This window comes from Pseudoalteromonas sp. APC 3893 (assembly GCF_030408095.1).
In the GTDB taxonomy this organism is placed as follows: domain Bacteria; phylum Pseudomonadota; class Gammaproteobacteria; order Enterobacterales; family Alteromonadaceae; genus Pseudoalteromonas.
Map to the genome: position 1 here is coordinate 57,672 of NZ_JASDCD010000015.1, position 54,953 is coordinate 112,624.

Genomic DNA, 54,953 nt, shown 5'->3' on the forward strand with positions numbered 1-54,953 from the left:
TAATAGAAAATCACCGTCGGCACTGGTGATCACTTGATGGCCGCTCAAAATCGGGTTGTACCAAGGTGGCATAGTAAGTTGAGTATCGGCAGCAGGAAATGTACGGATAGCAATGCTAGATTGTTGTGGATTAATATTATTAATCTGTTTTGTTAATAGAACATTTAACCCATAACAAAAAACAATAAGGGTTATTACAGCAATACTGAGAGTACGAAAAATTTTAGTCATTCCACTAAGCCATTGTGACCCCAATTTATTATTAATACTTACTTATGGGGAGGAGAACTTTTTTTCAGTATATAGCGTGTGGGTAAAAGAGACAAATGTTTAAGTAGTTTCATAACTTAAAAAGGTACATGTATTGTTTTAGAGTAGATAATCTATTGTGTTGATTGAGATTTTTTATCTATTCGCATTAGTTTATTTCACTTTACCTATGGCAAAGTTTTATCTACTTTGTAAAATCGGATTTGTTTAATAACTAAACACTGGTTTAGATCTTGCAAATCTTGATTCTTTCCAGCATGAAAGAAAACAAATTTACTATTTTTTGCACAGTCTTAGTGCGCAATTATTTTTATTGCACTGTCATAATGCATAAATAATAGTCTGATTAACTAATACTATACACCCCGGCAGATGTTGAGCAGTTGAACACAGCACGGTGCACAGATAAATAAACTTTAAGTTTAGTTGGAGCCCGCTATGTTAAGTAAACGATTTTTTAAGACCAAAGATGAAGCAGAAGTAACATTTGAGTTTAGCCATCCTGAGGCAGAAGACGTGCAACTTGTCGCTGAATTTACCGACTGGCAACCTGTTGCGATGAAGTTTAATAAAAAACAACAGTGTTTTAAGATTAAACAACGCTTACCTAATGATCAGCAATTTCATTTTAGATACTTAGTCAATGGCAGCATCTGGGATAATGACCACCAAGCTGATGGCTATATAGCTAACAATTTCGGCACAGAGAATAGTATCGTTAATACGCAACGCGCATAAGGTGGTGTAATGGAGTCACTTTCGCAGTTGTTTTATCTGCACGGTATTGGCTATGAATACACTAAATATACTGGTGAGCAAATATTTTTTGGGCAAGATACCCGGTGTGCTGCATTAAGGGCATGTGGTATCGATACCGCTGATAGTAGCCAGATAGCACACTTGAATATAGCATTAGATGCGGCTAAATGGCTGCAGCTTGTGCCTAGTTGCAGTATTGTCGATGCTGAACAGCCATCATTAAAAATTAGAATTGATCATCGTTTACGCGATCAAACATGCGTAATTGAATTTGAATCAATTAATGTACCTACTATTGAAGTAGGGTTCAATGAGTTACCTTGCACAGGTGACTACGGCTTTAACGATATTACCTATCTCGAGTTTGAAGTTGCTTTACCGAAGCTACCTATTGGTTACCATGACGTAAGTGTTCAAGTGGCTTCGCAGCAAGCGAATACTGAGCTTTGGGTTACGCCTGAGCAGAGCTTTCAGGTATCCGATACAAAGCGTACTGGGTTATCTATTCAACTATATAGTTTAAAAAATAATGCAGGCTTTGGTGTCGGCGATTTTGCTGACTTACTTGATTTGGTAACTCAGGCTGCAAAATTGAAACTCGATTATATTTTGCTAAATCCACTGCACTTATTATTTGCAGATGAACCAGAACGAGCGAGTCCTTATAGTCCGAATAATCGCGCCTTATTAAATCCGCTTTATATTTCGGTTGGTCTATGTGAAGACAGCCAGAGTAACACTGCTTTAATTAGCTATATGAATGAGTATAAACCGCCAGAGTCGGCATCACAGTATATAGATTACGCTCAGGTGAGTGAATTCAAATATACCTTGTTTGACTTGCTTTTTCAGCAGTTTACTAGCAGCGCAACAGATGAACGCTTAGCGCAGTTTGAGCACTTTTGCGCACAACACCAAACAACTTTAGCTACTTTGAAAAACGAAAATTATGAGTTTGCATGTTATTTACAATGGCAGGCGCATTTACAGTTAAATCAATGTCAGCAAAGTGCAAGAAAAAGCGGTATGTCTATCGGCCTTATCAATGATTTGGCCGTTGGTTGTGCCAGTGATGGTACTGAGCATATGACACAACAGCATTTATTCACGGAGTCCGCGTATGTTGGCGCACCGCCCGATCCGTGGGCTGAACAAGGCCAAAATTGGGGACTACCGGCTTTAAATCCCATAAAAATGGGAGATAACAAGTTTGCTTTTTATCGCGCTCTAATACGTGCAAATATGGAAGATGTAGGTGGTTTACGCATTGACCATGTTATGGCTATTAGGCGGCTTTGGTGGTGCTTTGAAAACCAAGGCCAACAAGATGGCTGTTATGTGTACTATCCGTTTGAACACTTATTGTCTATTCTAACTATTGAGTCGCATCTAAACGAATGTATCGTTATAGGCGAAGATTTAGGCGTGGTGCCACCAGAAGTAAAAACTGCCTTGGCAGATAAGGCTATTTTTTCTAATAGTTTATTTTATTTTGAAAAAGATCAACACAGTGAATTTCTACCCGCGCAGGCTTTTTCTCGGCACTGCTTACTGATGATTGCTAATCACGATGTCCCCCCTTTTTTTGGTTGGTGGCAAGCACAAGACTTGTGTTTAAAACGTGATTACAAGTTAATAAGTGACGAGCAATACAGTACAAGTTACACGCAAAGAGATATCGAAAAGCAGCGAATGTTAAGGTTTTTAGAGCAAAGTGGTCACATAGGTTACTCACTCGATTGTAACGCAAAAGAGATATATACGGCGTTAACAATCAGTTTAGCGCATTCACCTGCGCAACTTTTCGCAATTCAATTAGATGACCTTGATGAGCAAATTTTGCCGGTTAACATTCCTGGCACAGATAAAGAGTATCCTAACTGGCGTCGTGTACTTAACCATTCATCTGCCGATATTCTTACTCAACATGCTGCTTTGCTTAATGAAATTAATCTAATAAGGACGTGTTAATGAACAGTTCTGTTCAAACGAATTTAATAACTAACCAGTATGATGAACAGGTAATCGCACTAGAAAAAGGCTGCTTTAAAGATCCGTTTAGTTTTTTAGGGCCTCATAGTGCTGGAGTAGGAAAGCTTGAAATTCGGGGATATTTTCCAGGTGCAAGTAAGGTCGCTATTAAGCTCAACGAACAGCTTATACAGTGTGTACGTTACCGCGATTCTGACTTATATATTGCCCACGTATCGGCCACAGCTGAAGATGCCTACACTTTTGTAGTTGATTACCCTGATTGTCAAATAGAGGCACATGATAGCTATCGTTTTCCAAGTTTACTGGATCACGATGCTATGTATTTATTTAACGAGGGTACCCTTGAGCACGCGTATCGTCATTTAGGTGCACACTTTATCACTTCAGCTGGTGTCGCGGGTGTGCGTTTTAGTGTTTGGGCTCCGAATGCCAGTAGTGTCTCTGTAATTGGTGAGTTTAACCATTGGCAGAAAAATCAGCATTTTATGCGTTTTAATCCAAGTTGTGGTGTATGGGATATATTTATTCCTGAGTTAAAAGAAGGGCAGTGCTATAAATATGCAATTACCACAACCAGTGGCGGTGTTGTTGAAAAAGCAGATCCGTTTGCGTTTAAAATGCAGCAAGCACCAGGCACTGCATCGGTACTACAACACAGAAATAGCGCTATAAAGTTAACAGAAACAATGCGCAAGCAACGGATAAAACGTAATGCGATTGATGCACCCGTGAGCATTTATGAAGTTCATTTAGGTTCATGGCAGCGAAAAAACGAAAATAACTACCTTAATTATCACGAGTTAGCCGATAAGTTAATAACCTATGTTTTGCAGCAAGGGTTTACCCATATACAACTTATGCCGATCAGTGAATACCCGTTTGACGGCTCTTGGGGTTATCAACCTGTTGGGTTATTTGCTCCAACGAGTCGTTTTGGCGGGGTAGAAGACTTTAGGTATTTTGTCGAGCAGTGTCATAAAGCAAACATTGGGCTATTAATTGATTGGGTACCTGGGCATTTTCCAAGTGATCCTCACGGACTACATTGCTTTGATGGTACCCACTTATATGAGCATGCAGATGCTAGGCAAGGTTTTCACCCTGATTGGAACACCTATATTTATAATTATGATAGGCCTGAAGTACGCAGTTTTTTAATTGCGAATGCGATGTTTTGGCTCGAAGAATTTGCAATTGACGGGCTACGAGTTGATGCCGTTGCATCGATGCTATATCTAGATTATAGCCGTGAAGAAGGTCAATGGGTGCCTAACTGCTATGGTGGCCGCGAGAACTTGGGTGCGATTGAATGTTTAAAGCAGGTAAACCTTCGCAGTTATGCGAATAACCCAGGCATTATGATGGTTGCTGAAGAGTCCACTGCTTGGCCAGGCGTCACACGCCAAGTTGACCATGATGGGTTAGGGTTTGGCTATAAATGGAACATGGGTTGGATGAATGACAGCTTGCATTATATGCACCGTGATCCTTTATATCGTCAACATCATCATCATGAAATGACCTTCTCAATGGTTTATGCCTATAGTGAAAACTATATTTTACCGTTAAGTCATGACGAAGTTGTCCATGGTAAGGGTTCTCTCATTGAGAAAATGCCAGGCGATGATTGGCAAAAATTTGCGAATTTACGTGCTTATTATGCATTTATGTGGGCACATCCTGGCAAAAAGTTACTTTTCATGGGATGCGAGTTTGCTCAACGTAGCGAGTGGAGCCATGATAAATCCCTTGACTGGCATTTACTTGAACATCTTAGTCATGAAGGGATGCAAAAAGTGGTGCAAAATCTGAATCAGATTTACACATCAATTCCTGCATTGTACGAACTTGATAATGACCCAACAGGTTTTAGTTGGATTGATAGCCAAAACGCACAACAAAGTATTTTCAGTTTTGTCCGATACGCAAAAAACGCCAGTGATTATGTCATTGTGATTTGTAATTTAACGCCAAACAGCTATCAACAGTATCGGATAGGGGTGCCATCAAAAGGTGATTTTGAGGTGATTTTAAACACCGATGAACAACATTATTTTGGTTCAGGGTTTGAGGTATGTAATTCATTATTGAGTGCTCAATCACAGCCTAGTCATGGTCATAACCACAGCATTTTACTGTCATTACCTCCACTTGCTACTGTCTACCTTAAAAAGGTCTCTAATGAGTCTATCAATTGAATTAAACCAAGGTAAAACGTCCCCTTTAGGTGCATCAATAAACAGCAATGGCATTAACTTTGCGGTTTATGCCCCTTTAGCAAAGCAACTTTATGTATGTTTATTTGATTCAAGTGGTCATACAGAAGTGCTTAAACTTGCAATGAACAATAATGAAGGGGGGATTTGGAGCTTATTTATTACCCCTTTACCAGCAGGAACGCTTTACGGATATCGTGCTGAGGGAGAGTATCAGCCAAAGCAAGGGCTGTATTTCAATAGTCAAAAACTATTGATAGACCCTTATGCAAAAGACTTATTTGGTGAATTTACCTGGAGTGAGCGCCATTATAGTCAAATGCCCATAGGTACACTCAGCTCGGTGAATAATGCGATTGATATGCCAAAGTCTAGGGTCAGTGAACTGCAGCCTTATACGGGCTCTAAACCACAGCATAGTTGGGGCAAAACTATTATTTACGAATGTCACGTTAAAGGGGCGACTGCACGACATCCCGATATTCCGGCGCATTTACAAGGTAAATACTTGGGCTTGAGTCATGCTGTATTTATAGAACATTTACGTGATTTAGGCATTACAACATTAGAGCTTTTACCTGTACATAGCTTTATTAGTGAGCAGTTTTTAACGGGTAAAGGCCTACAAAACTATTGGGGTTATAACACCTTAAACTTTTTTACCCCGCATAAAGATTACTTAGTTAATGATGAAATAGCTGAGTTTCAAGAAATGGTTTCGCAATTACATAAAGCCCAGATCGAAGTTATCTTAGATGTTGTCTATAACCACACTGCTGAGGCAGGCACTGATGGACCTTTATTATCGTGGCGGGGTTTAAATAACCCAGGTTATTACCGTTCATTACACGATAACCCTCAAGTGTACATAAATGATACTGGTTGTGGCAACACTCTGAATATTGACGACTCGTACAGCTTAAAGATGGTGCTTGATAGTTTGCGCTATTGGGTTGAGATAATGGGCGTTGATGGTTTTAGGTTTGACTTAGCCACTATATTAGGGCGCACAGCACATGGTTTTACTCAAGCTCATAGTTTTATTCAAGCTATTAATCAGGACCCAGTATTGAGTAAGGTAAAACTGATTGCTGAGCCTTGGGATATAGGCCCTGGTGGGTATCAATTAGGGGCCTTTCCAGCGCCGTGGCGAGAGTGGAATGATAAATATAGAGATGTTGTAAGGCGCTTTTGGTGCGGTGAACATAATATGTTACCTGAGCTTGCTAAACGTTTACATGGCTCGTTTGATTTGTTTGAGCATAACTTACGCGGACCATTAAATAGTATTAATTTTATTACCAGCCATGACGGGTTCACGCTTGCAGATTCGGTCAGTTATAAAGAAAAACATAATGAGGCGAACGGTGAACACAATCGTGATGGGCACAGTGCAAATTATTCGTTTAACTGCGGCGTAGAAGGTTTTAGCGATGATCCCGAAATTACAGCACTGCGATTGCAGCAACAAAAAAATATGTTGCTCACGTTATTGTTATCCAAAGGTGTGCCAATGCTTGCATCTGGCAGCGAAATGGCGCATTCACAAGGAGGTAATAATAACGCGTATTGCCAAAATAATAGGACAAGCTGGTTGGCGTGGAAGGACTCGCAACGGCGTCATCCGTTAACTCGGTTTATTGATGATGTACTTACGTTGCGTAAAAAACATTGCGTATTTAAACACAGTGTATTTTTACATGATTCAGATAAGCGCTTTGCTGTGAATTGGTTTACTCAGCATGGTGAAACCATGCAAGAAAGCGATTGGCACGATGGCAGTAAGCAGTTTTTGATGTATAGCCTGCATGATAGACAGCTTGAGACTACGTTGCTGATTATTTTAAATGCAAGTGATGTAGTCGTTGAATGTTCACTACCAAAGGTAGAGCAAGGGAGTTGGCAACTAGAAGTGTCAAGTGTCGAGAAAATTACAGTCAAAAGTACTAAACAATTTAACGTTACTGCGCAGAGCAGTTGGGTTTTTCAGCTAATTTAGAAGGCGAATGTCATGGCTAATAATGGTGAACAAATGTGTATTGCAAAAGGGTGGCAAGATGCTCCTTTGATTGATGAAAGTACGTTGGAAGATGATTTATCTCGGCATTTTTACTATACCCTTGGGCGTGACAAAGTCGGGAAATCACAACTTTACTTATATAACGCGCTAGCCTTGACCATTCGTGATCGTTTAGTGGCACGGTGCAGAGCAACTAAACAACAAATGAACAGCGAGAAAAAACGCAAAACGGCCTACATTTCATTAGAGTTTTTAATGGGTAGGGCTATGGGCAATGCAATTTTGAACCTTGATTTAGATGAACAAGTCAGTCAAGCGCTTCAGCAATATTGCACCAATATTGAAGATGTCGCGCAAGCAGAGCATGATGCGGGATTAGGTAATGGTGGCCTTGGCCGCTTAGCCGCGTGTTTTTTAGATAGCTGTGCAAGTTTAGCATTACCGGTTATCGGTTATGGTATTCGCTATGAATATGGCATGTTTAATCAATCAATTGAAAATGGTCATCAAATAGAACAACCTGATAATTGGCTACGCGAGGGCCACCCATGGGAGCTAAGTGCTCCTGAGCAATCTCAACGTGTGAAATTTTTTGGTCATGTTGAAAGTTATATTGATAAACATGGGCGTGAGCACAGGCAATGGTTAAATAGTCATGATGTATTAGCAGTGCCTTACGATGTACCAGTACCAGGCTATAAAAATGACATTGTAAATACATTAAGACTTTGGAAGTCAGAAGCCACCGATGAATTCGATTTAAGTGAATTTAATGCTGGTAGTTACACCGAAGCAGTAGCACATAAAAACCTTGCCGAACAAATTACCATGGTGCTGTATCCTAATGACAGTAGTGAAAATGGTAAAGAGCTGCGACTGCGTCAACAATACTTTCTCTCTTCTGCCAGCTTGCAAGATACAATCGCAACTTGGGTATCACAACATGGTGAATCGTTTAGTGATTTTGCTGATTATCATGTGTTCCAATTAAACGATACACACCCTAGTATTGCTGTTGCAGAATTAATGCGGTTATTAATTGACGAACATGAACTCGATTGGGACGAAGCATGGCAAATTACAACCAAAACCATGGCTTACACCAATCATACGTTACTACCTGAAGCTCTTGAAAAGTGGTCAGTGTCACTATTTGCACGTTTATTACCTCGTATTCTTGAAATTATCTATGAAATCAATGCGCGTTTTCTAGCCCTAGTTGCACAAGCGTGGCCTGGAGATGTTGCAAAACAACAAGCATTGTCACTGATTGAAGAAGGTGCAGAGCCGCAAGTAAGAATGGCTTATTTAGCCATTGTCGGCAGCTTTTCAGTCAATGGTGTTGCAGCCCTTCATACTGAGTTACTCAAAGAAGGTTTGTTCAAAAAGTTTTGTGAACTATGGCCTGAGAAGTTTAATAACAAAACTAATGGCGTGACACCACGGCGCTGGTTGGCTCACTGTAATCCTAAATTGACCCAGTTGATCAGTGACAAAATTGGCGAGAGCTGGGTGGGGGAATTTTCCCAGATAAGCCAGCTACGTCGCTATTTTGATGATGCGACGTTTCATCAACAGTGGCAAACAGTCAAATTAGAAAACAAACAACGGTTAGTTGATTTGGTTAAACAGCGTTGTGATGTGCAATTTGATACAAGTATGTTGTTTGATGTGCAAGTAAAACGCATTCACGAATATAAGCGCCAGCTACTCAATGTATTACACGTGATTCACTTGTATGACCGTATTCGTCGCGGTGATACTGAAAACTTAGTCCCACGTTGTGTGCTGCTTGGTGGCAAAGCTGCACCTGGTTATTACATGGCAAAACGCATCATTAAGCTTATAAATAATGTTGCCCAGGTCATTAATAAAGACCCACTTGCTAAACCCTATTTACGTGTTGCTTTTTTACCTAACTACAACGTAACGGCAATGGAAACGATATGCCCAGCAACAGACTTATCAGAGCAAATATCAACTGCTGGTAAAGAAGCATCTGGTACCGGCAACATGAAGTTTATGATGAATGGGGCATTGACGATAGGGACGCTAGATGGCGCAAATATCGAAATTCGTGATGCTGTCGGTGCAGATAACTTCTTCTTGTTTGGCGCTAAAGCAGAGCAAATAGAATCAATTAAACAAAGTTATAACCCTTTACATATTATTCATTCAACACCTGATTTATGCAATGTGATGCAATTACTTGAAAGCGGACACTTCAATTTATTTGAACCAGGATTATTCGACGACATCATTGGTGCCATTAAAAGTCCACATGATCCTTGGTTAGTCGCACATGATTTTGAAAGCTATGTCAGTGCGCAACGGGATGTTGAAAGTGCCTACCTTAATCAACAGCACTGGACGCAAATGAGTATTTTAAATACGGCTGCCAGTGGTGTGTTTTCAAGTGATAGAACGATAAGCCAATACAGTGAAGATATTTGGCATTTAACACCGCTTAAACCAAACACGACAACCAACAGCACAGATTAATACGGAGATAAATTATGCCAAGTTATGCAAATCGCTACATAAGTAGTTTAACAAGAGAAACCTACGCGTTAATTCTGGCTGGAGGGCGTGGCTCTCGGCTACATGAATTAACAAACTGGCGAGCTAAGCCTGCGGTGTATTTTGGGGGGAAACATCGAATTATCGACTTTCCACTGTCAAACTGTATTAACTCTGGTATTCGTCGAGTTGGTATCGCAACACAGTATAAGTCTCACTCTTTAATACGCCATGTTAATCGTGCTTGGGGTCACTTTAAAAAAGAATTGGGTGAATCGGTAGAAATTTTACCTGCATCTCAACGTTATGGCGATGAATGGTACTGCGGTACAGCAGATGCGGTATTTCAAAATATGGATATTATTCGTCATGAGCTACCTAAGTATGTAATGATTTTGTCAGGGGATCATGTATATCGAATGGATTACGGCGCTTTGCTTGCAAAACATGTTGAAACAGGCGCTGATATGACCGTATGCTGTATTGAAGTTGACTGTGAAGAAGCCGCTGACACATTTGGTGTTATGACCGTTGATGAAGAAAAACGAGTAAAACGCTTTGATGAAAAGCCAGCGGCACCGAGCTCAATTCCAGGTAAGCCAGGCACTTGTTTAGCCTCTATGGGCAACTATGTTTTTAATACCGATTTTTTGTTTGAACAACTTAAAAAAGATGCTGAGAACGAAGGTTCTGGCCGTGATTTTGGTCATGATATCATTCCAGCCATTATCGAAGAGCATAATGTATTTGCTTTCCCATTTAGAGATCCAGGCAATGAAGGTCAGCCTTATTGGCGAGATGTGGGTACACTTGACTCATTTTGGGAAGCGAATATGGAGCTGGTAATGCCAGAGCCACAGCTAGATTTATATGATCCAACTTGGCCAATTTGGACTTACCAGGAGCAGCTACCACCGGCTAAATTCATTTTTGATAATGATGATAGGCGTGGCATGGCAGTAGATTCAACAGTATCTGGCGGGTGTATTATTTCTGGCTCTATCGTACGTAAGTCGTTACTATTTTCTAATGTGCATATTCGTTCATACTGTGAAATTGAGGAGTCGGTTATTTTACCGGGCGCGATTATTCAGCGAAATTGTCGAATTCGCCGTGCCATCATTGACCGAGGCTGTGAAATTCCAGCAGGCGTAGAAATTGGCTTTGATAAAAAGGCCGATGAAGAAAATGGGTTTAGGGTTTCCAAGAAGGGCATTGTTTTAGTAACACGAGACATGTTAACAGAACTTGCAAAAAAAATTGATCGCCAAGAGCGCGAAAACAAACAATTAGCTTAAGTAGTAGGAAGTAAAATAATAATGCATGTACTGATGGTTGCGGCCGAAAATGACGCACTCCCAAATGCCAAGGTTGGCGGTGTTGCAGATGTAATACGTGATTGCCCAAAGGCGCTTTGTAGAGAAGGGCTTAAGATTGACGTAGTGATACCTGATTATGGTTTTGACGCGTTAGAGCGTATTCATTTGGGGCAGTTAAGTGTTCCTTTTGCAGGCCAAATCCATCATGTTGATGCATGGCAACTTAAAATAGATGACCAACCTGTTAGGCAAATTGTGTTGTCTCATCATTATTTTAGTCAACATAATGGGCAGGTGTATTGTAATGATGCACCTGGACGTCCTTTTGCCACAGATGCAATTAAGTTTGCCTTGTTTAGTGCAGCAGTGTGTGAGGGGGTGTTACAGGGTGTAATACCTGTCCCAGATGTGATTCATTTACATGATTGGCACAGTGCGTGTGTGGCTGTGTTGCTAAAATATGATGGCCGTTTTACGCAATACGCAAATACAAAGCTGGTCTATACGGTGCATAATTTGGCACTGCAAGGAATACGGCCTTTTAAAGACGATGAATCTAGCTTAGAAGCCTGGTATCCGTCACTTGGTTACGATGGGCAAGTGTTGTGCGATCCACGTTACCCACATTGTTTTAACCCAATGCGCAGTGCGATTAATCTTGCCGATAAAGTGCATTTGGTATCTCCCACTTATGCAAATGAAGTACTTTGCCCAAGCGATCCCGAAAATGGTTTTTTTGGTGGTGAAGGACTAGAGCAAGATTTACAAAATGCCCATGCGAGGAATAAGTTGGTGGGTATTTTAAATGGCTGTGATTACGCTGCTAAAAATCACAGAAATGAAGCATTTTTAGCTGATTTGTACAATGAAATTGAAGCTGAGCTATTTAAGTGGATGGCTAAAAATCAACAACTAGAGTCTGGTTATTACATAGCCCATCAGCGCTTATTGCAGTTCATTGAAAATGAAAATCAGGGCCCGTTGATCACCAGCGTTGGACGTTTAACAGAACAAAAAGTTTTACTCCTGCATCAAGCATATCAGGGAGAAATGGTGATTGATAAACTCTGCTCACAACTTGCAACTTATCAAGGGAGAATGATTATTCTCGGTTCAGGTGATGAGTTACTTGAGCAAACGTTTACGCAGGCTATGGTGCGTAACAGTAATTTATTGTACTTAAAAGGGTATGGACAAAAAATAGGCGAACTACTGTACCAGCTCGGTGACTTATTCTTAATGCCAAGCTCGTTTGAACCGTGTGGAATAAGCCAGATGTTAGCTATGCGTGATGGCCAGCCCTGTTTAGTTCATCAAGTGGGCGGTTTAAAGGATACTGTAAAACATTTAGAGAATGGTTTTTGTTTTACTGCTGATAACCTGCAATCTCAATGTCACCAGCTGGTAAACTGCTTTAACGAGACGCTTGAAACCCACCAACATAATCCGCAATTATGGCAGAACATAGTGAACAAAGCCCTTGAATCGCGTTTTACTTGGCATAGTGTTGCAAAGAAGTATATTAAAGATCTGTACCAATAATGACTAAAAGGACTATTTTTTTATAATTAACTAGTTATAATGTGCGGCAAATAATAAGTGGTGTAATGACTTTTTGCTATTTATAGGTTATTACTTATATATCAGAAAGCCGAAAATAAGGGCCTAGCTAGTGCAAGTATTTGTTGCGCGTCAAGCAATATTCAATCGCCGCCAACATGTAGTTGCGTATGAATTGTTGTTTCGTAATAGTAACGATAATTTCTTTCCTGATATTGATGAAAGTGTTGCGACTGCAAAGTTGATTATGGAGAATCAACTTAATTTTGGCACTCGCCATATAACATCAGGTAAAAAGGCTCTCATCAACATAGGGCCTGACTCATTAAAAATGGATCTCTGCACGTTTTTACCAAGCAGTGATGTAGTGTTAGAACTACTTGAAACCATAGAACCCACAGAAGAAAACTACCAGTTATGTCGTGAGCTGTTTCATAAAAAATATACCTTAGCCCTTGATGATTTTATTTATGAGCCAAGATGGGACCGTTTCCTCAAATTTGTAAAATTAATCAAGTTTGACATTCGTATCACGCCGCTCGAAGAAGTTGGCAGTGTTATCAAGCATTTAAAACAACATAAAAAAATTCGATTATTGGCCGAAAAAATTGAAACCAGTGAAGAATTTGCACTAGCCCATTCAATGGGATTTGACTATTTTCAGGGTTATTTTTTTGCAAAACCTATCGTCGTAGAGCAAAAAGATATTGATATGAACTATGCGCTTGCTTTATCTATTTATTCACAAGCGATGAAAGAGAACCCTAATATAAATACTTTAGCAGCGCTGTTTCAGCTCGATACAGCCTTGGCATTTAAGTTATTAAGATTAATTAACAGTGGTGTTTTCCCTGTACAAAAAGAAATAGAATCGATTAAGCAGGCATTAGTTTACTTGGGGCAAGATCATATTCGTAAGTTTGTTAGCCTTATTATTACTGCTCATGTGTCGCAATCAAAGCCAACTGAACTGGTTAAAATGTGTATTATTAGGGCACGATTCTGTGAGCTAATAGCGCAAAAAGTTGCGCCGAGTCAGTCTAACAGTGCTTTTTTAACTGGGTTATTTTCATTGCTGGATGCAATTCTAGACAGGCCAATGGAGCAGCTGCTAGAAAAACTGCCGTTTCCTGAACCAATCAAATTGGCTTTGATGGCAGAAAAAAATATGCTTTATTATATTTTAGCAACCGTTAAAGCTTACGAAACCGGGAGCTGGTGGGCGCTTGAAAAAGCAGTTGTTTTTCTTAATATTCCAAGTGATGGGTTACCTAAGCTATACGAAAATGCGTTAGACTGGTCAAATACTCACAAATACGATTAATGACAAAATAATGCGTAATAACAACATGGATGTCATTCGTGGCGTAGCTGTATTTGGCTTAATGTACATGAATGCCTACTTTTTTGGGCTTTTTGAATACGGTTATGTGCCGACTAGGTTCCCGCCAGTCTCTGATCACATTATACAGTGTATTAGCCTCATCTTTATAGATGGCCGATTCCGTAGTTTATTTTCTTTATTGTTTGGCGCAGCTTTATACATTCAATGGCTGCGTTATCAAGATTTACAGATTCTGCAGAAACGTCTTAAAATCTTAGCTTATTTTGGTTTGTTCCATGGCTTTATATTATGGGCAGGGGATATCTTATTTATTTATGCATGTGCAGGTTGGTTTACGTGCAAATACCTCAATCAAGCAGATGAGATTATTGTAAAAAGGGCGGTGCAGTTTCTTAGTATAGGGGCTGCAGTCTCATTTTTGTTGTTACTAATCGAGCCTAGCCATCCTTTGAGCCGAGCTGATATAGAGTTTAGCCAAAGCTATCAAGATATTTATGCTAGCTGGGCTGCGCTAATGAGCGCCAACGCTATCGCATTTTTCATCATGATTATTGCAGTGCCGCTTATTACTATATGGATGAGTGCCGGTTTAATGCTTGTGGGTATATTTGCTTACAAAAAAGAACTGTTTGTAAAAGGAATACCCAATCAATATGTTAAACACTTTTTTGTTGCAGCGTTATTTTTTACAGCACTAAGAGTTATTTTAGAATATCAATCATCTCATCTAGCTGTAGCATTAAGGGAACCTGTAAATTTGTATGCTGCGCTATTTGTTGCTTTGTTATTTATCCATGTAGTCGCTAAAAAATGGTCTCAGGGACGTTTATTCTATACAAGCTTTCAATGCATGGGGCGTTTAGCACTCTCAGTTTATATTATGCAAACCCTTATCCTGTTGCTTTTGTTCAAAGTGCTCTACCCCAGCTGGATTCTAATATTTAATCGTATAGATTACTTCTTGCTCGTAACTATTATTGCAATTTTACAATTATTGCTTTGTCAGTTGTATAACCACTTTTTTAAATATGGGCCGCTTGAAATATTGTGGCGAAAACTGTCAAGTTAACTTTTTTTGGCTATGCTAAGAGTAAGCGTTTTTTTAGGCCATTTTATGAAGCCATTATTTGTCATTTTGCTATTGTTTCTTAGCTTTAATGCTAGAGCCGTTGGGGGGGTATCTGTTTTATTTGTTAACCCGTCTATTGAAGGGGAACCTTTTTGGACGAAGGTACAAAAAATCATGGAAGTTTCCGCAGCGCAACAAAACGTGCAGCTTGATGTTATCTATGGTGAAGGAAATCGTTATATCCAATTGGCAGAGCTTAAAAAATATTTAAAATACCGAGCAACACCTGACTATGTTGTCCTGCTAAACTACCCAGGTGGTGCTGAGCAATCTATGAAACTACTTGAAGATTTTGGCGTTAAATTTATCACTTTAGAGCAAACCATTGTCGCACAAGAAAGAGACGCGGTAGGACAGCCACAACAAATTTATAAAAACTGGCTAGGTGAAATTTATCACGATAATTTTAAAGCGGGTAAGCAATTAGCCCAAGCATTAATAACAAAAGCGAAAGAGCAAAGTTTAACACCTCAAGTAGTAGCTATCAATGGCCACTATGGCTCAGAGTCAGACAGTCGTAGTGCAGGGTTATACGAATATTTAACCCAACATAACTTAGCTCTAAATCAAACCGTTTACGCTAGTTGGTCAAAGTTAGAAACCATGACCAAGACTGAAAAGTTAATCCAAAGATACCCCAACATGAATGTTATTTGGACGGCGTCTGATTTGATGGCCTTAGGCGCTTACACTGCAATTAAAGATAAAAAGCAGCCTTTTCTAATCGGTGGATTTGATTGGCTAAGAGATAATTTATTGCTGATCAAACAAAAAAAATTGACAGCCAGTGTTGGTGGGCATTATTTAATGGGTGGCTGGGCGCTCACTACACTGGTGGATTATCATAATGGAAATTCGTTTTGGCAAAATCATACCAAGATAGAATTCGATTTAGCAGTCATCACACAAGACAATATCAGCCAATATGATTATTTAATTGGTATTTCTGATTGGTCATTTTTAGACTTCAAGCAACTGTCACTCTTTGAAACTAAACAAAGCAAGTATCGATTTAATGTTGCCCAATTAAGTAAAGATACCTTACAAAACGTAAATTAACCGCGCAAAAACTTTAGCGCTGGTTTACAATACGGGCCTTTAAAATTAAGACGAATTGGCCATGACAGATTTGAAACGATTAAATAAATTTATAAGTGACACTGGTTTTTGTTCACGACGCGAAGCGGATAAATATATTGAAGATGGTCGTGTCACTGTTAATGGAAAGCGCCCAGAAATGGGTGTAAAAGTTGCGGCCACTGATAATGTTTTGGTTGATGGTAAACCACTTAAAAAAGTGCCTAAACGCGCTTATATTGCCTACAACAAACCAGTGGGTATTACTTGTACTACTGAGCGAAAAATTCAAAGTAATATTGTCAAAGCAGTTAACTACCCTGACCGAATTTTCCCTATAGGTCGTCTTGATCGTCCCTCTGAAGGACTTATCTTTTTAACCAACGAAGGCGATATTGTTAATAAAATCCTTCGTGCTGGTAATAATCATGAAAAAGAATACGTAGTGACTGTTGATAAACCCCTTAACCGTCAGTTTGTTAACAAGATGGCCGGTGGCATCCCCATTCTTGATACAGTCACAAAAAAATGTAAAGTGACTCAAACAGGCGCTAAAGAGTTCACTATTATTTTGACCCAAGGCCTGAATCGTCAAATACGTAGAATGTGTGAATACCTAGGCTGTGAGGTGGTCACGCTAAAACGTACGCGTATTATGAATGTGACGCTAAAAGGATTAAAGGTAGGCCAATGGCGCCATTTAACTGAACATGAAATGGCGTTAATTAATGACTCAATTGCAGGTTCTGGTAAAACAGAAGAACGCTCTATTGATGAAAACAAACAGGGCACAGCCGAAGTTAAAAAACGCGACTTTCAAAAGCATGTTGAAAAAGCAAAATCACAACAACCAGCTAAAGCCAATAAGTCTTTTAATAAACCTCGTGTAACAGCAAAACGCAGAACAGGCACACTGAGTTTAAAAAAGTAGCTAGAACTCACCAGGTAGTTAAGCTTTGAACAAGGCCAAGTAATGTAAATTACTTGGCCTTTTTTTGTTAGCTGTTCTTAGGCACTTCAATTCTAAACACCATGGTATAAAGCACCGGCACTACTATTAGAGTTAGTATGGTAGCAAAACCTAAGCCAAACATGATGGTGACCGCCATTGACTGGAAGAACACATCAAATAACAGTGGGATCATACCTAAAATAGTGGTGATGGCAGCCATTGCCACAGGGCGGACACGGCTTACTCCGGAATCAAATACAGCTTGGTAGGGGGCTTTCCCTTCGCTGAGTTCAAGGTTTATTTGATCGACTAACACAATGCCGTTTTTGATCAGCATGCCGCTTAAGCTCAGTAAGCCAAGCAAGGCCATAAAACTAAATGCTGCATTCATCAATAATAAACCTGCGCTTACACCAATTATGGCAAGTGGTACGGTGGCCCAAATCACTAGTGGCTTTTTAACAGAGTTAAATAGCAACACGGTCACTGCAAACATGGCAAGGTAACCCAGAGGTAGTGAACCAAATATGGCTTTTTGTGCTTTAGTTGAGGATTCATACTCGCCGCCCCATTGAAGCTCATAGCCATGAGGGAGTTTTATTGCTTCAATACCACCCCTCACACGAGCAAACAGTTTAGCAGGCGTTTCATCGCCAATGACATCGTGGTCGGCCATGACTGTGATGGTGCGTTTTCGGTCGCGACGCATTATTAGGCTGTCTTCCCACTCGACCACAAACTCATCAACCACTTGGGTGACGGGCACAAATACGCCAAGTACAGGGCTGTATATTTGTAAGTCACGCAGGCTTTCAACGTTCAAACGTTCTTCTGCTGGGGAGCGGGCAATGATCGGTAATTGCTGAGTACCGTCTTTATAAACGCCGACTTTTTTGCCTGACAAACTTGTTAACAACAGTTGATCTAAGTCTGTTTTAGCAATGCCTAAACGGCGTGCTTTTTGCTCATTTAGTTGAGGGCGAATTAGTTTTGAGCGCTCGCGCCAATCATCGCGAATATTAAACGCACCAGCATCTTGGCTGAGTACTTCTTTGGCTTCTTTTGCGAGCTTTCGCAGTACCACAGGATCAGCACCAGAAAAACGGGCCTCTATTTTAGCATCGGTAGATGGGCCAATTTCCATGCGTTTTATTTTAAGCTTGGCATCGAAAACATGGCTGTACTCATAGTCACGAACTTTGGCAATCATGGTAGCGACGGCTTCACGGTCTTTAACCCGTATAATCAATTGACCGTAGGCTGGGTATGATTTTTCTGGTGCGTAGGTCAGCATAAAGCGTGGCGCGCCTTGGCCTATGGTTGAGGTGACTTCTTCGACTAGCTCATCTTTTTGTAAAAAGGCTTCAAGTTTTGCTACACCATCCATGGTCGCATGAATATCTGCACCTTGTGTATGCCAGTAATCTACATAGAACATAGGGGTGTTTGATGCCGGAAAGAATGCTTGTTTAATAAATTTAAAACCAAATACTGAGCTTACAAGCAACACCACCATCAATAGCAAGGTCGTTTTACGAAAGCGCATAGCATTGCCTAAAAGGCTTTTATAAATATTAAAAATGAAGCCTTGGTAAGGGTCTTCATCATGGCTTTGTTCTTTAACCTCAGATTGTTTAAACATTAAATCAGCAAAGAATGGGGTCAGTGTGATTGCTGTGATCCAGCTTAACAGCAATGAAATGAGTAATACCCAAAATAAGCTGCCAGCAAATTCACCACTGGCATCAGAGCTTAAGCCTATAGGTGCAAAAGCGGTGATAGCAATAACTGTTGCGCCGAGTAAAGGCCATTTTGTTTGCTGCACAATATTAGCCGCAGCTTTAACTTTGGTTTGTCCGCGCTTTAAGTTAATTAATATACCTTCGGTGACAACGATAGCGTTATCGACCAGCATCCCTAATGCGATGATCAAGGCGCCAAGTGAAATACGCTGTAAATCAATAGCGAACAGCTTCATAAAAATAAAGGTGCCGAGTACGGTCAATAATAAGATTATTCCAATCAAGACACCACTTTTAAAGCCCATAAATACCAGCAACACAATGATTACAATTGCAACAGCTTCTAATAAACTGATAATGAACCCGCTTACAGATTTTTCTACCTCAACAGGCTGGTTATAAACCGTGTTAATTTCCATACCATGGGGGCGCTGGTATTCTAGTGACGCTAAATGCGCTTTAATGTTATCGCCTACATCCACCACGTTGACACCGGTACTAAAGGAAACACCAACTAATAAGGCTTGTTGCTGATTAAAACGCATGACATTACTTGGTACTTCAGCGTATTCACGGTATACCGTTGCCACATCGCCTAAGTAGATTAATTCGTTTGCGCCTGGTTTTGAAATAAGTAAATTTTCAAGCTCTGTCACATCGTTAAATTCGCCAGTGGGGTGCAAGCGGATAGACTCATCACCCACGCGCACTTTACCTGCGTTTGATACGGTATTTTGTGACTGTAATAATTGATAAATTCTATTGGGAGCAATACCAAGCTGAGCAAGTTTTCGTGTTGATATTTCTACCATTACTTGCGCTTGCTGTTCACCGCTAACGGTCACTTTACTTACGCCTTCAACGAGTACTAGTTCACGCTTTAAAAAATCTACATAGTCTTTTAATTCATCATAAGAATAGCCATCACCAGTGACTGCATACATGACACCATACACATCACCAAAATCATCTAAAACTGTGCTTGGGTAGACACCAGTTGGCAGTGATGATGCGTTATCATTTATTTTGCGTCTGAGCTCATCCCAAATTTGACGTAAGTCTTGTTTGCGATAAGTGCTTTTCATCTCCACAGATATTTGTGATTTGCCAGGTGATGAAATGCTGGTTACATAATCTACATAAGGTAGTTGTTGAATAGCATTTTCAATTGGAAAAGTGACTTCTTCTTCAACTTGTTGTGGTGAAGCGCCAGGGTAGAGAGTGATCACCATGGCTTTTTTTAAGGTAAATTCGGGGTCTTCAAGCTGGCCAAGCCCTAAATACGACACCGCACCACCAATAAGTAGTAGCAATGCAAACATCCAACTAACTACTTTGTGTTTTATAGCAACTTCAGCAAAACTCATTTTATAAGCCTCGCTCTTTTTGCCAAGGACGAACTTTCATTCCTTCTTCAAGGTAATGTACGCCGGCAGCTACGACTGTTTGACCTTTTTCAATGCCTGTAAGCACTTCAATGCCACTGCGATGCAGTTGTCCAACTTTAACGGCTTGTTTGGTTACCTTACCTGTGGCTTTGTCATAGAGCCAAACGTAGCTGCTATTGGCAGATTCTGTAGGCTCAGAGAAAACCGCTTCCACAGGTAATAGAGTATAACGCGATTGAGAATGGGTGATTTTGCTCAAATCAATATCTACACGGCCCGTCATACCAGCCAGTAGATTAAAGTCTTCAGGTACGGGTAATGAAAAAACCACTTTGTATGTGAGCGTGGCAGGATCTGCCTGGGTATCAAATTCTTTAATTGTGAGTGTGTATGACTTATCTGGGTAACCATCAAAAACAACAGTTGGTTGATATTCTGCGTCTTTATCGATACGGGCGATAAGTTTTTCTGGTACTTGGATTATTACATCCATTAAGTCACGGGTTTCAAGGCGTAAAATATTTTGTTTTGCTTGAATGTTTTCATAGTTTTTAACAAATACTTTTGCCACAGTGCCACTAAAAGGAGCCCGTAGTTCACTGTTATCTAAATTAGTTTTTGCAATTTTTAACGCAGACTCAGCCACTTGTTTATTAGCCAACGCTTGGTCTAGTTCAGATTGACTGGTAATCGATTTTTTGAATAATTTTTCAACCCGCTCTAACTGTGATTGCGCCAGCTCAAAGCGTGCTTTTCGTTCATCATATTGTAACTCAAAGTCTTCAGGATCTAGCTTGGCAAGTAGATCACCTTTTTCAACATGTTGACCAGCAAGTGCTGGAAATTCAAGTAACTCACCATTGACTCTAAACGCTAAGTACGAGCCCTGATTTGCCACAACCTCAGCAGGAAAACTGCGAATAGTTTCGTCTGAATTAGCGTCAATTTTAAATAACTTAACTGGGCGAACGGGTTGTTCGGCAGGGGTATCGGTATTTGATTCTTTACAAGCGACTAAACTCAGCAAAAATGCCGATATTATTAAAACTGGCGAGAGTTTCATGGTCTTCTCCGTGGCTATGAAAACATAAATTAGGTGCAGCATACGCCGCAAACATATAAAATAAAAATTATTAAATTTTAAAAAGATCATAAATAAAAGTTATGAAATTTAAATTTGGTGTTCTATGAACCTTGTTCAATTAAAAATGCTTGATGCTATCTCGCGTACCCAAAGTTTATCAAAGGCGGCAAGTGAACTGCATAAGTCACAGCCAGCTCTAACACTAGCAATAAAAAAGCTAGAGGCGGAACTCGGTTTCCAATTGCTAGATCGTAACCAGTACCGGTTAACACTCACTGAAAAAGGGAAGTTATTTCATCGAGAAGCAGCACAGTTACTCAGTGCACAATCTCATTTAACTCAGTTGGCCAATGAATTGGCTTTAGGGAACGAAGCTAATTTTAAGATTTGTTACGAGCAGTTATGTCATGCACCGTATTATAACGATATTATTTGTAATGCTTTTATGCGTTATCAAAGTACAGAGTTTAGCGTAAGTAGCGGCAAACGCTTTGCATCCTTGGAGCAAGTCAATAAAGCGCAAGCTGATTTAGGGATTGGTCCATGGTTTGATTTATTTCACGCAACAGGTGACTTAGAAAGTTTGCCTATTGGTAAGCTCGATATTGGTATTGTATGCGCCAGCAATTTAGTGCCGAAACAGGTTAACTATGAGCAGCTGCAACATTATCCGTGTTTGGCGATGTTTGAGAGTGAAATGAGTTTTGATTCGGATCGGTTATCATACTCTAAAGGCTCAGCAATCATGAAAATAGACGATATTGCAACCTTGAAGTCATTTTTAGTATCAGGTGCAGGGTGGGCGATGATAAGTCTAGCGCATTGCCAAGCTGAGATAGAATCAGGCTTGTTACATCAGGTAGAAGTATTTGATAGAGAGCATACGTTTAGTGCACAAATTAGAGTATTTAGACAACACTCGATTCATCATGGCCCGGTGGCTCGTGCCATTTGGCAGGGTTTTAAGCAAGCAAGTGAGCAATTTTTAAATGACTGAAAATGAAGTATCTAAAGAAGATAAAATTTACACGGTGATGGCCAATATCCCCCTAGGTTGTGTGGCAAGTTATGGTCAAGTCGCAGCAATGGCAGGCCTTCCAAGCAATGCTCGATTAGTGGGAAGACTATTAAAGCTAATGCCTAAAGACTCAAGTATCCCTTGGCATCGTGTTATTAATAGCCAAGGGAAAATCTCTTTTGCACCTGATTCGCCTCAATATGCTAAACAGTTTCAGTTATTGCAAAGTGAGGGAGTAGTTTTTAAAAATGGTAAAGTGAATATGCGTATTTACCGGTGGGAGTAAGATTAAAATATATAGTTAGTAATGGAAACATAGTGGCAAACACACCCCAAAATTACAAAAACATGCCAGATAGCATGGCTAAATTGACGTTCTTTCGCACTGTAAAAAATAGTACCTAAACTATAAAACAGACCACCACTTAATAACCACCACAGCGCATTTACATCGACATTTAAATAAAGTGGGTAAACAATCGCCACAGCAAACCAACCCATTAATAAATACGTGGCTAACGATACGCGCTTATTTTGATTTTTAACTAAGAGCTTATAGCATAGCCCGCCTATAGCTAGTGACCATATGAATAATAATGTTAGCACCGACCACATGCCGCTCAGTGAGAGAACTAGAAAGGGAGTATAGGTACCTGCTATGAGTATATATATTGCACAGTGGTCACATTTTTTGTAAAAAGCACGTGCTCTTATACTCACACTGCTGTGGTAAAGTGTGGATGCCAAAAACAATAAAAATAAGCTAGCTCCATAAATTAAAGCACTGGTAATATGTGCTGAGCTTTGTGATTTTGTTAATAAATCCCACAAAACATAAATTGAAAAAATGACTCCAGCTCCATGTGAAAGGGCATTTAACATTTCTTCTTTTTGAGAATATGCCGGTACAGCACTCATAAAATACTCATAAACTAAACAAAGTGGTTTCAGTGTACAAGTGTACGCTGAAATTATCAATGCAATAAATGCGACTATTTTTTAGTTATTTTAACCAAGCGCACTGGTTAAAATAACCACGCGATGAACGTTTGCTTAAAGTTAATAAATTATAACCCTTAATTTTCAATGAGTTAATTTTTATTTTTCACTTGGCACAACCTTTGATTAAGTAATAGCGACTAACTTAATAAATCAATAAGGAATACCATTATGAAAAGCTTTATCAAATTATCGGTTGCAGCGCTTTTGGTTGTTGGCTCTACACAAGTAAGTGCAAATGACGGTCAGTTTGACCTAACACAAACACTTTCTAATAGCATTGCAAGTTACATTGAAAGTTCAAGTAACGAATTAAAAGTAAAACTAAAACAGTCTTTATTCACTGATTCACAAAATACACTCAATGAATTATTACAACAGCAAACTGAGCAGTTTACAGCAGATTCTGTAACTGAGGATGATAATCAATTTGTAGTTGCTAACACAGCAAGTAATGAGGAATAAGACGATGAGCAGTGAGCTAGGATTATTTGTTTTAATGATTGCGCCTGTATTAAGTTTATTAAGTGCGTATGCATCTTTTGAACTATTGCGTAATGTTGGGCAATGGTTGAATATAGGCTAATTGACTAAAACATGTTTTGATGTTGATCTTATACACTGCGGTGCACGTAACGTAATGCATAGTTTATTAAAGAAGTAGGGCAATATGATACGTGCAATCTTTCCATTACCGGTGTTCATTTTACCGCAGGGCTATACGCGTTTGAGAATTTTTGAGACGCGCTACCTTGATATGGTCAAAGACTCTTTTAAAACAGATTCAAGCTTTGTACTTTGCCATTATGATCAAGACGCCTATTTAAATATACCAGAGCATGGTTGTTTAGTGAAAATAGTTGATTTTGATAAAGACGAAAGCGGACAATTATTGATTGATATTGTTGCTCAATCTTTAGTTAAACTTACCAATGTCATGCAAGACAAAAATCAATTACGTTATGGTGAGGCCAATACTGTAAAGCTTCCACAATGGCTATATCAACCACAGCAGGTATCTGCAAAAGATGATTACCTGAAGGCATCTCTTGAGCATGTTTTTAATCAGGATACTGATATTTCTGGCTTATACAAGAAAACTGATTTTGATAATTTATCTTGGGTGACTGCACGTTGGCTTGAACTTCTACCTATCTCACACGATAAAAAACAACAGCTTGCATTTAGCTCTAGCTTTGCCAATATCCAAAATTTCCTCCATACTGTCATTAATAACGAACTTACTGAATAAAGTGATCCCTTAGGTTTTTTGCTGCGTATTGTTTTGTAGTGAATACAAAGGGGAACTAACAATGGTAAGTCAACAACACTCAACACGTTGTACACCTGACACAGGTAACTTCACTGCCATGGCACAAACACCAAGTAAAGAGCTAGCAGAAGCTCTATTTGCAGTTGCAACACACAGAGACAAAAAAGCGTTTGCTTACTTGTTCTCATATTTTTCGCCAAAAATTAAACGCTTCGGTATTAAGCAATTTAATTCTGAAGCTCAAGCTATGGAGCTTGTACAAGAAACTCTAACCTCAGTATGGCGCAAGGCTCACTTATACAACAATGACAAAGGCGCTGCCACTACTTGGATCTATACAGTAATGCGTAATGCATCTTTTGATATGCTCAGAAAAATGAAAAGTACCAAAGAAGAGTGTATCAGTGAAGATATTTGGCCTTTAATTGAGCAAAATGAAAGCGAAAACTATGAATTCAGCGACCACTTAGAAGACAAACAAATTAAACAATACCTAGAAAATCTGCCACAGGCGCAAAGAGATGTGGTACGTGGTGTGTATTTTCAAGATATGTCGCAAGAGCAGCTTGCAGATCAACTCGGTATTCCCGTTGGCACTGTAAAATCAAGATTACGTTTAGCACTTCAAAAACTCCGCAATGAGATGGGAGACAGCCATGATTAAACACCATCCGTCAGACGCTTTACTTGCACAATATGCAAGTGCAGCATTACCTGCCAGTTTAAATGTTGCTGTGGCAATACACGTTGATATGTGCCCATGCTGTAAAGCGAAAGTCGCCGCAATTGAAGCAAAAAATGCTAAGGCAATTTTCACTCAACCTGATACTCATTTTGAAGAAGATGATGAAATTGAAAATAGCTCACTAATGCTCGAAGCCATCATGATGGATGAAAGTGTTGACGATGTGTACGACGTGAAACCAAAGCAAGTAACTATTAATAAGCAAAATTATCAGTTACCTCGGGCACTTTCACGTATCGCTCATAGCAAATTTATGCAAATGGGTAAATTATCTCGTTCGCGTATAGCACTCGAAGATGGTCCATTAAGATCAAGCCTATTTCATATTGCTGCAGGTGGCGAGATCCCAGAACATACGCATACAGGTTTTGAACTAACTTTGCTATTGGACGGTGAGTTCAGTGATGAGACGGGCGACTATGTCGCTGGTGATTTCATGTGGTTAGATGGTCGTCATGATCACACTCCAATTACGAAAAATGGTTGTTTATGCTACACAGTTGTAAGTAGTGCACTACACTTTAATAAAGGGTTGAGTAAACTATTAAACCCAATTGGTAACTTTATCTACTAGGAGTGTTTATGCAGCAATCTACAATAAAAATTGGCATTAGTGCTTGCCTTGCTGGTGAAAAGGTACGCTTTGATAGTGGACATAAAAAATCAAACTTCTGTATGGATGAATTAGGTAAGCATGTTGAATACAAACGTTTTTGCCCAGAAGTTGCCGTTGGTCTGCCTATACCAAGGCCTACCATTAGACAAGTGAGAGTAGGTGATACCATTAAAGTTTGTCGCCCTGATGGCAGTGGTGATGTTGGGCCGCAGTTAACCGAGTATGGTAAAAAAGTTGCTACTGAACAATCCTCAGAGCTGAGTGGTTTTGTGTTTTGTGCTAAAAGCCCAAGCTGTGGCATGGAACGCATAAAAATCTACAATGAGGCGGGAACGGGTAATACCTCTGAGGGAGTTGGTTTTTTTGCAGAGCAAATAATGGCACATAATCCACTCTTACCGTGTGAAGAAAACGGCCGTTTAAACGACATGCATCTGCGTGAGAATTTTGTTATGCGGGTTTACGCATACAAAAATTGGCAGCAACTTCGAGAGCAACCAATTAGTGTTCACCGCTTAACGCAATTTCATGCGCAATATAAGTATCTTTTGATGGCACATAACTATCAAGCCTATAAAGATCTCGGTAACTTATTGGGGACGTATGAGGGCGATGACTTTGATCAACTGGCTGACGACTACATTTTAGGTTTGATGACAGCGCTTAAAAAGCCTGCATCACGAAAAAATAATAGTAATACATTAATGCACTTACAGGGGTACTTTAAAAAAGTGCTTTCTAAGGTTGAAAAACAAGAACTTCGCGATGCGATTGATGAGTACAGAGAAGGGCTGGTGCCATTATATGTACCACTCACATTAGTTAAGCACCATCTAAAAGTACACCCGAATGAGTATCTTGATAAGCAGGTGTTTTTTAACCCATATCCCAATGAGCTTAAATTACGGTACGGCATTTAATAATGGATACAATTTTTTGGTTTAGGCGCGATTTGCGCCTTTTTAACAACTTTGCTTTATATGATGCAATTGAGCAAGGCGCTAAACACGCTGTGTTTTATATTACGCCAGTGCAGTGGCAAAAGCATGGCGTGGCTGCTCTACAAATTGATTTACTCAAGCGCCGTCTCGTTTATTTAGGTAATTTACTTGCAAAACATGGCATCAAATTGCATGTTTTGCAAAGCGGTGACTACCAAAGCTGTGTAGATCAATTGATAGAGTTCTGTGCTGCTAATCAGGTAAAAAAAATATTTGCTAATAAAGAGTATGAAATAAACGAACAGCAACGCGATACGCAATTTTTATTAATGGCGGATAAACAAGGTTGTTCAGTTTATTTATACGATGGTGATCTTATTGCTCCTCCTGGTACTGTTACGACAAAATCAGGTGAAATGTATAAAGTATTTACCCCGTTTAAAAACGAGTGGTTAAAGCAACATCAAGATAGTCATTTTCATTTTAAAGCAATGCCAGACACCTTTTCTGAAATTGAATGGATTGAACCTGAACTACTCAAAACTGATAATAGCTCGCATAAATGGCCCATTGATGATGAGTCTCTAAGCCATGTTATTCAACGTTTTATTGACGACAAATTAATCAGTTATAAAGAGTCACGAGATTTCCCAGCTATAAAGGGAACGTCAGGATTAAGCCCTTATTTAGCGTTGGGTATTGTCAGCACGTACCAACTGGTAGCCATGGTGCAGCAACAACATGTTGATGTGTTAACCAGTGCTAAAAGTAACCTGTTTACTTGGGTTAATGAACTGGTATGGCGAGAATTTTATCGTCACTTGTTAGTTGCTTTTCCTCAATTAAATAAATACCAAAACTTTAATCAAAAATACGACAGCGTGCAATGGCGTGAAAATGAGCCTGAGTTTAATGCGTGGTGTGAAGGAAAGACAGGTTATCCGCTGGTGGATGCTGCAATGCGCCAATTAAAAGAAACCGGCTGGATGCATAATCGCTTACGCATGGTTGTCGCTAGCTTTTTAACTAAACACCTACTAATTGATTGGCGAAAAGGTGAACGCTTTTTTATGGAGCACTTAATAGATGGTGATTTAGCTTCCAATAATGGGGGTTGGCAATGGGCGGCAAGCACAGGTTGTGATGCGCAGCCATATTTTAGAATTTTTAACCCTATCACTCAAAGTGAGCGCTTTGATCCAAATGGGGAATTTATCCGTAAGTATATACCAGAGCTAAAAAATGTACCTGACAAACAGATACATTTTCCGCATAAATATTTAGCAAGTATTGGGTGCGATGCTGTGTATTGGCCAGCAATTGTTGATCACAAAGCAGCACGAGAAAGAGCACTCGATGCATTTAAGGTATAACAAGGATTAAGATGAGCACTGCCAAAGTTGAAACGTTCGTCAATATTTACCAGCAGTTAAATAAACACACTTTGCATTTGTTAGCTGATATTTATCATCATGATATTGTTTTTTCAGATCCACTTCATAAGGTTTCTGGGCTAAGTCAATTGCATGAATACTTTGCTGACTTATACAGTAATGTTACCGAGTGTCAGTTTGACATCAAATCGTCTCATTGCAGTGGTGATAATGCATTTGTGTATTGGGTTATGAGTTATCGTCATCCTAAGCTGGCATCGCATAAGCAAATTGACGTTAATGGCCACAGTCACCTTACTTTTAACGGCGATAAAATAATCACTCATCAAGATTATTTTGATGTAGGAGAGTTACTTTACCGGCACATTCCCGTCGTTGGATCTGTCATTAAACTTATAGATAAGCGAGCAACTGGCGTATGATTACTTTAATTACAGGTGCCACTTCAGGCATAGGCGAACAGTTAGCTACGAAGTACGCAGATTTAGGTGATACCGTTATTGCTTGTGGGCGAAATACACAAAAGCTGATGCAGCTTGCAAAGCATAACAATATCCAAGCTTGTGAATTCGATGCGACAGATTTACAGGCAATAAAAAGCGCAACAATTGCTTACCCTCACTTTGATAGAGTTATCCTCAATGCGGGAAATTGTGAATACGTTGATGATGCAAAAAACTTTGACAGCAGCTTATTTACTCGCGTTGTCACGACTAATTTACTGTCAATGGGTTACTGTTTGGATGCATTTCTGCCTAAAATCAAATCGGGTGGGCAACTTGTTTTAGTTAGTTCAAGTGTTACCTATCTACCACTGCCTCGTTCAGAGGCTTATGGTGCTTCAAAAGCAGGTGTGAGCTATCTAGCTAAAAGCTTAGCGGTGGACCTTAATGATGTTGACGTTACACTGGTCCACCCTGGTTTTGTCAAAACACCTTTAACTGATAAAAATGATTTCCCAATGCCTATGGCTGTTAGCGCACAAAAAGCCGCTGAATACATTATCTCAGGGGTACAAAAGCGCCGTAAAGAAGTTCACTTTCCATACCGTTTTACCCTCATCTTAAAATGTTTACGTATTTTACCTTTGCCGCTTTGGCTTAAACTTGCAAAAGGATTATCCCGTTGAAAAAAATAGCAATAATAGGTTCTGGCATATCGGGTTTAAGTTGTGCTCACTTACTTCATAAGTACCATGACGTTACTGTTTTTGAGAAGAACAATTATATTGGTGGGCACACTGCTACGGTGGATGTGAATGTAGAGGGTATTGATCATGCCATTGATACTGGGTTTATTGTATTTAATGACCGAACTTATCCTTATTTTGAAAAACTATTAAAGCGCATTGGAATTGAACGAAAACCCACTGAGATGAGCTTCAGTGTGCATAATGAACAAACGGGTTTTGAATATAATGGTCATACTTTTGCTAGTCTGTTTGCTCAAAAACGCAATATATTACGACCTCGTTTTTATAAGTTACTCAATGATATTGTTCGTTTTAATAAGCTATGTAAAGCGTTACACAGTGAAAACAGTTACAAGCAAGAGCAAACCCTTGGGCAGTTATTAGATATACACAGTTTCAATGATTTTTTTCGGTATCATTATATTTTACCTATGGGGGCTGCAATTTGGTCAACCAGCATAAAAGAGATGAGCAGTGTTGGTGTTGAGTTTTTTGTTAAGTTTTTTTACAACCATGGTCTATTAGACATCACAAACAGACCACAGTGGTATGTGATCCCTGGTGGCTCGCGCGAATATATAACCCCTTTAATTGATGGCTTTTCAGATAAAATTCGCTTAAACAGCAATATTGAAACGGTATCAAGGGCTGATGACAAAGTTACAATTCATTTTAAAGGTGGTCAATCTGAACAGTTTGATAAAGTGATTTTTGCCTGTCATTCCGATCAAGCCCTTAAGCTATTACAGGCGCCATCAGATGATGAAAAGACCATTTTAGGGGCCATACCATACTCTGAAAACTCTGTGATATTGCATACTGATACGAGTATTTTACCAAAACGCAAAGCGGCGTGGGCAAGTTGGAACTACTTACTGAATGACAATACCGATAAAGCGGCGGTGGTGACTTACCAAATGAATATTTTGCAGGGTATTAAAAGTGACACTCAGTTTTGCGTTACCTTAAACCACAAAGAGGGCATTGATAAAGATAAAATTCTTCGTGAATTTACCTATCATCACCCAGTGTTTAACAAAGCATCTATTGCTGCTCAGCAGCAAAAACACCAAATAGATGGTAACAATAATAGCTATTTTTGTGGGGCGTATTGGTATAACGGTTTTCATGAAGATGGAGTTAAGAGTGCTGTTGATGTAGCTCGCCAATTAGGTGTCGAATTTGAATAGCGCTATCTATACAGGGGATGTTAGGCATCGTCGATTTGCGGTGAAATCCCATCAATTTAAATACCCTTTGTATATGATGTGGGTTGATTTATCAGCCCCTGAACTGCTAAATAATATACACCCTCAACTTGGTACAAAAGGTTTTAAAGCATTAAAATTTGAGCAATCAGATTATCTAAAGTCCGCAAGCTTAAGCGATGATTCTATTTATACCCGAGCACTCACTAAAATAGCTGAGCTTGGTGTAGCTGACTCTTTCAGTGGAGTTTATATGTTGGGGCAGCTACGTTGTTTTGGTATTTATTTTAGCCCTGTTAACTTTTTTGTGTACCAAACAGATAAAGGCGATTTTACGCACATGGTTGCTGAGGTAAGCAATACCCCGTGGAATGAACGTCACTATTATTTAGTTGAACTTGAAAAGAAAGTGAACTTTAAAAAGGTTTTTTCCGTATCACCTTTTATGGATTTAGATATGAACTACCACTGGTCTACGCGATTTAGTAAAGATCATGCACTTATTCATATCGAAAACAAAAAAGAAAGTGAGCTGTTGTTTGATGCAACACTAAGACTTAAACGCCAGTCGTTAAATAAACAGCATGTAAGCGCTGTTTTAAAGCAGTTTCCAGCGATGACTTGGAGTATTTTTAAAGGTATTTATATTCATGCCTTTAAGTTGTTTATAAAGCGAGTGCCGTTTATAGGTCACTCAGGAAGCGGCACTTAAGCCTCCTCCATAACTAGTTAGGTGATGTAATGGAAAAAGTATCCAGTTTATCAAATAGCCAAAGTAGTAACTGGCTTCTAAAAATATATAAAAAGCTGGTATTTGGCGCGTTTAATAGTATTGAAGAGGGGCAGATCACGTTAATTGACTCTAATGATGTGATCCACTTTGGTAACAAAGCAGATAAACAGCGCGCAGTTAAGCTGACAGTTAACGATGCAGCTATGTACAAAGCATTTGCATTGTCGGGTAGTGTTGGGGCTGGTGAATCTTACATTTTAGGTCACTGGGATTGCGATGACTTGACCAAGCTAATCGAAATTTTTGCCATTAACCAGGCGCAACTTGATGCTTTTGAGAAAAAATTTGCCTTCCTCAGTAACATTCACTTTAGGTTAAATCATTTAAAAAACAAAAATTCTGAGCAAGGATCGAAAAAAAATATTGTTGCTCATTATGATTTAGGCAATGAGTTATATTCCTCTTTTTTAAGTACAGAAATGTTGTACTCAAGTGCTGTATACCCTTCAAAAGATGCAACATTGGAGCAAGCGCAAAATCATAAGTTAGCGTTAATTTGCCAGCAGGTCGATTTACAACAAGGTGATTCAGTGATTGAAATCGGTACTGGGTGGGGCGCTTTTGCAATTTATGCAGCGACTCACTATGGCTGCCATGTAACAACTACTACTATTTCTGATGAACAACATGCTTATGTTGAAGCGAAAATAATTCAGCTGGGTTTAACTGAAAAAATTACGTTGTTAAAACAAGATTACCGTTTGCTTGAAGGGCGCTTTGACAAGCTTGTATCAATTGAAATGATTGAGGCTGTTGGTCACGAGTTTTTACCAAGTTTTTTCAAAAAATGTAATGAGCTACTTAAAGACACAGGTGCTATGTTGATCCAAGCAATCACTATTGCAGATCAACGATATCAACATTACTTAAAAAACTCTGATTTTATTCAGCAATATATTTTTCCTGGTGGCTGCCTGCCATGTATTGACGAAATGAACAAACAAATTATGCAACAGTCTGACATGGTGGTGCACAGTGTGAAAGACATTGGTGTTCATTATGCGCGGACCTTAGCTGATTGGCGTGCACGATTTATCGCAAGCTGGCCTGAAATAGATAAAGTAAAATTTGACCAGCGTTTTTATCGATTATGGCTATTTTACTTAGCTTACTGTGAAGGGGCTTTTAGGACTCGTGTGACGAGCACTGTTCACTTAGTCGCACGTAAGCCTAGATTTAGCCATTCAAGTGATGACATTGCACTCGGTTATTAATTTTTTGCTGTTTCAAGGGGTATGGTTTATGGCCCTGCTCCTTGAAGGCCAAGCAATACCTGCCATAGTTTGCATTATTGCGCTCATGCTTTACTTATCTAAGCAGCGAAAATTAGATGTAATAATTTTAATTATTGGTTTGTTCATAGCGCTTAGTTTTGAATTTATGATGGTGCAACTTGGCTTACTTGAGTTTAAAGCCACTCCTTACCCTGTTTGGTTTGTGCTTCTGTGGAGTGCGTTACTACTTACTATTAATACCTCCATGGGGTTTTTAACTCGCTTGCCGTGGTATCTATCAGTGGTCGTATGCACCATTTTTGCACCCACAAGTTACTGGGCTGGAGCTAGATTTGAAGTTATTAGCATAGTAAATCCACTTTGGTTTTTTTGGCTTAGTTATGGTCTTGCTTGGGCGCTAATGTTTAACGTAATTATTTTTGTCAACAAAAAGGCGGCCCTGTACGTTCAGTCCCAACCTAGTCAGAATATTTAATCAACTATCACCGTAATGTAAGAGGATAGATTATGCGTAACTCACTGTTTATTTTGCTTTGCAGCCCCTTGCTGGTTTTATCGTTTTGTTGTTTTGCAGCTGAGTTTAAACCGGTAGGAGAGAGTCGTTTTGAGTATTATTTTTGGGATGTTTATGATGCTAAGCTTGCCACTCCATCAGGTAACTATGAGTTTGGTCAGCACCCAGCTAGATTAACTTTAACTTACTTAAGGGACTTTGCTGCCAAAGATATTATCAAAGCGACTAATGAGCAATGGCAGCATTTAGGCAAAAGTTCGCTGGTTGGAAAATATGACCAACAATTACTGGCACTGTGGCCTGATATTAAAGAAGGCGAAAGCCTCACTTATGTTACTGATAAACAGAGGCAGGGTGTTTTTTACCATAATGAGCAAAAGCTTGGTGGTATTGATGACACTGATTTTACAGACAGTTTTTTAGCTATTTGGCTATCTGAGAATACATCAGAACCGCAGATGCGAAAACAACTCATTGGAGCACAAGAATGAAACGATTTATCGCTGTTAGTTTATTATTCGCTTGCACACTTTTGGTAAGCTGTGCCGCACCCGATGTGCAACATTACCAAGATACAGGTCCAGAATTTAACTTTAAGCAGTTTTTTAATGGCAAGCTCAAAGCGTATGGCGTTGTACAAGATTTTAAAGGTGAGTTAACCCGTAAGCTCGTTGTAGAGATGAATGCATACTGGGAAGGGAATAAGGGCACCATTGAAGAAGACTTTGTTTATGATGATGGTGAAACTCAGCGCCGTGTATGGCACATTACACTAAACGATGATAATACCTTAACGGGTACAGCCAGTGATGTATTGGGTATAGCGCAAGGGAAAAGCAGTGGCAGTGTGTTTCATTGGACTTATTCTCTAGTTTTAGAAGTGGATGATAGCGAAATAGAAGTGGATTTTGATGATTGGATGTACTTGGTAACACAATCTCGCTTGATTAACCGCACAGCTATTGATAAGTTTGGCGTTGAGGTTGGGGAAGTGACCTTAGTTATCGAAAAAGTTGAATGATACAGAAATTGCTAAACTGAACGGCTTTCAAGCCTCTTTATTCAGTATTGATTAATGAAAAATCATACTTTTATCGGCAATTTATTTAAATTTTACCCATTTTTTAAGAATTTAAGCAAAAATGGCAATTTGCTGTTGCCAATACTTTAAAAATGCATAAAGATAGGTTTTGCGAAGGCAAAATAATAACGAATAGGAATTTAACAAATGAATAAAGCTCAATTAGTTGAAAAAATCGCTACTGATGCAGAAATCTCTAAAGCAGCAGCAACTCGCGCACTTGACGCATTCACTGGCGCAGTAACGAATTCTTTAAAAGAAGGTAATTCAGTTGCACTAGTTGGTTTTGGTACTTTCTCTGTAAAAGAGCGTGCAGCACGTACTGGCCGTAACCCACAAACTGGTGCGGAAATCCAAATTTCAGCGGCAACTATCCCAAGCTTTAAAGCGGGTAAAGGTCTTAAAGACCAAGTTAATCCTTAATAAGCACTTTTATCTTATTAATAAAAAAAGGGCTAATTAGCCCTTTTTTTTGTAAGCCTATAAATACTAAGCTTTTAAGGCTTTATCTCCTCGGCCGATGCCTACAGCACCAGAGCGCACTACTTCGATAATATCAGTCTCATGACGTAAGGTATCTAAAAATGATTCGATTTTATCGATACTGCTAACAAGCTGTAATGTATAACTATTGCGGCCCATATCTAATATAGCACCTTGAAAAACATCCACTACACGCGTTACTGCTGCGCGCTTTGTTTCATCTTGCGCAAATACTTTCACTAAAAGTAGTTCACGTTCAATATGCGCCATTTCTGTTAAGTCGATTATCTTGAGCACATCAACGAGTTTATTCACTTGCTTGGTGATTTGCTCGACGATTCTATCATCACCCATAGTCGTAATTGTTATACGGGATAATGAATGATCGTCAGTTGTGCCAACTGTTAAGCTATCTATATTATAGGCACGTTGCGAGAAAAGGCCGACAATACGTGATAGTGAGCCAGGCTCGTTTTCTAGTAAGATTGATAATATACGACGCATTATGCTTTTACTCCTTTACGTAACCACATTTCATCTATAGCACCGAGCTTAATTTGCATTGGGTATACATGTTCTTTTTCGTCAACACAGATATCTAAAAACACTAACTTGTCATTGATAGACATTGCTTTATCTATCGCAGGTTGTAAATCTTCGAGCGTATCGACACGAATACCTACATGCCCATAGCTTTCGGCCAGTTTGACAAAGTCGGGTAATGATTCCATGTAAGAAGACGAGTGTCTGCCGTTATACATCATATCTTGCCATTGACGAACCATGCCCAGTGAACGATTGTTCAGCGATACAACTTTTACCGCTAGGTTATATTGTAAGCAAGTTGAAAGCTCTTGAATATTCATTTGAATTGAGCCATCACCCGTAACACAAATTGACTCTTTATCAGGAAATGCCAGTTTAACACCCATTGCCGCGGGTAGACCAAAGCCCATAGTGCCTAAACCACCAGAGTTGATCCATTGGCGTGGGTTTTTAAATGGGTAATACTGCGCCGCAAACATCTGGTGCTGACCGACATCAGAGCTTACATAGGCATCACCATTTGTTGCTTTATATATGGCTTCAATAACCGCTTGAGGTTTAATTTTGTCTCCATCAGTACTGTAACTTAGGCATTTTTGTTCACGCCAGCTGATAATTTGTCGCCACCAATCCTCTTGCGCGCTGCGATCGATATTGATAGGGCTTTTATCTATGGCTGTTTGTAATTGTTCAAGTACCGTCGCTAAGCAACCTACAACAGGTATATGGGCTTTAATGGTTTTAGAAATAGATGTAGGATCAACATCAACATGAACAATAGTTGCGTTCGGACAAAACTTTTTGACGTTATTCGTCACACGATCATCAAAACGTGCACCCAGTGCTAGAATTACATCGGCATTGGCCATCGCTTTGTTTGCTTCTAAACTACCGTGCATCCCAAGCATACCAATAAAGTTAGGATGGACACCTGAAATGCCGCCTAATCCCATCAATGTGTTAGTGATAGGCGCATTTAATGATTCAACTAGGTGAGTAAGCTGCTCTGAGGTATTCGATATAACAATACCGCCTCCAGAATAGATAACTAACTTTTTAGCCTCTAAAATAGCAGCTACAGCTTTACGAATTTGTTTTGAATGACCTTTTGTATTAGGACTATAGGTACGTAGCTGTGACGTAGCAGGGAATTGAAAATCATATTTAAGCGCAGGGTTAAGCATGTCTTTAGGTAGCTCAACTACCACAGGGCCAGGACGGCCTGTACTTGCGATATAAAACGCTTTTGCCATTATTGCTGGTATTTCTTCTGCACTACGACAATTGAAGCTATGTTTAACGATCGGGCGAGAGCACCCAACAATATCTGTTTCTTGAAAGGCGTCATCACCAATTAAGCTTGTCGGTACTTGACCGGATAAGACAACCATTGGGATTGAATCCATATAGGCGGTAGCGATGCCTGTGATGCAATTTGTTGCACCTGGGCCTGAGGTTGCCAAAACGACGCCTACTTCGCCAGTAGCACGGGCATAACCATCGGCCATGTGTGTTGCAGCTTGTTCGTGACGGACTAAAATATGCTCTACTTCATCTTGTTGAAATAGAGCATCGTATAAATCAAGAACAGACCCACCAGGGTAGCCAAATATATACTTTACCTTTAATTTTTTTAATGACTGAACAACTAGTTCAGAACCATTATATTGTTGTGTACTCATCCTCATTCCTCTGCGTGCCATCGACCCTTACTTTAAAAGTAGCTAAGGTATTTTATTTAAAAGCATAAAAAAACCCCCGTTTGTGGCGGGGGTTTTTAAAAAGCGAATTCACTTTTCAATACATCCCCACTGGGCTTAAGACTAAGACCAGTACGAGCACGTTAAAAAGGCGAATTTGATATTTCATTATAAGTGTCTTTTAATTTATATAGATTAGCGAAGCATGTGCATAACACTTAACTAAATCATAACTTATTTTAATAGTTTATTTTTAAGTCTTTTAACACCTAATGTCAATACTTAAATTGATTAACCTGCATTAATATTTCTTTTTTCTCTATTTTTCATTTTATTTTTAATGAAATGCATTTCAAATTACGCAAAAAAAGCAGAAGTTATGCGTTTTGTGTTTTTGAGTGTCGCAGCTGATGTTACTGTTATGTGTACGGTCTTTTTTTGTTATTATAAAAATTATTAAAAGCATGAATCAGGCTTCATAGTGAAATATATAAAGTTAAGCGCCACACTTGTTTTGTCATTGTTTACAGGTTTAGTTAATGCCAAAGCATACTCATCGAGCCCAACTGATATTGGTGTTGTTAATAAAGAACGAATTCTCTATTGGCTTGAAAAACGAAACGAATTGAAAGAATCTTCAGATAAAAATATTGCTGTTAATGAGTTCATCGGTAAACCTACCCCTATTCATGCTGCTGACTATGTTAAAAAACATGCTGGGCTAGTTACACAAACTAAGTTTAAACATCAAGCTCATAGCTCAACACTTTCACCTACAGATACAAAAACAACCGTTAAAGTATTGGCTATTTTAGTCGATTTCCCCGATTTACCTTATAACGATAATGGTTTAGAAATCACAGATACAGCAATGTATTATACTGACTATGATGTGCAACATTATCAACAAATGCTGTTTTCAACATCGGGTTATGAAGGGCCTAGCGGACAAACCTTAAATAGTGTGTATCAATACTACCAACAAGCATCAGGCAATAGTTTTAACTTTACAGGGCAAGTGTATGGCTGGGTGCAGGCGGATAAAAACGCTAAAGCTTATGGTGAGCGGCAAGGGGATAACAAAGATATAGATGCGCCAAGTCTAGTTAAAGAAGCAGTAGAAAAAGCCGCAAATCAATTTAGTATAGATTTAAGCGAGTATGATTTAACTGATTTGGACGATATTGATGGTGATGGAATCACTAATGAACCTAATGGAATTATCGATCATGTTATGATTTTCCACTCGAGTGTTGGCGAAGAAGTCGGTGGAGGTGTATTAGGAACTGATGCCATATGGTCCCATAGATTCTATGTTTATAATGACCAATTTCAGCCAACAGAGCTACCGAACAGCTCGGTTGATTTATTCGGGTATACTATTAATCCAATCGATGCGGGTATTGGCGTGGTTGTACATGAGTTTGGTCACGATTTAGGCTTGCCAGATGAGTACGATTTAGTTAGCACTAATATTGGTGAGCCTGTTGCTTCTTGGTCTGTAATGTCAAGCGGCAGTTGGGCTGGTTCGCCACAAGGTTCAGAGCCAGTTATGTTTAGCCCTTATGCACTGGAGTATTTACAAAATCGCTACAGTGGGAACTGGCTAAATCAGCTCACGTTAGATTTAAGTGGAGTTAACGAAATAAATAACCCCGTTATTAGTCATGCCAGTGCGACTGATAAATTGTTGAACCAAATTAAAGTTGAGTTACCTGCTACATTAAAAAGATTTAAACAACCTGTAGAAGGTAAATTTCAATATTACTCAGGTAGGGGTAATAACCTAAATAATACTATGGCGCAGGACATTACAATTCCTGCAACAGATAAACAGACCCTATTAACTCTAAAAGCGCATTATAGTATTGAAAACGAATATGATTACGTGCAAATTACTGTTAATGGTCAAGCAATAGCTTCTCAATACACGTCACAAACAAATGCTTATTACCCAAATGTGCAGCATTTTATTACAGGGGATTCATTATTTCACCCTAATGCACAACAGCCAAATAATTACCTGGAACATACTTTTGATCTTTCTAAATTTGCCGGGCAAAGCGTGGATCTTACAATAAAGTATGTGACAGACAACCTTGTTGAATACTATGGTTTTGTCGTCGATGATATGAAAATAAGTCAAGATGGTAATGTAATCTGGCAAGATAACGCAGAGTTTAAAAGTGCGTTTACGTCAAATGGTTTTAGCCGAATTGGCGAGTATATTTATGACACCCCACAGCACTATTATTTGCAACTACGTAGCTACGAAGGCATTGATAGTGGTTTGCAAAGTGAACAATACTCTCCAGGCTTATTGCTTTGGTTAGCAAATTTAGGCTATGAGAATAATAATACCTCAGCGCATCCGGGAGAGGGCTTAATTTTAGTTGTAGATGCTGATCAAAATGCAATCGCGAAAGGAACAAGCCAATCCCCTGCAAGTACAGATATTCAAATCCGCGATGCTGCATTTAGTGTGTATTCACAGCATCAAGGTTTGGGCGATGAACATTTAACAGCTATCAGTGAATTTACTGATACAGCTGATTATAACTTTTCGGCACAGCGAGAGTCAGGTGTAGCACTTAACCCATTTGGTTTTAGTTTTTCCATTGTTGATCAAGCATCTGATAGCTCTTACGTTGAAGTTGATCTAAATTACAGTGCCCAAACTGGTATTGCGTATACAGCGAATGACTTAACAGTGACGTTTGAAATTAACGGAATGGAGTTAACCCCCACAGACAGTTTCAACTGGCAGTTTGGTAATGATGAGCAAAGTGATGAACTCAGACCAACAGTGACTTTTTCAGAGTATGGAAGTTATGAGGTTCGTTTTTTAAGAACAACCGAATCAGGTGAGACGACTCAAGAGCAATATACAATTACACTGACAGCACCATTAGAAATCGCAAGTATTAACAGTGAGATCGATCAAGGCCTACTAACTGCAACGGCAGTTGTAACTGGTGGTCAAGCGCCATACACCTATGTTTGGAGTTACGGCGATGGAAATACAGCAACTACTAAATCAGTGTCACATAACTATGATTTGAGCGGTAATTACGCTCTATCTCTTATTGTGACTGATAGCAAGGGTGAAGTCGTTACTTTAAATAAAAATCTAGTAGTTGAAGTGCCATTAAATTCGCAAGGTGAGTACTCTGCAAGTGATTTAACCGTTGCATTTAAAAGTGATACACAAGGTGGTTACGGAAGTTATAGCTATTTATGGGATTTTGGTGACAGCGAAACAGCCAACACAGCAGACTCAACCCATACTTATCAGCAAGCTGGTAGCTATACGGTTACTTTAACAGTTACTGATGATAAAACCGCGCAAACAACTGAATTTACTTTGTTGGTCACAGTACAAAAGCAGGTTACAAGTTCTGGTTCAAGTGGTGGCTCATTCGGCTGGGTATTACTCGGTTTGTTAGGCGTGTGCTTTAGAAGAAAATAACATGAAATTAGTAAGAAAAAAGCCAGTGAAAACTGGCTTTTTTATATTCAAAACGATGTTTTAAACTATAGACGATCAATCACAGCTTGAGTGAAATCAGTGGTGCCGTGGCTGCCGCCTAAATCGCGAGTAGTACGGTCACCCGTTTTAATAACGTCAGCAACTGCGCTACGAATACGTTCAGCTGTATCAGCCATTTCTAAATGCTCAAGCATTTGGATAGATGCTAAAATAACTGATGTTGGGTTAGCAAGGTTTTTACCTGCGATATCTGGAGCACTGCCGTGTACAGCTTCAAAGATAGCGGCATCTTCACCAATGTTAGCACCAGGAGCCATTCCTAAACCGCCTACAAGACCCGCACATAAGTCAGATAAGATATCACCAAATAGGTTTGTTGTAACGATTACATCAAATTCTTCAGGGCTCATAACAAGTTTCATACACGTTGCATCAACAATCATTTCAGTTGATTCTATCTCTGGATAGCGCTCAGCAACTTCACGGGCAACTTTTAAGAATAAGCCTGAAGTTGATTTTAAGATATTTGCTTTATGTACCGCTGTTACTTTTTTACGGCCTTCACGTACTGCAAGCTCATAAGCAAATGTTAAGATCTTTTCTGCGCCGTCACGTGTGATCATCGACATAGCTTGGGCTTCATTACCGTCTTCAGATACCACCTGACCTAAGCCTGAGTACATACCTTGGGTGTTTTCACGTACTGTTATGATATCAATGTCTTCGTAACGTGCTTTAGTACCAACAAATGATTTAACAGGGCGTACGTTAGCGTATAGACCAAACTGCTTGCGCAGTGTTACGTTAATTGAAGTAAAACCTTCACCAACAGGCGTTGTTAACGGGCCTTTAAGTGTGATTTTATTACGTGCAATAGTTTCAATAGTCTCTTGCGGTAATAACTCACCCGTTTTTTCTAACGCGGCTAGACCTGCATCAACGAATTCATAATCAAAATCGCATCCTGCGGCTTGTAATATCTCAAGAGCTGAATCAATAATACTTGGGCCTATGCCGTCGCCTTTGATCACTGTGATGGTTTGTTTAGCCATGAAGTTTTCCTATTAAAGTTAGAAATGCACATAAATAGTTCGCAAAAACAATCTGCGATCGCATGTTAGATTTATTTACGTGAATGAATATGAAAATTTAAGCGGCTTTTATAGCAATTTATTCAGTAAATTTCCACTAAAACCCGTTAAATTAGGCAATATGTCTAATAAAATGATGGTATCAGACGCTAGATGACAAATTTAAGTCTGGCAAATGCGCATAAAAATGCTGACTGCTTTGCCAACCTAAATTCTTAAGCACGCTATTTATAGTCTGATTTTGCCAACTACTAAGTGGTACTTCAGGCCGAAACACATTGAGTATTAAAAGTTTAACGCAGACCCATAACTGGGATTCAACACTGAGCTTTTGTTTTTTATTTTGTTCTGCATCAAGTAAAGGCTGGGTCCAAGGGTTATCACCAACTAGATTCAGTAATGAAATCGATAATTGCTCGCTATCGTGATTTTCTACACCAAATAGCCATGCCAGAGGGCGACTAATATCACTTTTGGCTTCATCATCGCTTAATATTTTACGACTTAGCGCATTACTACAGTAGTCAAATAAATAGGCTACATATGCATAAACGGGTAATGTAAGTTGTTCAAATTGCAAGCTAGTATCTTTACTCACTAGTAATGCTAATATTTTAATAATCGCGTCCGTTCTAATTCTAATATGTTCTTGTAAAGGGTGGTGATGGGTTTGTACAAGCTGCTGAAAAAGAACCCGTTGTATAATTGCTGGTGCGTTATCTATTCCCACCATAGATAAGCAATGGCGTAGATCTTTACCTGCTAAATGCTCTTTATTATAGGGTTTAACGGCTTCTCGTAAATTGTTTATGGTATTAGTTTGATTCTTTAACAGTTTTTCAATTGCGTGATATGAATATTCGTGTTGAATTTTCAGTTGACTAATTAATAAAATAATCTGCTGTTGAGTATGCACTGAAGTGTTAATAGGGGCTGCAAGGTGTTCATTAAACCAAATACCGTAGATCAAACGTTTGTCTTTGGTTGGGCGTTGCTTGTCTTGACAACTAATTTTACCAGATATCGCGTGCCAGCGAACTCGTTTCTCATCATTTAAGTTAACGATTAGTATCTTATTTTTACTGATTTTGCCAACGTAGATCAATTGCTGATCAGAGAAGATAGCTATGCTACCTGGTAGGTAGGGTCCAATCTCACTAATCAGTGATTTTAATGCGTGCTGGGCAAAGCTATTTGGGGTACGTACATAAATATCAGCCACTGCCTTGTATAAGCTTACATGGTCGTTTGCAGCACGGTATGTAATGTTCATGGCAATAATGTTGGCCAGAGCGACCAGTGTTGTTGCACCGTCATAAATCATGATTTTTGGCGTGCTCAATAAAGCTTGCTTATATTTGTTCAGTGGAGCCAATATCCGAGCTATGTTTGGCGTGGCTACTTTTGCCGACTGTAATAACTTTATTGCCAATTGATGGCGCGCTTGCCATTGTTTTTTCTCTTGCGGATTGAGAGTGTGTTGTTTAGCTAATTTATTCGTCTGTACTTGAACACATAAGTAATTAGTGAGGCAAACGGCGAGCAATAGCTGTGATACCTGCGTGTTATAACTAAGGCTCTTACAAAAAACTGCGATAAGAGTGCATTGTGTAACAACTAAATTTGTAGTGTAACCATAACTTTCAACATACAAACTCAGTTGAGCTTGTAGGGCATTTGGATTTGTTTTATATAGCAGATAAAATTGCTCAGCAAGCTGATTCAATAGTGGGTAAGTGTGAGGCCATTGCTCTTTATCATTATATAGGCGCAATAATTGATGTGTTTTTTCATATAAGGAAATGAGCGGCTCAGAAGGTGAATTTTGCATTAACTTAGTCAGCCCGGCGCATATAGGTTTCATAAGCACTTGGGCCCCATAAAATGAGCTCACCATTTTTAAATAGTAATCCGGTACATTCATCCATTGTGGTAATACCGTCAGATTTAACGTGTTGAGTACGGTAAAAAATAATCTGCCATACGTTTTCTTCAACGCGTTTTGCATATGTTAAGTCAGGACTGCCTAAATCATCCAATACATGATTTAAATTTGTCGGTTGTTCAATACTTAGCTTTGCAATGAAGCGTTTATTAAACGCTTCTCTGTCTTGCCAAATCATCGCCTGAGGATCATCTTTATAAAAGGTAATTACTAAAGTAGCGATAAGTGCATAAACACCTAGGCCTAGTATGATGTAACGAAAAACCTTTTTAAACATTGTACTCTCTTAAAGTCGGACGCATCTGCGCCACTACATTGATCATATGAAGATAAGCTCTGTTATCAAGTATACGCATAGCTGCAGCTAACAGCTATGTTAATGCGATAAGTTGAGTCTTAATTGCTTTAAACTAAAGCCTAAATGGATATCAGTTCGTAGGCTAACAAGTTGTTTTGATATGATAAACATTTCCATTCCAGTACTTAGCTTGTTACGAATAGCCACTGAGAGTGTGTCATCATCTAGTGCTTGGGTAATATCCTGATGTTTTCTAATAATCTCCTGCGCACTTTTGCTGCCAATTCCTTTTACACCAGGAATATCATTGGTTTTATCGCCTGCAAGCGCCCAAAAGTCGAGCAATCTGTGTTGCTCTACATTAAATCTATCTAGGATACTTTGTTGCTCTACGTAGCTTTTTTTAAAATAGTCATAAACATGGATTGTGCTACTCAAAGCGGGCAAAAACCCCTTATCAGTTGACACAATAGTGCTTGATACATGGTGCCTCGCGGCTTTAAAAGCAAGTGTTGCAATTATATCATCGGCTTCATCATTTTCTGGGGTGAATACAACAATCCCTGTCTCCTCAATTGCTTTACTAAATTTAGCTAAGTTATCTTTGAGTGTTTGAGGCATCGGGGAGCGGCTATTTTTATACTGTGGATAATAGTGATAACGCCAACTTCTATCGCCATCGAATACCGCAATTGCGTGGGTTGCTTGTGATGAACGAATGAGTTTTTGACAAGCATGTGCAACGCGTTGACAGCAGGTCATAATCATTTGCTCTTCGCTACCTTTGTTTTGGTTACTATCAACGGCATAGATGCGCCTTATCAAGTTTAGCGCATCTATTAAAAGTAATTGTCCAGACACATGTAACCTTTAAGCTTTTATTTCATAACAAGGGATATATTTTGTCCCAGGTAATTTCATTCGCCCTTGCGCGACAAATGCCTGTAACAATTTATCCATATTTTTCATTATTGCAGGTTCGCCACTGAGTACAAATCGGCCGTGTTTCTTGATTGCTTGAATGCCTTCATCTTTTACATTGCCTGCCACTATGCCAGAAAATGCGCGACGTAAATTAGCCGCTAAAATTTGCTTAGGCTGATTTAAATGCAAATCTAACCCCGCCATGTTTTCGTGGGTTGGAGCAAAAGGCTGTTGAAAGTCGTTATCTATTTTTAAAGTCCAATTAAAGTAATAAGCATCACCTTGGCTTTTACGATAATCGCGGACATTGGCCATAGCTGACTTGAGCTTTACAGCCACTAATTGCGGATCGTCGATGATTACTTCAAATTTAGTTAAGGCTTCATGGCCTAATGTCAGCTCTATAAATTTACACAATTCAATAAAATAACTTTCACTTTCTTTAGGTCCAGTAAGAATAACTGGCAACGACTGCTTTTGATTATCTGGATGTAATAAAATACCTAATAGATAAAGCAACTCTTCTGCTGTGCCAGCGCCGCCCGGGAAAATAATAATTGCATGTGCTGTACGAACGAATGCTTCTAATCGCTTTTCAATATCAGGCAGTATCACTAATTCATTAACAATAGGATTGGGTGGCTCTGCGGCAATAATACTTGGCTCAGTTAAACCTAGATAACGATTATCGGTATTACGTTGTTTGGCGTGGCCAATGGTTGCCCCTTTCATTGGCCCTTTCATTGCACCAGGACCACAGCCGGTACAAATATTTAAACCACGTAGCCCTAATTCGTAACCGACTTGCTTGGTGTATTTGTATTCTATTTCACTAATCGAGTGGCCACCCCAGCACACAATCATACTCGGATCGCTATCGACCTTTAATGCTCCCGCATTACGAAGCATATCAAAGACCATATGAGTTATAGCTTTTTGTTCGGTTAGATCTTTTTCATATTTTTGACAGATGAAGAGAATATCGCGAATAACAGAAAAAATGTGTTCATGAATACCCGTAATAATTTCGCCATCAACAAATGCCGTTGTTGGTGGGTTTTCTAATTCAATTTTAATGCCGCGTTCACGGCTTAATAAACGAATATCAAAGTTTTCGTATTTGTTATAAATTTCTAGGCTTGAATCGGTATGACTGCCAACGTTTAAGACGGCCAGAGCGCAATTTCTAAATAGCTTATAGCGTTCACTGGTAGAGGACTGCTCTAATAAATCAACTTCTAATTGCGACAGTAAATCTAACACACCTGTCGGGTTTAACTGTATTAACATAGGCAAATTCCTTGCTGTAACTGCTTGGTTAGTCGTTGTTATTTATTAATACATAACCTATCACGACCTGTATTTTTTGCTTTATAGAGTGCATCATCGGCACGGTCAAAAGCCTCTAAAGGGGTGTCGCCTTTTTTAAACTGGGTTGCACCGATTGAAATTGTTATTTCAACATTTTTACTTCTAAATTTAAAGGGAATGCCTTTTACTGCTTTGCGTAGTTTTTCAAGCGGCGCGCTCGCATGCTCTAGTGACATTCCAGGCATAAGTAATACAAATTCTTCACCACCGTAACGCGCTATAAAATCTGATTTACGAATCGACATTTGTAATGCTTTTGCAATCACTTGCAGTGTTTTATCTCCAGCGCTATGGCCATATCGATCATTTATTGATTTAAAGTGATCAACATCGATAACAACCAAAGTAACATCAAACTCTTGCACTGCAAATAAATGAAACTCATGGTTAAATCGTTCATCAAATGCGGCTCGATTAGGCAGCTTTGTTAAGCCATCAAGCAAACTTTTAAAGCGTTGTTCATGTAAGCGCTTCTTATATTTAGATAATTTGCCTTCTAAGTTACCTACGCGCTGGTTAATATCTTTAAAGCTTTTTATCAGCGCTTGCCTGTCTTCTTGTTCAAGGCGCTCTTTTTCAATTAAATCTTTGCTGAGTGATTTTAATTCATTATCGACTAAGGCTTTTAAAGATGAAATAGAGGTAGCATCTTGCGTTTGAGTTGTCAGGTTATTAATTTTGCTCTCAATGCGCTTATTAAGCGCATCAAATTCTGCCCCCATAGACTCAGAGTGCTTACTCGTTGCAACAATTGAATGATGTAATTCTTCAAGGGTTTGATTTAATGAAACTAAAAAACTTTGTGCTGATTGACGCTCTTTACAGATGTTACTCGCAATAATGCGAATAATCTCAATGGCTGCATTGAGTAAGTCATCAACCGTGTCTGTTTCAGAAATTCTATTTTTAATAGCTTTTACTTGATCAGCGGCTTCATCTTCAAACACCAAATCATTTGCAAGCGTGAGTAACTCTTTTGCTAAGCCTGGCTGGCTAGTACCCGCTTCTTCTTGGCAAAGCGTGAGCTTTACATTCAATGCTTGGTGGTAGATAGCCACTAATTGATTCAAAATTGGGATGAAATCGTTGGTTGCTTGTACGTTATTCAGCTCGTGGTCTAAAAGATGGCGTAAAGTTCTACGGGTCGCGTCAGGTAAACCTTTGGTTTTTTGTAATAATTTACCTGCATCTAATACGCTATTATATAATTCTCGCTGCTTGGCTGTTTGTTGCGCTTCTTGGGTTTTCAATAAAGCTAAAATTTCATCAATCAGTGGAGCGAAATTTTCAAAGTCGACACCTTTTGAAAGTGCACTTCTGAACTTAGCTAAACGGTTATCAAGTTCAATATCCAACCCTTTACAACTCAGAGAAAGTTTAGCTGTTAGGTTTGATAATGTATCCACCTGATACTTACGCGCATTTTCGAGTACCATACGTGTATCAATGGCTTGTTTTAGCTTTTTATTTAAAACATCGAGCTTTTCTGACACTAAGAGTTACCGCCATTGATTAAATTGTCTATAGCATTAAGTTTACAACAAAATTGGCACAAATGTAGTTACCAAGTCAAAAACTTAGGATTTGATGTTGATTTTTATTCATCGACCTTAATAGACCTGGATTTTGTCGCTTTTAATTCACATTTTTTTCTATCGTTGTTAGGCTCCTCGGTAATAAATTATAAATATTAAGAGTTTTTATGAAAAAGTTTTTAGCTTTATCAATTGCCGCTGCGCTGTCACATTCGGCCATGGCCGATGTTAATTATTCATTGTCAATCACTGAGCCTGCGCACCACTTAGGTAATGTCAGTGTGGAGTTCCCTCAAACGGCACAAGCACATTTAGACGTAAAGTTACCAGCATGGCGCACAGGTCGTTATGAAATTTTAAATTTAGCTAATGGAGTACGCTATTTCTCAGCGAAAGATGATGATGGCAAAGCACTTAAATGGGAAAAAGTAAACGCCAGTACATGGCGCGTACACCTTAATGAACCAACCGAAGTAAATATCGATTACCAAATCTATGCCAATGAGTTAGGTAAACGAGCTCGTCATATTGATGATAGCCATGCATTTATTGATGCATCAGGCTTTTTTATGTTCAGCGAATCATTTCGTCAAGAGCCAGTTACCGTCAAGATTGATGTTCCAAAAGATTGGCGTTCAGTTTCTGGCATGGCAAATAACGGTTCAAAGCATAGTTTTAAAGCGGCTGATTACGATGTACTGGTAGATTCACCCATCGAAACAGGTATCAACCAATTACATAAATTTGAGGTTGATGGCCGAGATTACGAGTTAGTCATTTGGGGCGAAGGTAATTACGATGTTGATCTAATGCTTAAAGACTTAAAAAAGCTCGTTACTACAGGCAACGTAATTTGGGATGACTACCCGTATGAGCGATATGTATTTATGGTGCATGCAACATCTGGAGCAGGGGGAGCCACTGAACATTTAAACTCGACGATTATTCAACGCCCGCGTAATCGTTTTGGCTCACGCGAAGATTACCTTGCATTTATTTCAACAGCAGCTCATGAGTTTATTCATACCTGGAATGTAAAAGCCTATCGCCCAGAAGGGCTTGTACCTTATGATTACACGAATATGAACTTTGATAAATTACTCTGGATTGCTGAAGGCTCTACTAGCTATTTTGAAGATCATTTGATGGTACGTGCGGGTATTTCAACTACCGATGAGTTTCTTAAAACCTTAACAAAAACCGTTAACCGTCATTTACAAACCCCTGGACGTGAAGTACAAAGTGCCACTGAAACGAGCTTTGATAAGTGGATTAATCAAGGTGGCGATCATGCCCGTAATTACAGCACTAATATTTATTTAGAAGGCGCGTTAATTTCAATGGCGCTTGATATAGACTTACTCGATAAAAGTAACGGTCAGCAAAGTTACCGCGATGTTCACCGTGCGCTGTATAAAGATCACAAAATGCCACATGGTTTTACTGCTGAGAATGTTAAAACTATTTTAAAAGACTTAACGGGGCGGGACTATAGTGATTGGTGGGCTACGAATGTCGATAGCCCAGCAGCGATAGATTTTGATGCGCTTTTAGCAAAAGTAGGGTTAGAACTTGCTCGTCCTAAAGGTGCAAAGTCTGTGGCCAGTATTGACAGCTTTGCTAAAAATACCGGTGAGTTAATTACCCTTACTCATGTTCGTCGTGGTGGCGCAGCATGGCAGGCTGGTTTAACTACCGATGATAAAATCGTTGCTATCAATAAAAAGCATGTTGGAAAAGACTTAAAAGCATCGTTAGAGACATTCAAAGCCGGTGACAAAGTAACGATTGATTACATTCGCCGTGATGAACTACAAAGTACGACATTAGTGCTCAGTGAAGACTTTGATAAAGCTAAAAAGGTAGTGGCGCTTAAAAATGCCAATGAGCAGCAAATGGCATTATTTAAAGCATGGATGGGTGTTGAACACCCAAAACTCGCTAAGAAATAAATACTATTTAGTGACTCTAGGTTATGAGTAAAAAGGAGCTGCGGCTCCTTTTTTACTTTTAGGGGTGTGAAAAGTGCGTTTCGTCTTTTTAATAAATGCAGCCGTAGCAAAGTGATTGTTTATAGCACTGGTTAATTGTTGATTTTTGCGTGCGAAAAATGATTTTTTAACACTGGCCGCACTACGTGCTTTAATATCACTAACTTGTTCACAGTTTTGAGCAAACGGATAAGGCATTAACGAATAGCCTGCTACTTTAGTTTCCCATATATGTTGTAAGTCACAATCAACAGGGCGGCCAAATTTTTCAGTCGCTGCTAGCAATTGTTTGGCTCCGCCAAAACTTATTGCAGTAGCGCAACAGCCTGTCATCAACTTTTTATGGATCACTAAGTGTTGCTTATGCTGTAAAGGAACTTGGAAGGCAATAGAGCGGCTTCTGTTTTGATAAGCAGATAATTTTATCATCTGCCAATCTATTGGTGCTTGTTCAATATTTTTGATTGTATGGGTAAGATCATTTTTTAAGATAAAATCATCTTCAAGCACAATAGCGTAATCAAGCTGCCTATCAACAATAGTTTGCCACGCTTTACGATGACTTAAATAACAGCCGATTTGTCCAGCACTGAGCGGGTAGTGATATTTTTGCTTATTGAGGCTAGGACTGTAATTAATTTCTCTTTGTGCTGGCGTAAGTGTTGCCCCATCAATTGCATCTATACACTCAAAACTTAGCCCATGTGCGGCTAATTGTCGCTGGCTGTTTGCTAATCGCTCAGGTGAACGTTCAAGGTTGATCACAAAAATAGTAGGCATCGTTGGCTGCTTTTTTCTTAATAATTATTAAAATTTTAGCTATTAATGATGACAATTTGATTGCAGCATTTGCTGTTAAGTTAAAAGTTCAGCATGTGCAAAGTGTTTATACATTTTGTTACATTATAACACCGCCTTTGGTCGCAGAAATATTGACCCTCCTAACTATTCACGCGTAACCTAATTTATAAATAACAAAAAGGATGAAATTTCATGCGTTTAAAACCTCTTATTGCACTGTGTGCTTTGGCATTTACAGGTACTTCATTTGCTGATGAGGGTATGTGGCAGCCACATCAACTACCAGAGCTTGAATCTATACTTAAAGCAAAAGGCCTAGAGATAGATGCAAAATCAATCTCTAAGTTAACGGAGTTCCCAATGAACGCTGTTATCAGCCTTGGTGGCTGTACAGCATCGTTTGTATCACCAAAAGGGCTAGTGGTAACTAATCACCACTGTGCGTATGGTTCGATTCAATACAACTCAACACCAGAGAATAATATACTAGAAAATGGCTTTTTAGCTAAAAAAGCATCAGACGATTTACCTGCAGCCCCTGGCTCTCGTGTTTATGTAACAGAAACCGTAACAAACGTGACTGACAAAGTGATTAAAGGCACTGAAAAGCTCAGTGCAAAAGCACGTTACGACGCTCTTGAAAAAAATGAAAAACAACTTGTAGCAGAGTGTGAAGCGGATGATAACTACCGTTGTAATGTGTATTCATTTCATGGTGGTTTGGAGTTTTACTTAATAAAATCGCTCGAAATTAAAGATGTTCGTTTAGCCTATACACCAGCGATGGGCGTAGGTAAATACGGTGGTGATATAGATAACTGGATGTGGCCACGCCACACGGGTGATTTTGCCTTTTACCGTGCCTATGTTGGTAAAGATGGTAAACCGGCTGAGTACAGCGAAGATAACGTACCTTACGTACCAGACTCTTATTTGAGTGTGAGTGCTAAAGGTGTTCAAGAAGGCGACTTTGTTATGGTTACGGGTTACCCAGGACGTACAAACCGTTATCGCATTGCCGCAGAGGTTGATTACGTATTTAATACTAGTTACCCAAAAGCGCGTACTCACAATAGTAAATATGTATCGTTAATCGAAGAAAACTCTGAAGATGGCAGTAAAGCCCGCATTGCTTATGAAAGCACTATTGCAGGGTATAACAATTACATTAAAAACTACGGCTCAATGATCGAAAGCTTTAATAAAGGCACTATGTATGAGCGTAAAAAACAGTTTGAACAAGACTTAACAAACTGGATCAATAACGATCGTAAACTGAAGAAGCAATACGGCAGCGTATTAGCTGAACTTTCATCATTAGTTGAGCAGTCACAAGAGCATAACGAACGCGATCGCATGTTAGGCTATGTACATCGCTCACAAATGATCAGTACGGCTCGTCGTTTATACCGTTTAGCGTATGAAAAGCAAAAACCAAATAGTGAGCGTGAGTCTGGTTTTCAAGAGCGTGATATGCCAAGACTTGAAGCAGGCTTAAAACGTATGACGCGCCGCTTTGACGAAAATGTTGATAAAGCAATCTTACTGCACTTTTTAGAGCTTTATGCCGCACTACCAAAACAAGAACGCTTCGCCCAGGTTGATAAAGCATTTAACTTACAAAATGGTTTTGATAAAGCAAAGCACAGTGCATTACTAGATAAGATGTATGCTAAATCATCACTTAATAATGAAGACACACGTTTAAAATTGGCTCAGCAATCATTTTCGCAAATTAAGACAAGTAATGATCCGTTTATTCAATATGCTGATGCCATTTTTGCTGTTATGAAAGCACAAGAAGATAAAGACAAAGCACTCGCTGGTAAACTACAAGCTGCGCGCCCGCAACTGATGGCTGCCATTATTGCTTATAATAAAGCACAAAACAAACCTGTGTACGCAGATGCAAACAGCACACTCCGTGTAACTTACGGGACGGTGGGTGGCTATTCTCCGCAGGATGGTTTAGTAGCAACACCGTTTACCTCACTTGAAGGTTTACTTGCTAAAAACACCAATGTTGAGCCGTTTAATGCCCCTGAAAATCTGCAAAAGCAGATCAAAGCTAAATTATATGGTGACTACACCGGCGGCATGAACACAGTGCCGGTTAACTTTTTATCAAATGTTGATACTACCGGTGGTAACTCAGGTTCACCAACGCTTAATGGCAAAGCGGAGCTGGTGGGTTTACTGTTTGACGGTGTATACGAAAGTATCATTGGTGATTGGGATTACAACCCTGCACTTAACCGTTCAATCCACGTTGATTCTCGCTATATGCTATGGGTGATGGATAAAGTAGATAACGCACAAAACTTGTTAGACGAAATGAAAATCGTAAAATAAGTAAAAGCTAAAATAGTCAGAGGGCGCTTACCTTAACAGGAAGCGCCTTTTTTGGTTCTTACGCAGGTTGGGTTGAGTGTGACAAAACACAGCTTCAGTTAACCTTGGTGTTTTGCATTATCGATTGACTGCAAAGAGCCATGTAAGCGGACGGTGGTACTAACTCGTTTCTGCCCCATTCCTACTTAGAGTAACGACTCGTAACATTTCTTGGCTTCAGTGTTTGACCAAATTTTAATAATGATTAGCTGATAAACCTAATTGCATAGCAATATGGAGTGACTGTATCCATTATTTTGTGATGACTCATTTGTCAATGGTATGTAGAATGAAACCGAGCATTAAAATACTAATACTAAATCCAAGGTGAGGAACAGTTTGAGCTTAAATAATGCGCATGAAGGATATGACTATCAAGATCTAATAACAAGCTATTTCATACTGGAAGAGATACTAAATGGCAATCGAGAAAGCATCTTCTCAATAGACAAAAAGCATACGACAGGAGATACCCCGGATAGATTCGATGACTTAGTTATAACTAACGGGGATAAAGTACAACGCAAGCAAGTAAAATATAGCAATGAACAGACATCTGTCAGGCTCACCAAAGATTACCTTTCTGCCGATAGCCACTATAAGATAGCGTTACATAAATTATATGAATCATGGAAAGCTCTTAGCAATATTCATACTGAATTTAGGTTATGTTTAGCCTGGGATGAGCCTGTTGAAAGCAAAATTCTGAAGGTGTTAAACCTTCAGCCTTCAAGCCTATCGTCATTCGACTCATTTCCAACTAAAGTTTTTAAGATCGACATAAACCAACTTTGGGAAGTTGAGCCTGAGAATTTCAACCGTTGGGATAGTCTAAAGCAATATGTAAAAGAAAATAACATTGATAGAGATGATTTCCGAAAATTTTGTGAATGCCTTCTAATTGAAGTTAACCTTCCAAAAGCCAGTTTAAAATTTGATTCTCCACATGAACTAGAAAAAATATTAATCTCGCAAGCCACAAGGCTAGGAATTGGACAATATCCAAACGATGATATTAACACCATTGATTTTTTAGTGAGACTTGTAAAGCACGTTGGTAGTTATAGAACCAACTCTGCGGTTGTAGCAACTCTAGATGTATTGAAAGATCTGCGCATTAAAACTGATTTTGGAAAAGTTCAGCAAAAGTTTGAAATTGACCAGAGTAAAAACGTTAAGTCCGATTGTAGATATAGTTCATTCTATAACTTTGTTGTAAACAGCAAGAAAGTAATTTTATCAGGTGAACCAGGAGCTGGTAAGTCATGGTTTCTAACCAATCTAATAGATTACTTAGAACGTGAGGAAATAAATGTTCTTCGCCATTATTGTTTCACAAGTACTGAAGACGAATTTGTTGAGAGAAGGGTCAGCTCTAATACATTTTTTGGAAATCTAATAAGCGGAATAGAAAAAGTATATCCGGAGCTAACTAAAGTAAAAAATCAGACTTTTGCGGCTAACTTAGATGAACTAAACTTGCTTTTGCAAAAAATAGAAGAGCCGCTTGTAATAATAGTAGATGGCTTAGACCATATTAATAGAGTTCTAAGTTCGTCCATTAGCTTACCTAAAGAAAAAACTCAAATTCTAGAAAATATATCTCAGGTATGCATTCCCGATAACGTAACAATAGTATTAGGCTCCCAGCCTGTTGAAGAGTTAAATTTTCTTAAAAAGGACTTCAGTTATAGGGAGCACCAGTTGCCTGCTTGGGGCATTCAGGATACTAAAGAGTTAGCAAAAAAACATGGAATTACAAAATTAGATTGCAATGATGAAGATATCGTCACATTAATTCATGAAAAAAGTGAGGGTAATCCACTTTATTTAACTTATATATTGTTAACACTAGAAAATAGCGAAGTAATAAGCTGAATCGCCCCGAGTTCATCGGAGACCAGTTTGTTTAAGTCAGGCCACTTTACCTGACTCGTTTAAATTATCATAGTAGTCTGTTTCATATTGAGCTGGTGAAATATACCCAATTGAAGATAATAAG

At 39.2% G+C, this 54,953-nt stretch carries 45 protein-coding genes (1 of these 45 only partly in view); 32 read left to right on the forward strand and 13 right to left on the reverse strand.

Going from position 1 to position 54,953, the window contains the following annotated elements; translation table 11 throughout:
- A protein-coding gene (locus QMA12_RS15750) for a bifunctional diguanylate cyclase/phosphodiesterase (protein ID WP_290210600.1) crosses the window boundary here: on the reverse strand, nt 1-231 show its beginning. It extends 1,698 nt beyond the left edge of the window; only the first 231 of its 1,929 coding nucleotides appear in the window; the start codon lies at nt 229-231; its stop codon lies beyond the left edge, outside the window.
- Between the two features lie 477 nt (nt 232-708).
- Between QMA12_RS15750 and QMA12_RS15755 the strand changes: the two genes are divergently transcribed.
- The 11 genes from QMA12_RS15755 (at nt 709) to rluF (ending at nt 17,141) form a co-directional block, all read left to right on the forward strand.
- The gene (locus QMA12_RS15755) at nt 709-1,008 is read left to right on the forward strand and encodes an isoamylase early set domain-containing protein (RefSeq protein WP_290210601.1); all 300 of its coding nucleotides are present in this window, start codon (nt 709-711) and stop codon (nt 1,006-1,008) included.
- Between the two features lie 9 nt (nt 1,009-1,017).
- Nucleotides 1,018-3,000 carry a 4-alpha-glucanotransferase gene (gene malQ, locus QMA12_RS15760; protein WP_290210602.1) on the forward strand — a complete coding sequence of 661 codons (1,983 nt, stop codon included), beginning with the start codon at nt 1,018-1,020 and terminating at the stop codon, nt 2,998-3,000.
- On the forward strand, nt 3,000-5,222 hold the full coding sequence (gene glgB / locus QMA12_RS15765) for a 1,4-alpha-glucan branching protein GlgB (protein WP_290210603.1): 2,223 nt from the start codon (nt 3,000-3,002) through the stop codon (nt 5,220-5,222). The genes malQ and glgB overlap by 1 nt, the downstream gene beginning before the upstream one ends.
- The gene (gene glgX, locus QMA12_RS15770; RefSeq protein ID WP_290210604.1) at nt 5,206-7,239 is read left to right on the forward strand and encodes a glycogen debranching protein GlgX; all 2,034 of its coding nucleotides are present in this window, start codon (nt 5,206-5,208) and stop codon (nt 7,237-7,239) included. Before glgB ends, glgX begins: the two co-directional genes overlap by 17 nt.
- A 12-nt stretch (nt 7,240-7,251) precedes the next feature.
- Entirely contained in the window at nt 7,252-9,762 is a 2,511-nt protein-coding gene (locus tag QMA12_RS15775) for a glycogen/starch/alpha-glucan phosphorylase (RefSeq protein WP_290210605.1), read from the forward strand.
- Between the two features lie 14 nt (nt 9,763-9,776).
- Complete coding sequence (gene glgC / locus QMA12_RS15780) at nt 9,777-11,078, forward strand: glucose-1-phosphate adenylyltransferase (RefSeq protein ID WP_290210606.1); 1,302 nt, start codon at nt 9,777-9,779, stop codon at nt 11,076-11,078.
- A 21-nt stretch (nt 11,079-11,099) separates the two neighbouring features.
- A complete protein-coding gene (locus QMA12_RS15785; RefSeq protein ID WP_290210607.1) occupies nt 11,100-12,641 on the forward strand; it encodes a glycogen/starch synthase in 1,542 nt (513 codons plus the stop codon).
- Nucleotides 12,642-12,771: 130 nt separating this feature from the next.
- The gene (locus QMA12_RS15790) at nt 12,772-13,983 is read left to right on the forward strand and encodes an HDOD domain-containing protein (RefSeq protein WP_290210608.1); all 1,212 of its coding nucleotides are present in this window, start codon (nt 12,772-12,774) and stop codon (nt 13,981-13,983) included.
- A gap of 10 nt (nt 13,984-13,993) precedes the next feature.
- Nucleotides 13,994-15,073 (forward strand): DUF418 domain-containing protein, encoded by a 1,080-nt coding sequence (locus QMA12_RS15795; protein WP_290295285.1) that lies wholly within the window; start codon nt 13,994-13,996, stop codon nt 15,071-15,073.
- A gap of 45 nt (nt 15,074-15,118) precedes the next feature.
- Nucleotides 15,119-16,192: an ABC transporter substrate-binding protein gene (locus QMA12_RS15800; protein ID WP_290210610.1), complete on the forward strand. Its 1,074-nt coding sequence runs from the start codon at nt 15,119-15,121 to the stop codon at nt 16,190-16,192.
- A gap of 61 nt (nt 16,193-16,253) precedes the next feature.
- Nucleotides 16,254-17,141, forward strand: a complete 888-nt coding sequence (gene rluF, locus QMA12_RS15805) for a 23S rRNA pseudouridine(2604) synthase RluF (protein WP_290210611.1) — start codon at nt 16,254-16,256, stop codon at nt 17,139-17,141.
- Between the two features lie 67 nt (nt 17,142-17,208).
- Here rluF and QMA12_RS15810 read toward each other — a convergent pair whose 3' ends face one another.
- Both QMA12_RS15810 and QMA12_RS15815 read right to left on the reverse strand, forming a co-directional pair.
- Nucleotides 17,209-20,271: an efflux RND transporter permease subunit gene (locus tag QMA12_RS15810; protein WP_290210612.1), complete on the reverse strand. Its 3,063-nt coding sequence runs from the start codon at nt 20,269-20,271 to the stop codon at nt 17,209-17,211.
- Between the two features lies 1 nt (nt 20,272).
- On the reverse strand, nt 20,273-21,355 hold the full coding sequence (locus QMA12_RS15815) for an efflux RND transporter periplasmic adaptor subunit (protein WP_290210613.1): 1,083 nt from the start codon (nt 21,353-21,355) through the stop codon (nt 20,273-20,275).
- A gap of 124 nt (nt 21,356-21,479) precedes the next feature.
- Between QMA12_RS15815 and QMA12_RS15820 the strand changes: the two genes are divergently transcribed.
- On the forward strand, nt 21,480-22,373 hold the full coding sequence (locus QMA12_RS15820) for a LysR family transcriptional regulator (RefSeq protein ID WP_290210614.1): 894 nt from the start codon (nt 21,480-21,482) through the stop codon (nt 22,371-22,373).
- Nucleotides 22,366-22,680: an MGMT family protein gene (locus QMA12_RS15825; protein WP_290210615.1), complete on the forward strand. Its 315-nt coding sequence runs from the start codon at nt 22,366-22,368 to the stop codon at nt 22,678-22,680. Before QMA12_RS15820 ends, QMA12_RS15825 begins: the two co-directional genes overlap by 8 nt.
- Nucleotides 22,681-22,682: 2 nt before the next feature.
- On the opposite strand, the gene QMA12_RS15830 is transcribed toward QMA12_RS15825, so the two are convergent.
- Nucleotides 22,683-23,312: a hemolysin III family protein gene (locus QMA12_RS15830; protein WP_290210616.1), complete on the reverse strand. Its 630-nt coding sequence runs from the start codon at nt 23,310-23,312 to the stop codon at nt 22,683-22,685.
- 252 nt (nt 23,313-23,564) lie between these two features.
- Between QMA12_RS15830 and QMA12_RS15835 the strand changes: the two genes are divergently transcribed.
- The 15 genes from QMA12_RS15835 to QMA12_RS15905 all read left to right on the forward strand — a co-directional run bounded on the left by QMA12_RS15835 (nt 23,565) and on the right by QMA12_RS15905 (nt 34,808).
- Nucleotides 23,565-23,858: a hypothetical protein gene (locus QMA12_RS15835; RefSeq protein ID WP_087531541.1), complete on the forward strand. Its 294-nt coding sequence runs from the start codon at nt 23,565-23,567 to the stop codon at nt 23,856-23,858.
- A gap of 205 nt (nt 23,859-24,063) precedes the next feature.
- A complete protein-coding gene (locus QMA12_RS15840; protein WP_290210617.1) occupies nt 24,064-24,645 on the forward strand; it encodes an LON peptidase substrate-binding domain-containing protein in 582 nt (193 codons plus the stop codon).
- Nucleotides 24,646-24,706: 61 nt separating this feature from the next.
- Nucleotides 24,707-25,330 carry a sigma-70 family RNA polymerase sigma factor gene (locus QMA12_RS15845; RefSeq protein ID WP_087531539.1) on the forward strand — a complete coding sequence of 208 codons (624 nt, stop codon included), beginning with the start codon at nt 24,707-24,709 and terminating at the stop codon, nt 25,328-25,330.
- Nucleotides 25,323-25,985 carry a ChrR family anti-sigma-E factor gene (locus QMA12_RS15850; protein WP_290210618.1) on the forward strand — a complete coding sequence of 221 codons (663 nt, stop codon included), beginning with the start codon at nt 25,323-25,325 and terminating at the stop codon, nt 25,983-25,985. The genes QMA12_RS15845 and QMA12_RS15850 overlap by 8 nt, the downstream gene beginning before the upstream one ends.
- Nucleotides 25,986-25,993: 8 nt before the next feature.
- Nucleotides 25,994-26,947 carry a DUF523 and DUF1722 domain-containing protein gene (locus tag QMA12_RS15855; protein ID WP_087531537.1) on the forward strand — a complete coding sequence of 318 codons (954 nt, stop codon included), beginning with the start codon at nt 25,994-25,996 and terminating at the stop codon, nt 26,945-26,947.
- 2 nt (nt 26,948-26,949) lie between these two features.
- On the forward strand, nt 26,950-28,341 hold the full coding sequence (phrB, locus tag QMA12_RS15860; protein WP_290210619.1) for a deoxyribodipyrimidine photo-lyase: 1,392 nt from the start codon (nt 26,950-26,952) through the stop codon (nt 28,339-28,341).
- A gap of 11 nt (nt 28,342-28,352) precedes the next feature.
- Entirely contained in the window at nt 28,353-28,784 is a 432-nt protein-coding gene (locus QMA12_RS15865; protein WP_290210620.1) for a nuclear transport factor 2 family protein, read from the forward strand.
- A complete protein-coding gene (locus QMA12_RS15870; RefSeq protein WP_290210621.1) occupies nt 28,781-29,491 on the forward strand; it encodes an SDR family NAD(P)-dependent oxidoreductase in 711 nt (236 codons plus the stop codon). The genes QMA12_RS15865 and QMA12_RS15870 overlap by 4 nt, the downstream gene beginning before the upstream one ends.
- Nucleotides 29,488-30,744, forward strand: a complete 1,257-nt coding sequence (locus tag QMA12_RS15875) for an FAD-dependent oxidoreductase (RefSeq protein ID WP_290210622.1) — start codon at nt 29,488-29,490, stop codon at nt 30,742-30,744. The genes QMA12_RS15870 and QMA12_RS15875 overlap by 4 nt, the downstream gene beginning before the upstream one ends.
- Entirely contained in the window at nt 30,737-31,474 is a 738-nt protein-coding gene (locus QMA12_RS15880; RefSeq protein WP_087531532.1) for a DUF1365 domain-containing protein, read from the forward strand. The genes QMA12_RS15875 and QMA12_RS15880 overlap by 8 nt, the downstream gene beginning before the upstream one ends.
- A 29-nt stretch (nt 31,475-31,503) precedes the next feature.
- Nucleotides 31,504-32,769, forward strand: a complete 1,266-nt coding sequence (locus QMA12_RS15885) for a cyclopropane-fatty-acyl-phospholipid synthase family protein (protein WP_087531531.1) — start codon at nt 31,504-31,506, stop codon at nt 32,767-32,769.
- The gene (locus tag QMA12_RS15890; RefSeq protein ID WP_290210633.1) at nt 32,747-33,265 is read left to right on the forward strand and encodes a DUF2878 domain-containing protein; all 519 of its coding nucleotides are present in this window, start codon (nt 32,747-32,749) and stop codon (nt 33,263-33,265) included. The genes QMA12_RS15885 and QMA12_RS15890 overlap by 23 nt, the downstream gene beginning before the upstream one ends.
- 32 nt (nt 33,266-33,297) lie before the next feature.
- Nucleotides 33,298-33,795, forward strand: a complete 498-nt coding sequence (locus tag QMA12_RS15895; protein ID WP_290210623.1) for a chalcone isomerase family protein — start codon at nt 33,298-33,300, stop codon at nt 33,793-33,795.
- Nucleotides 33,792-34,325, forward strand: a complete 534-nt coding sequence (locus QMA12_RS15900) for a DUF3833 domain-containing protein (RefSeq protein WP_087531528.1) — start codon at nt 33,792-33,794, stop codon at nt 34,323-34,325. Before QMA12_RS15895 ends, QMA12_RS15900 begins: the two co-directional genes overlap by 4 nt.
- A 207-nt stretch (nt 34,326-34,532) precedes the next feature.
- Complete coding sequence (locus tag QMA12_RS15905; protein WP_087531527.1) at nt 34,533-34,808, forward strand: HU family DNA-binding protein; 276 nt, start codon at nt 34,533-34,535, stop codon at nt 34,806-34,808.
- 66 nt (nt 34,809-34,874) lie between these two features.
- On the opposite strand, the gene ilvN is transcribed toward QMA12_RS15905, so the two are convergent.
- Nucleotides 34,875-35,372 (reverse strand): acetolactate synthase small subunit, encoded by a 498-nt coding sequence (gene ilvN / locus QMA12_RS15910; protein WP_087531526.1) that lies wholly within the window; start codon nt 35,370-35,372, stop codon nt 34,875-34,877.
- On the reverse strand, nt 35,372-37,096 hold the full coding sequence (locus QMA12_RS15915; protein WP_290210624.1) for an acetolactate synthase 3 large subunit: 1,725 nt from the start codon (nt 37,094-37,096) through the stop codon (nt 35,372-35,374). The genes ilvN and QMA12_RS15915 overlap by 1 nt, the downstream gene beginning before the upstream one ends.
- 499 nt (nt 37,097-37,595) lie before the next feature.
- Between QMA12_RS15915 and QMA12_RS15920 the strand changes: the two genes are divergently transcribed.
- Nucleotides 37,596-40,583: an immune inhibitor A domain-containing protein gene (locus QMA12_RS15920; protein WP_290210625.1), complete on the forward strand. Its 2,988-nt coding sequence runs from the start codon at nt 37,596-37,598 to the stop codon at nt 40,581-40,583.
- 65 nt (nt 40,584-40,648) lie between these two features.
- Here QMA12_RS15920 and QMA12_RS15925 read toward each other — a convergent pair whose 3' ends face one another.
- The 6 genes from QMA12_RS15925 to QMA12_RS15950 form a co-directional block, all read right to left on the reverse strand.
- Complete coding sequence (locus QMA12_RS15925) at nt 40,649-41,656, reverse strand: isocitrate dehydrogenase (RefSeq protein WP_087531524.1); 1,008 nt, start codon at nt 41,654-41,656, stop codon at nt 40,649-40,651.
- Between the two features lie 181 nt (nt 41,657-41,837).
- On the reverse strand, nt 41,838-43,559 hold the full coding sequence (locus tag QMA12_RS15930) for a hypothetical protein (protein WP_290210626.1): 1,722 nt from the start codon (nt 43,557-43,559) through the stop codon (nt 41,838-41,840).
- The gene (locus QMA12_RS15935) at nt 43,531-43,917 is read right to left on the reverse strand and encodes a DUF3192 domain-containing protein (RefSeq protein ID WP_087531522.1); all 387 of its coding nucleotides are present in this window, start codon (nt 43,915-43,917) and stop codon (nt 43,531-43,533) included. The genes QMA12_RS15930 and QMA12_RS15935 overlap by 29 nt, the downstream gene beginning before the upstream one ends.
- Before the next feature lie 99 nt (nt 43,918-44,016).
- On the reverse strand, nt 44,017-44,799 hold the full coding sequence (gene xni, locus QMA12_RS15940; protein ID WP_290210627.1) for a flap endonuclease Xni: 783 nt from the start codon (nt 44,797-44,799) through the stop codon (nt 44,017-44,019).
- Between the two features lie 9 nt (nt 44,800-44,808).
- Entirely contained in the window at nt 44,809-46,152 is a 1,344-nt protein-coding gene (gene ppnN / locus QMA12_RS15945) for a nucleotide 5'-monophosphate nucleosidase PpnN (RefSeq protein WP_087531520.1), read from the reverse strand.
- A gap of 38 nt (nt 46,153-46,190) precedes the next feature.
- On the reverse strand, nt 46,191-47,726 hold the full coding sequence (locus QMA12_RS15950; RefSeq protein ID WP_087531519.1) for a GGDEF domain-containing protein: 1,536 nt from the start codon (nt 47,724-47,726) through the stop codon (nt 46,191-46,193).
- 209 nt (nt 47,727-47,935) lie between these two features.
- On the opposite strand from QMA12_RS15950, the gene QMA12_RS15955 reads away from it, so the two are divergent.
- Nucleotides 47,936-49,720, forward strand: a complete 1,785-nt coding sequence (locus tag QMA12_RS15955; RefSeq protein ID WP_290210628.1) for a PDZ domain-containing protein — start codon at nt 47,936-47,938, stop codon at nt 49,718-49,720.
- Between the two features lie 21 nt (nt 49,721-49,741).
- On the opposite strand, the gene QMA12_RS15960 is transcribed toward QMA12_RS15955, so the two are convergent.
- Nucleotides 49,742-50,539 carry a glycosyltransferase family 25 protein gene (locus QMA12_RS15960; protein WP_290210629.1) on the reverse strand — a complete coding sequence of 266 codons (798 nt, stop codon included), beginning with the start codon at nt 50,537-50,539 and terminating at the stop codon, nt 49,742-49,744.
- Between the two features lie 213 nt (nt 50,540-50,752).
- On the opposite strand from QMA12_RS15960, the gene QMA12_RS15965 reads away from it, so the two are divergent.
- Both QMA12_RS15965 and QMA12_RS15970 read left to right on the forward strand, forming a co-directional pair.
- On the forward strand, nt 50,753-52,912 hold the full coding sequence (locus tag QMA12_RS15965; RefSeq protein WP_087531516.1) for a S46 family peptidase: 2,160 nt from the start codon (nt 50,753-50,755) through the stop codon (nt 52,910-52,912).
- Nucleotides 52,913-53,290: 378 nt separating this feature from the next.
- A complete protein-coding gene (locus QMA12_RS15970; RefSeq protein WP_290210630.1) occupies nt 53,291-54,829 on the forward strand; it encodes an ATP-binding protein in 1,539 nt (512 codons plus the stop codon).
- Nucleotides 54,830-54,953: the final 124 nt, after the last annotated feature.

Bases quoted from the DNA above. Each gene is read 5' to 3' on its own strand.
- QMA12_RS15755 (WP_290210601.1), top strand. From the start codon at position 709: ATGTTAAGTAAACGATTTTTTAAGACCAAAGATGAAGCAGAAGTAACA.
- malQ (WP_290210602.1), top strand. From the start codon at position 1,018: ATGGAGTCACTTTCGCAGTTGTTTTATCTGCACGGTATTGGCTATGAA.
- glgB (WP_290210603.1), top strand. From the start codon at position 3,000: ATGAACAGTTCTGTTCAAACGAATTTAATAACTAACCAGTATGATGAA.
- glgX (WP_290210604.1), top strand. From the start codon at position 5,206: ATGAGTCTATCAATTGAATTAAACCAAGGTAAAACGTCCCCTTTAGGT.
- QMA12_RS15775 (WP_290210605.1), top strand. From the start codon at position 7,252: ATGGCTAATAATGGTGAACAAATGTGTATTGCAAAAGGGTGGCAAGAT.
- glgC (WP_290210606.1), top strand. From the start codon at position 9,777: ATGCCAAGTTATGCAAATCGCTACATAAGTAGTTTAACAAGAGAAACC.
- QMA12_RS15785 (WP_290210607.1), top strand. From the start codon at position 11,100: ATGCATGTACTGATGGTTGCGGCCGAAAATGACGCACTCCCAAATGCC.
- QMA12_RS15795 (WP_290295285.1), top strand. From the start codon at position 13,994: ATGCGTAATAACAACATGGATGTCATTCGTGGCGTAGCTGTATTTGGC.
- QMA12_RS15800 (WP_290210610.1), top strand. From the start codon at position 15,119: ATGAAGCCATTATTTGTCATTTTGCTATTGTTTCTTAGCTTTAATGCT.
- rluF (WP_290210611.1), top strand. From the start codon at position 16,254: ATGACAGATTTGAAACGATTAAATAAATTTATAAGTGACACTGGTTTT.
- QMA12_RS15810 (WP_290210612.1), bottom strand. From the start codon at position 20,271: ATGAGTTTTGCTGAAGTTGCTATAAAACACAAAGTAGTTAGTTGGATG.
- QMA12_RS15815 (WP_290210613.1), bottom strand. From the start codon at position 21,355: ATGAAACTCTCGCCAGTTTTAATAATATCGGCATTTTTGCTGAGTTTA.
- QMA12_RS15820 (WP_290210614.1), top strand. From the start codon at position 21,480: ATGAACCTTGTTCAATTAAAAATGCTTGATGCTATCTCGCGTACCCAA.
- QMA12_RS15825 (WP_290210615.1), top strand. From the start codon at position 22,366: ATGACTGAAAATGAAGTATCTAAAGAAGATAAAATTTACACGGTGATG.
- QMA12_RS15830 (WP_290210616.1), bottom strand. From the start codon at position 23,312: ATGAGTGCTGTACCGGCATATTCTCAAAAAGAAGAAATGTTAAATGCC.
- QMA12_RS15835 (WP_087531541.1), top strand. From the start codon at position 23,565: ATGAAAAGCTTTATCAAATTATCGGTTGCAGCGCTTTTGGTTGTTGGC.
- QMA12_RS15840 (WP_290210617.1), top strand. From the start codon at position 24,064: ATGATACGTGCAATCTTTCCATTACCGGTGTTCATTTTACCGCAGGGC.
- QMA12_RS15845 (WP_087531539.1), top strand. From the start codon at position 24,707: ATGGTAAGTCAACAACACTCAACACGTTGTACACCTGACACAGGTAAC.
- QMA12_RS15850 (WP_290210618.1), top strand. From the start codon at position 25,323: ATGATTAAACACCATCCGTCAGACGCTTTACTTGCACAATATGCAAGT.
- QMA12_RS15855 (WP_087531537.1), top strand. From the start codon at position 25,994: ATGCAGCAATCTACAATAAAAATTGGCATTAGTGCTTGCCTTGCTGGT.
- phrB (WP_290210619.1), top strand. From the start codon at position 26,950: ATGGATACAATTTTTTGGTTTAGGCGCGATTTGCGCCTTTTTAACAAC.
- QMA12_RS15865 (WP_290210620.1), top strand. From the start codon at position 28,353: ATGAGCACTGCCAAAGTTGAAACGTTCGTCAATATTTACCAGCAGTTA.
- QMA12_RS15870 (WP_290210621.1), top strand. From the start codon at position 28,781: ATGATTACTTTAATTACAGGTGCCACTTCAGGCATAGGCGAACAGTTA.
- QMA12_RS15885 (WP_087531531.1), top strand. From the start codon at position 31,504: ATGGAAAAAGTATCCAGTTTATCAAATAGCCAAAGTAGTAACTGGCTT.
- QMA12_RS15890 (WP_290210633.1), top strand. From the start codon at position 32,747: ATGACATTGCACTCGGTTATTAATTTTTTGCTGTTTCAAGGGGTATGG.
- QMA12_RS15895 (WP_290210623.1), top strand. From the start codon at position 33,298: ATGCGTAACTCACTGTTTATTTTGCTTTGCAGCCCCTTGCTGGTTTTA.
- QMA12_RS15900 (WP_087531528.1), top strand. From the start codon at position 33,792: ATGAAACGATTTATCGCTGTTAGTTTATTATTCGCTTGCACACTTTTG.
- QMA12_RS15905 (WP_087531527.1), top strand. From the start codon at position 34,533: ATGAATAAAGCTCAATTAGTTGAAAAAATCGCTACTGATGCAGAAATC.
- ilvN (WP_087531526.1), bottom strand. From the start codon at position 35,372: ATGCGTCGTATATTATCAATCTTACTAGAAAACGAGCCTGGCTCACTA.
- QMA12_RS15915 (WP_290210624.1), bottom strand. From the start codon at position 37,096: ATGAGTACACAACAATATAATGGTTCTGAACTAGTTGTTCAGTCATTA.
- QMA12_RS15925 (WP_087531524.1), bottom strand. From the start codon at position 41,656: ATGGCTAAACAAACCATCACAGTGATCAAAGGCGACGGCATAGGCCCA.
- QMA12_RS15930 (WP_290210626.1), bottom strand. From the start codon at position 43,559: ATGAAACCTATATGCGCCGGGCTGACTAAGTTAATGCAAAATTCACCT.
- QMA12_RS15935 (WP_087531522.1), bottom strand. From the start codon at position 43,917: ATGTTTAAAAAGGTTTTTCGTTACATCATACTAGGCCTAGGTGTTTAT.
- ppnN (WP_087531520.1), bottom strand. From the start codon at position 46,152: ATGTTAATACAGTTAAACCCGACAGGTGTGTTAGATTTACTGTCGCAA.
- QMA12_RS15955 (WP_290210628.1), top strand. From the start codon at position 47,936: ATGAAAAAGTTTTTAGCTTTATCAATTGCCGCTGCGCTGTCACATTCG.
- QMA12_RS15960 (WP_290210629.1), bottom strand. From the start codon at position 50,539: ATGCCTACTATTTTTGTGATCAACCTTGAACGTTCACCTGAGCGATTA.
- QMA12_RS15965 (WP_087531516.1), top strand. From the start codon at position 50,753: ATGCGTTTAAAACCTCTTATTGCACTGTGTGCTTTGGCATTTACAGGT.